Origin of the sequence: Brucella grignonensis, from assembly GCF_002252505.1 — a bacterium.
Taxonomy (GTDB): domain Bacteria; phylum Pseudomonadota; class Alphaproteobacteria; order Rhizobiales; family Rhizobiaceae; genus Brucella; species Brucella grignonensis.
Map to the genome: position 1 here is coordinate 1 of NZ_NNRL01000167.1, position 57,671 is coordinate 57,671.

Here is a 57,671-nt window from a genome sequence, read left to right on the forward strand (position 1 = left end):
TTTCAAAGCATTTCATTCCGCTGCAGCCCCACTCGCAGGAATCGAAGTGGCGCATATGATCCGCAAAAAGCAATTCGCCAACGACAACCGATCACCATTTCAGGTCTTTGCTGAACTCGCAGCATAATTGCGTCCAGAGATAAGGACAGTTCTACTCTGCTCAAAACTTTGCGACACAGCCCATAAAGCCTCGTTTTGCCGGGAAGCCTTTCGTCTCATTTGAATGGTGCTGTATTTCTTGCGTTGAGGGAGCCCTTTACGTTACAAATTTTGGCATGATGAAAACGCTCATCGGCTGCGCTCGCTGCTCGACCGACAAACAGGACCTCGCTGCTCAGAAGGACGCTTTGCTAAAGCTCGGCGTTGCGGCGGATCGAGTCTATACCGATCACGGGTTCAGCAGCACGAACCGGGCAAGACCCGGTTTGGATCAGGCGCTTGCGGCCGTCTGCAGCGGTGACACATTGGTCGTATCCAAGCTGGACCGCCTTGCACGCTCGGTGCCGGACGCACGCATGATCGGCGATGATCTTTCAGCGCGGGGTGTGAAGTTGCAGATCGGGGTGAGCGTCCATGATCCGTCTGACCCAATGGGCAAGCTGTTCTCAACATCCTCGCTACCTTTGCCAAATTTGAAGCGGACCTCATCAAAATGCGAACGCGCGATGGGATGGCACTCGTCCGTGCCAAGGGGAAACTGCGCGGCAAGAAGCCGAAAATCTGCGACCGTCAACAAAAGGAGCTGCGCCGCATACATGACACCGGCGATTACTCGGTCAGTGATCTCGCGGCCAACGATTATCGCACTCTCGCTCGCCAGCTACCCAATAAGCTACAACCCAATCTTGACGCGGGGTAAGATGCGATGAAGCAGATTGCACCATGGGAAACCGAACTCCCCGATGACCTGACTCCAGCGCAGGGCTATCAACTCGCACTTGACCGTATTGCATGGCGCGCGGCGGGTCGGCCCGACCCAGCGTCGCTTGATGACTGGTCGGACGACGACGAACTCGATTACCTGCTCAGTCGACATTCGCACGATACGCTCGATCTCAACAGTTTGAAGCTGCGCAAGGTGCCCGATGAGCTCTACCAATCGGAAGGTATCACCTTTCTCTTTCTGATGGATAACAGGATCGAAACGATCCCGAAGGAATTCGGGGAGGCACTTCGGCTTGAACATTTATCGCTTTTTGGGAACCCGCTACGCGAGGTGCCGGCGGCGCTCCTATTGATGGAAGGTCTCGAGTCCCTCGAACTCGGCCGCAGTGCGCTCACCAGGCTGCCGCAGCTCGAACAGCCGTCAAACAGCATTAGAAGGCTTGGGCTGGACCGCACCGAATGGCTGGAGATATCCGAGGGCTATCTTGCCAATTTTCCGAACCTTCGAAGCCTGTCCCTGGGGCACTCGTTCCGGCATAAAATCCCAGAGGAGGTCTTTGGCCTGTCCGAACTCATTCAACTCGATTTCGAGGGGAACTCGCTCAAGGCGCTCTCTCCACAGATCGGGCGGCTCACCAAACTGCTCAGTCTTGAACTTCGGAACTGCAAGCTGGAGACGCTGCCGAAGGCGCTCGGAAAGCTTACCAAGCTCGAAGAAAGGGCGGGAAGCGGCCCGTTCGGCCTCCATATTTCCGGGAACCCATTCAAGGACAAGGAGCTGAAGCGCATCGCCAAACTGAAGAACCCGCAGCAGACGGTCGAAGCACTTGCATGGGTGCGCAGCCATGGAAGCTGACAAACAAGCCATGCTCCGCCGGATGCTGCTCTCTGTGATCTCCGTCATCGCTCTGGGTTTCGCCCATTCAGCAAAAGCCGATGACGCGATCGTCCCCGATATCAGACTGCAAAAGGAGGAGACGAGTGGCTGGAGCCTTAGAGCGTTCGATTTTGGCGACGAGGATATTAATTTCGAGACATTCGTACCGGATCGGGCAAAAGTCGAAACCGTCGCTATGCGCCCCCTTGATCGCGCAAAGGAGATCGGCAGCGTTAGGATCATCGGCAAGATTCAGTTGCCTGATATGCCGATCGAGGCCACCATCAAGGGCTATCATCTGACCACGATCGGCTCGGCGGCCCGTGTTTGCGTGTATGAAGTGAAAAATTCCGGTTACACGATCCGCCAGATTCGGTCTGTCGCGGACTTTTCCGCAACCCGGCTCTTTGCCGTGCAACCGGGCGATCCCCCTTTCACGAGCGGCACTTTCAGCCAATGCTATGCGCGCGGTGACAAGGTGCTGACCTTCCATATCGTTGCCGATTTGACCAAAGCAGCCAGCGATGACAAGCGAACGGAAATCGGGCGAGTCGCGCGCAATTTTGCCGGAGCCCTGTTCACGAACCTTGTTTTCAGCAATGGTCGCGTTCAGGGCTACGACGCATACATGAAAGGAATTAACATCCGGATTGGCGACCGTGTGGTCTCTCTGGCGGTTCCAGACATCTGGAAAGTGGCAATCAACGACTTTAAGGGACCGCTGCCAGCAGAACTCCACCTTCAGCGCGAAAAGGACGGGCACACGGAAGGGCTGTTCTGGCTGTTTGCGCAAGAACGAAAGGATAAGCCCGATCTCCAGGAAATTGGGCCAGCGCTGATTCGTGATTACTTTGTGCAGCAGTCGCCAGACGTGAAGCTGCCGACGCTACTTGCAAGCAGCGAGGATGCAGACTTCCGTAAGGTCGGGGTCGTGTCCCGCCAATTTCGCTTCTCCGTCGCGAAGAAAGACGGAGAAGCTAGCGGCGACCTCATCGCCAACGTCATCTGGCACGATCAAAAACTCTATGTCGTAAGCATCTGGTCGCGCCTGTCGCCAAGCGGTGATCCCAATACCTTCTTTTCACGATTACCCGGGCTGACGACCTTCGATCTGGTTCAAGCATCACTGCGAAAGGCCGTAACCAGCCAGCAGGAGGACGCTAAATGAAGAGGATGCCGAAGCAACAACATATATAGAATATATAGGAGATCTACTTGGCGACCATGTTGTCGCCGTCGCCAGCAATTGCCGAGTCCTGCCCGCTAGTTCTGGACATAGAATTAGCATGTTGCGGAAGTACCTAACTTCTGCAACAATTTGGTGTGTAGTGTCTCTGCGTCCCCCTACGTGATGCCGTGTGAGAGGTTGTATGAAACGAATCTACAAATTCACTGGCTTTTTCCTGGTTTTATTGATCGCCACCGCCGCTCTATATGGTGGAAAAGGATATTGGGATGCTCTATCGGACGCTCCGCAATTGCGTCAGCGCGCGGATGATCTGATCGCGCAGGGGCGAGACGGCGCCTCGCTTGGAGCGGAGTATCTTGCAATATTACTGCAGGTGGAAGATCCGAATTTTGCCAATCATGCTGGAGTAGATTTCTCGACCGCCGGAGCAGGAGCGACAACAATAACGCAATCGGCTTCCAAGCGCCTCGCTTTTAACAAATTCCATCCAGGTATCGGAAAAATTCGACAAACAGGCTACGCGATAGGGTTGGAAAGCCGGCTTTCCAAGGAGCAAATCCTTACCCTGTGGCTCGACACATTAGAGATGGGCGAAGGCCCGGACGGGTGGATGACAGGCTTCCACAAGGCAAGTTCCAGGATCTATGGGCGACCACCAGCCGAGCTAAGTAACACGGAGTTCATTCGATTGGTGGCCGTTCTTATCGCGCCGGGATCGTACAAGCTTAGAGAGAACGATACCGCGCTCAACGAGCGTACTGATCGGATTGAACGTCTGGTGGCAGGATCGTGCGCTCCCGAGGGACTGAGCGACGTGTGGCTTAATGGCTGCCGACAACCTTCCGATAGCTGATCAGGATAAACATTTGCAGCGGTTCGAATCCGGACCGCAAAGTGTCGCAACACTCTTTGGCGATTCCTGAGACGGATGTCCGCCGATTACGCTCACACGTTGGTAATCAGGCCTAGTCGGCCCCAAGCTGCGAAAATGGCCACCTCAAGGAATAGAAGTAGAATATAGATTCTTAGGTCAAGGAAGAAAGGCGCAAAGTGCATGCGCATATCGGTTATCAGCTGCGTTTGCGCTGCGTTTTTAAACATAGGAGCTGTTACAGCCATGCCGATGGATATGACGGTAGACCGCCTTCTCGATATCTGCGAAGCGCCCAATGTGCGGGCGGCGACAGTGAAGGGTGACGAACTTGGCTGGCGGCGGCAGACCGATGCGGAAACAGAAGAATGGCGGTCTCATTTCGTCGCCTACAATGGTGGCTCTGTAGAGGTTGTGGGCTGGCGCCGTGACGATAATGCTGGTGAAGCCGACTTATTATCGTTTTGGGTCGCTGTCGGTCCAAACGGACACAAAGCATGTACATTCTCGACGAAGAAACCCGCAGGTTTGCTGAATGCGTTGTCAGAGCGACTTGGTATTCCCGACACCATGGAGAAAGAGGACGCCATAGAAATGATATCGGCTTACTGGAAGCGAGGTGCGGTTGAATATTCTTTCACCCAGATAGGCTCTACCGCTGCCATCGCTATCGGACCAAGCCAGTGAGGCGGGGACGATGCCTTTCTACAGAAAGTCACTTACAGCGTAACCTCACGGTGACAATCGAATATGACGCTCCCAATGCGCCACAAAAGGATCGGTTTGCTGCTTTTGTGCCAGACGGGCATTGAAACCACCCTATTGTGACAATTTTCGCATTTATTCTTTGAGTTGACCGAAATCGCAGCCTCAGGTCGACTGGGCCAGGGTGAAGGGGAATGACGATGCGGGTTCCCGTCGAACTCAATTCCGATGTTGATGATGAGGCGCCCATGGGAAACGACATCACGCCTTACGATGAACAGCACTATGTCACCTATCTGCGCCTTCTCAATGCGAAGGCCGAAGGTGCGGACTGGCGGGAAGTCGCGCGATCGTCCTTCATCGCGATCCGGTTGCTGACGAAGCACGGACGCGTCGACGCTGGGAAAGCCACCTCGCACGCGCTCAATAGCTTTCACACTTAAAAGACATCGTCGCGAAACCCAATTCCCAGTGATATTAATCAAGGAGTGAGTAGATGCGTTTGACTAGAATATTTGGCTTTATCTTCATGCTGATTGGGTTGCTCTTGAGCTTCGCCATTTCGCAAGCAAACTCTGGATTTGCCCCTATCGAAATCAGGCTTGTTTCGCAGGTGTCCTCGGGCGGCCCGGCACTTCTGGTCGAGGGAAGTGGTCAGACGTTGGAAGTCGAATCCCAAGCGCTGCTAGGGCCTTCTGATTTTGTGAGCGTCGGTCAAGTCGAATGGGTTGAAGGCAAGCCGGGTTTTAACGTGACTCTCAGCCCTGCGGGTGCGGAAAAGTATGAAAAAATTTCTACCGAGAACGTAGGACGAGTGCTGGCGATTATAGTAGACGGCAGGATACTTATGACACCCAAAATACTTGATCCGGTGCGCGCGCAGGGCTTCCTTTTGACCTCAAATACGGAAATCGAAGCTAAAGAACTTGCTGCAAAGGTCCGTCGAGTAGTTTCCCCAAACTAGTGACTGCCAACACTCTCTGTTTGTCGTGCGAAACCAATAGCTCGTTATGTTACGGGTTTGGCCGCTCAATGTGCCGCAGGTTTCGGGAGTTTGTAATATTGCACTTGAATGAACGATCGCTAATCGCCGCTCGGGACCGGCTTCTTGAAACGGCTGTAGAGCTCTTCTCCGCCGACCCGGATTTTACTGTGTTTTCCTTGGCGGCTCGCTCGCGGCCGGCAGCGCCGACGCCTATTCGGATATTGATTTGCGGGTTGTCGTGACGGCCGAGCGGCACGGCTATTATGGGATCTGTTGCAAACGTTTCGTCAATGGACCCTGATATAGGTTTCTGGCCTTCATAAAGCTGAGTAGTTCGATGTTCAAAGGCCGCCATTTCGATAAGTCCGTCATCCTCCTGTGTGTTCGATGGTATCTGGCTTACAATCTTAGTCTGCGCAATTTGAAGGAGATGATGGCGGAACGCGGTGTCGCGATGGACCATTCGACGGTGCACCGCTGGGTTTTGCATTTCAGCCCCAAGCTGCTTGAGCGCTTCTATCGGCGAAAGCGCCAGGTCACGCGGAAATGGAACCTCGACGAGACCTACATAAAGGTCAAAGGCGAATGGCTTTATCTGTATCGCGCAATCGACAGCAATGGCGATACGGTCGAGTTCCTGTTTAGTAAAGCCCGAAAGCTGAAAGCTGCCAAACACTTTATCCGCAAGGCTTTGGCCCGGCATGGCCGACCGGAGAAGTCACTATTGACGGCAGCCAGACCAATCGCATGGTCATCATGCAGTGCGATGCAGAGAACCGGTTGTTACAGGCTGGTAACCCCATCACTATCCGCTCCAGTAAATACATGAATAATGCCATTGAACAGGATCATCGCCGTGTCAAACGGCGGATACGATGCATGCTCGGCTTCAAGTCCGAAGCTGCTGCCAGCATCACACTTTCTGGCATCGAACTCGTTCACATGATGCGCAAGCAACAAGGCGTCTTTGCAACAGCGAAACCACTTTCGCTCAAACAGCAATTCACAGAACTTGCAGCATAGTTGCGTCCAGCGGTCGGCCACACTTTGCCTCACCGAAATTTTTGCAACATATCCCTTGATCGCTATCTGCATCAATAGCAAGGTGCAGTTTACGCCATTTGCGAGCAGATTTAGCGCCATGTTTGTGTTAAAGCCATTGGCCTGCGCCATATATCTCATACCAGTGCTATCGATGATCACATGAAGAGGCCCGTCAGTCCCATCCATCCTGGTGCGGCAGTTTAAGCCGGAAACCTCGAAATCGACGGAGCGTCTGCTTAATGTTGTATGGTCTGGCACTGACAGTTCAACATTAAGCAGCGTCAACAGCGATGCCATCAAGCCTTCGCTCTGACGCGGAGGTTGGTTGAATACTTTGCCACATATCAGCGTCGTTTCAATCGCCAGATCAGAATAGCGACGTTAACCACCACGTGTCTTGCGCTGTGGCGCAATCCACCCGGCTATAGCTCCTTCACTGATCCAGAAAGTGACACTGCCACGCTGACGAAGATCTGCTTCATATTCTGCCCAGTTTGTGACCTTGAACTTCTGTTTGGGTATCCGGTGACGACGAGCGAAATTGTGTTTGAAAGGCATCGGCTTGATCCGAATTCTCAACGAACCTGAACATTACAGCCAATGCTGTAGAAACTCTATAACGAACGGGGGATTGATGCACCAACGCCACGCTGAGCGTCGCCTTTTTGCTGGAGTAAAACATGGCTTTATCGCAATATTCCTAAACCATGCTGCGTCACATATGTTTGTCGCAGGTGAAGGGATTTTCGCGACAAGGCTGCTTCAGCTTCCGCCGGAAGCTGGCTTAGAAAAGGGGGGGTACCTATCAAGGTTCTCGTGACAGGTGGTAATGGTCGGCTCGGGCGGGCGATCTCGCTGGTCGGTGGGCCGGACGTGCGGGGGCTTTCGAGTTCAGAGCTGGATATTACCGATGTCACCGCGTTCCGAAGCGTTCTTGAACGGCTGCGCCCGGATGCTGTGATTAATGCAGCGACCCTTGGTGTCGAGGCGTCCGATGCAGACCCGGCACGTGCGCGTCGTGTAAATGCTACCGCGCCCGGAGATATGGCACAGACCTGTCGCCACGTCGAAATGCCATTTATCCATATTTCGACCGATTATGTGTTTGGAAACGCGCTTAACCGGCCGTGGCGCGAGTCCGATCCTGTGTCGCCTACTAACAGTTACGGCCAGTTCAAAGCCGATGGCGAAAGCAATGTTCTGGCGGCTGCCCAAGGCGTTTGCATCGGGCGGGTGGCTTGGCTGTTCGGTGACCGTAGGGATTTCATCGCGCGCCTGCTGCGCGGAGAAGCCGATACCGTCAGAGTTACACACGACCAGATTGGCTCCCCAACCCCGATTTTCCCCGTCGCAAGGAGGCTCTTGAAATTGGCCGCGCGCATGGCTGCTGGCGATACCATCCCGGAGATTCTACATCTGGCCGGCTTCCCACCTGTATCGCGTGCCGATTGGGTTGCTACGGCATTTGAAGCGCTTCAGCGTGCCGGGAAGCAGACACCCAAGCTCGTGCGGGTTCCGATGACGGAGTTCAATACCGACATACTTCGTCCCAATTACAGCGCCCTTGACTGCACACTTGCGGGCGAAGTTTTTGGAGGCCAGCTTGACTGGCGGCCCCTGACGATGCGGCCCGATACGTTCTCTGACTAGGGCCTGTTGAGATTCATCGCGAATTGATGACGGCAGCTGCGAGGTAGATTCTGGCCTTGAAGCTTTGATCGGTTTTGTCGGCGCGCATTGCAATGCGTTTAAATTCTTTGAGCTTACCGAAGAAGTTCTCGATGAGATGGCGCCATTTGTAAATTTCGTGGTCGATAGCAAGCGGACGGGATCGGCGCGAATGCTGCGATATGACGACCTTGGCACCGCGCTGGTCGAGGTCAGTAATGATCTCATTGCTGTCAAAGGCTTTGTCCGCGAGCAAAGCGCCGAATTCCAGGCCATTGATGAGAGGTTTGACGCCGACGGTATCGAACCTTTGCCCGGGAAGGAGTTCAAATCGAACGAGATTGCCGAGCGCATCAGTCAGAGCGAGGATTTTGGTCGTCATGCCACCCTTGGAACGACCTATGGCCTGGCTTTGAGTCCCCCTTTTGAGCCCTGACCGTGACGGTGAACCTTGACGATCGTTGCATCGACCATAGCATATTCCATATCCGGCGCCTCAGAGGCAGCATCGAACAACAGCTTGAAAATATCCGCCTTCACCCAATCCCGATAGCGTTTGAAGACGGTGTTCCAACTACCGAACATCTCAGGCAAATCACGCCAAGGGCTGCCAGTTCGAACAATCCACAGTATTGCCTCGATAAACATCCGATTGTCGCCGCCGCTGCGCCCCGGATCGCTCGCCTTGCCAAGGCAGTGGGGTTCCATCTTCGCCCATTGGGCATCGGTTAAAACAAATCTATCCATCCGTAGTTTGAATCAGAAATTTAATCCGGAGGAAATCTAAATCTCAACAGACCCTAGACTACGTGTCGCGTAATTCCTAAAACATACGACAAAGGCCGCCGAACCGATTTCTTGTTGAAGTCACGCGGCTTTTGTAGCTACATTCACCGAATGAACAAGCTATTCAATCATTTTGTGCATATCGCTGGCTGGTGGCTGTTGACCTGAAAGGCGGCTCCAACTGTTATGCACTATGGGCCGCCGCATCGGGCGGCTTTTTATTTATCTGGCTTGATTGCGGCGTCCAAATCTTAAACGGAGAACGTTATGGACGGCGCAATTATCCCTTCTCTCGCCAGTTTTGTATTTGCAGCGACAATCACTCCCGGCCCCAATAATATTATGGTCATGGCGTCAGGTGCGAATTTCGGCCTTCGCCGCTCGATTCCACATCTTCTTGGGATTTCCGTTGGAGTCCTGTTGATCATTGTGCTTGCTGGCGTTGGACTTATGGCGATTTTCGACGCTCTCCCCAGCCTCGAAACAGTATTGCGCGTCGTCTCGACGGTCTATCTCCTCTGGCTTGCGTGGAAGATTGCAAACGTCCCGCCACCCGATGCTGGCAAAGCGGCTGGCAGACCGCTTTCTTTTCTGCAAGCCGCAGCATTTCAGTGGGTCAACCCGAAAGTCTGGGCAACCAGCTTATCCGCGATTACCCTTTTTGCACCGGAAAGGGGGGTGGTTTGCGTTGTGCTGGTGGCTTCGGCCTTTGCACTGATCGGGCTTGCCTCGAATGCTATCTGGGCATGGATGGGCACCGCGCTTCAGCGTTGGTTGATAGTCGGTCGCCGGCTCCAGTTCTTCAATATCGCCATGGCAATCTTGCTGATCGCATCGCTCTATCCGGTATCGCAACATTGAGTCTGGGTCAGTTATCGCGGGACTCCTGACTTTCGCTACTTCACATATGTTTGTCGCAAGAGGTGTCGCAGGTCGAGGGAGTTTTGCAACGATGTTGTGCAGAGCTACGATAGACGACGCGGATAAACTTGGGGCGGTCCATGTCGCCTCATGGCGCGAAACCTACGCCGGCATTTTGCCCGATGACATGCTTGCTGGCCTGTCGATCGAGATGCGTTCTGCCATGTGGGCCAAGATACTTAGCGACCCATCCGCCTTTGCCGAGACGGCGGTTTACGTGGTGGAGGACGACGCCTCTATCGTAAGCGGTGTTTCCGAGCCACCTTTCGGGAGTGATCGCGATCTGTGAGGTTGCCGATCCTGTATTGGGATCGGAGATAGGCTTGTGTCTGGACTTGACCTTACGCCTGACCCGGAGCGACAGCCCCGGCGTTTCGAGGTGATCAACGGTGCTGGCGGCCGGCGTCACTGGTCGATGGATGACAAGGCGCGGATCGTCGCGGAGACGCTGGAACCGAACGCAATCATTTCCGAAGTCGCCCGGCGTTACGGTCTCAGGCCACAGCAGGTGTTCGCCTGGCGGCGCGAAGCGCGCAAACAGGCTGCATCGGTACAGCAGGAATCCCCGGCCTTCGTACCGGCAGTGTTGACGGCAGCGCCTCCGGAACCCACGCCGACGCGTCCAGTGCAGCCGCGGAAGCGGAAGGCGACCCGAGATGCCGGTGTGATCGAGCTTGAGATCGACGGCATCGCCATGCGGGTCGGCCGGGGAGCCGACGCCAAAACGGTTGCGGCGGTGATCCGTGCGCTGAAGGCAACGTCGTGATCGGGCCGACGGGCGCCGTCAAGGTCATGGTGGCAACGAAGCCGGTAGACTTCCGCAAGGGTGCGGAGGGGCTGGCTGCGTTGGTGCGAGAGACAATGGGCGCCGATCCGTTCAGTGGCGCAGTCTACGTGTTCCGGGCGAAACGAGCGGATCGGATCAAGCTGATATTCTGGGACGGGACCGGCGTCTGCCTCTATGCGAAGCGGCTGGAGGATGGCGAGTTCCGTTGGCCGAAAGTGCAGGATGGCGTGATGCGGCTGACGGCCGCTCAGTTGTCGGCGCTGCTTGAGGGGCTTGATTGGCAGCGGGTTCATGAAGCCCGCCGGACGCTCACTCCGGCGCAAGCGGGTTGATCCGCGACCAAGTGAATCAGCCTGGATTCCGCTGTCGCCCGGAACTGGCGAATATGGTCTCATCTGATCATGGCGATGACAGCGGACCAGCTTCCCGACGATCCGGATGTGCTGAAGGCGATGGTCCTGGCGCGCGATGTCGAGAATGCTCGCCTGACCCAGATCATCAAGGAATTGCAGCGTCACCGCTTCGGCCGTCGCGCCGAGAGCCTGCCCGAAGATCAACTGCTCCTTGGCCTTGCGGAGGCCGAGCAGATCGAGGCGGCAGGCGAGGAAGAGGCCGAACGTGCCGATCGTGCCACGCGCAGGGAGCGCACCACAAAGCGGCGGGCGAACCGGGGTGCACTGCCGCCGCATCTGCCGCGCATCGAGATGGTCGTCGACATCGAGGACCATGCCTGCCCATGCTGCCGCAACGGACTTCATCGGATCGGCGAAGACGTCAGCGAGCGGCTCGATATCATGCCGGCGCAGCTGCGCGTGATCGTCGTGCGCCGGCCCAAATATGCGTGTCGTGCCTGCGAGGACGTGGTCGTGCAGGCTCCAGCGCCTGCCCGTCTGATCGAAGGCGGTCTGCCGACCGAGACGACGGTCGCGCAGGTTCTGGTCTCCAAATATGCCGACCACCTGCCGCTGTATCGCCAGGCGCAGATCTACGCCCGGCAGGGCATCAACCTCGACCGCTCCACGCTCGCCGACTGGGTCGGTCGCGCCGCCTGGCATCTGCGTCCGGTCCACGAACGGCTGTTGGAGAAGCTGAAAGCCTCGCCGAAGCTCTTTGCAGACGAGACTACGGCGCTTGTGCTCGATCCCGGCCGCGGCAAGACCAAGACCGGGCAACTTTGGGCTTACGCTCGTGATGACCGGCCATGGGACGGGAGCGATCCGCCGGGCGTCGCCTATGTCTATGCGACGGACCGCAAGGCCGAGCGACCGATCGTTCATCTCGCGGGCTTTGCCGGCATCCTGCAGGTCGACGGCTATGGCGGCTATCGGGTGCTCGCCGAGAAGAGCGGCGCAACGCTTGCCTTCTGCTGGGCACACGTACGTCGGCGCTTTTACGAACTCGCGGCAGCCGGCCCAGCACCGATCGCCAGCGAGGCGCTCCGGCGCATCGCAGAACTCTATCACGTCGAGGACGACATCCGCGGCCAGCCGGCAGACGCACGTCGTGCCGTGCGCCGGGAAAGGAGCCGGCCGATCCTGGCCGAGCTCGCCGAGGCAATCCGCTATACGCTGTCACGCTGGGAGGGGCTCACCCGCGTCCTCGACGACGGACGCATCGAGATCGACTCCAATACCGTCGAGCGGTCAATCCGCCCAATCGCGCTCAACCGGAAGAACGCCCTCTTTGCGGGTTCTGACGGCGGCACCGAGCACTGGGCCGTCATCGCTTCGCTGATCGAGACGTGCAAGCTGAATGACGTCGAGCCGCTCGGCTACTTGGCCGACGTGCTCGCCAGGATCGTCAACGGCCATCCAAACAGTCAAATCGACGATCTCCTGCCCTGGGCCCACGTCGCCGCTCACGAGCTTAAGGCCGTGGCCTGAGAACACCGCTTACTTCTGAACTGTAGAGCCCCGAGTTGCTTGGCGTCGCCGAAGACGGTTGGCCATTCCCCGAACGCAAGGTTGGTGATGACGATGATCGAGGTCTGCTCGTAAAGCCGGCTGATCAGGTGGAAGAGCAACTGGCTGCTGACCTGGACGAAGGGGAGCTAGCCGAACTCATCGAGCACGACGAAGTCGAACCAAGTAAGGTAGTCGGTGATGCGGCCCCGCTTTCCGTCACGATCCGCGCCTTCTCGTCTGGCGACCGTTCGCGCCGACGGCCGGAGACCGCGTTTCTTGAATATCGGACCGCCTCAAAAATTGCCGATACCCTGCATCGGCTTGGCTATGACGTTGCTGTTGGTCCGCAGGTGATGGACGCCCGTGCGATTATCGATCCACCGTCGGATAGCGCGCTCCGCACGGCGCGGGACGCAGCGATCGCTCAGGGCGGCGGCGTCGAATGGATCGAACGTATGCCGGGTGGCCAGACCGGGGTGGTCGCGACGTACCGGTTCGGTGATGGGCCGGTTCTGGCATTCCGCTTTGATATGGACGCCCTGCCGGTTTTCGAGTCCGATGCGCCGTCGCACGGGCCGAACCTGCAAAGCTTCCGTTCGGAGTGGGACGGTCGCATGCACGCATGCGGCCACGATGGCCACGCTGCCATCGGGTTGGCTTGCGCTTCCAGATTGCTCGGCCTTGAGGAACTGAGCGGCACTGTGAAGTTGATTTTTCAGCCAGCGGAAGAAGGGGGACGCGGCGCGGCGCCGATGATCGCGACCGGCGTCCTCGATGACGTCGATTACTATTTCGTCGCTCACCTCGGTTGCCTTCTTCCGTCGGGTAAGATCGCAACGGAAGCGACCGGCTTTCTGAATTCCACGCGCCGCCGTGTCGTGTTTTCGGGCGCAGGGGCACACGCGGCAATCAACATGCGGTGCTCAGAGAGCATAAACTCAAGCGTTCAGCCGTCACGATCAACCGCCCTATACAGATAGCTCCATTTCCTTTGATCTTTATATAGGTCTCGTCAACACGCCATGAACCAAGTGTTGAGCGTTTGCGATCTGTGCCTGAGCCGCAATCTGCGGTGAGTATCGAACAACCCACCGGTTCAATGTCGCATGATCAATCTCTATGCCGCGTTCAGCCATAATTTCCTGAAGATCACGATAGGAAACTGAATAACGGACGTAAAAGAAAACAGCATAAAGGATGACACTTTTGGGGAAATGAACCCTTTTGAAATCGACCGTCATCCGCTATCTCTTCGCCGAGTTACATACACAAAGCGTGGCATAACTCAGCAGAAGTGAAAATTTGCGACAGAGCTGAACTGACCCAGTGGGGGTGCGGATAAAAACTTGGACTGGTTTATGGCGTAAGGCCGAGGCTTTTACGATACTCGACGGGGCTTAGCGATCCCATAATCCGCTTTTCGTTATACCATCGGAGTTTTTGCAACAGAGCTGTTTACAGTGCCACCAATGCCGATGGGCCGTGTACGATTTCAATGTCGACTGCCAGCCTCAGCGTCCAAAGCGTATCACCGAGAATCCGGTCAAATCTTCATTTGGCCGTTCATCATTGGTGAGTTGAGCGACCAAGCGGCCGGTTTTCGGGCCTGCCGTCAGACCGATATGTTGGTGTCCGAACGCGAGGATAATGTTGGGAAACTCCGGCACGGGGCCGATGACCGGCAGGCTGTCCGGTAAACTTGGACGATGCCCCATCCATTGTTCAATGTAGGCCAGATTTGCTGTCGGAAACAATTGCCGCGCGTGACGTGCCAGGCTATCCCAGAATCGCTGCTGCGGCGGTCTGGACATGGCACGAAAATCGACAATACCTGCAAGACGCAACCGACCCGACATCGGTGTCGCCACATATTTGCCGGAGGACACCATCAGCGGATTGTTGTGCCGAATACCGGTATCCCGGAACTCGAGGTGATATCCACGCTCGCTGATCATCGGCACCTTGATGCCGAGTGAGGTCAGAAGATCCTGCGACCAGGCGCCAGCGGCGATGACCAGTTTGTCGAATGGAACAAGGCCGTGGGCCGTTTCCAGTGCAACGCCTTTGCCAGGCACCGTTGCGATACCGGCGACTCTGGACCGAAGCAACCGGCCACCATTTTCAAGAAATGTCTGGACCAGTTCCTTGACCAGCCGACCCGGATCAACCGAATAGCCATGACGCTTGAGCCGCACCGCAAAGCGGAAATCGGACGACAGATCGGGTTCGATCTGGCGCAATTCGGCCTCACGGACCTCTTCGGGGATGAAGCCATGGTCGCGACGAATGTTCCAGGCGAAGGACTCCTGTGCGTAGTTATCCGGGTCATGATAGACGTAATAATAGTCGCTTTCGCGCACCATCCCCTCGGCTCGCGTTCCACGCGCAAGCGTAATGTGCTCGTCAGCGGCATTTTCCGTCAGTTTAATCAATTCGCCAGCAATGCGATTGACCTGACTTGCAGAACTGTGCCTGACATAGTCCAAAAACCAGCGCGCGTTGCGCACGACAAAAATCGGATCAATCGCCAATGGTCCCATTGGGTCCATCAGCAATTGCGGCAGCTTGGTCAGGATTCCAGGCACCGGCACCGGTACGATCGCACATGACGCGACAACACCCGCATTACCATAGGATGCTCCCTCGCCCGGGTCACGTTCATCGACAATCAGAACCTCGACGCCCTTGCGCTGGAGGTTGATCCCCGTGGCGACCCCAACAATACCCGCGCCCACGATCGCTACCTGCGCCTTTGCAACGTTGCCCGGCGTACCACCCGAAGTCATTTTCATGGATTGCACCTTGATTGATCGTTTAATGCAGCTTCGCCGACCGGCGACGCATCACCTCGGTCGCGAGGATGAACCCGGACATGAACAACAACAGTAGCGTCGCGACCGCGGCCAGCGCCGGGCTGACGCTAAGCAACGCATCGTCCCACATCTGCTTGGGCAGGGTCGTTACCTCGCCGCCGGTGACAAATAGCGCAATTGTCAATTCATCGAACGAGATGACAAAGGCAAACATGAAAGCCGCAATGATGCCGGTTCGGATCATCGGCAGGGTCACCCGCATGAGCGTCCGCCAGCGATTGGCGCCAAGTGTCCAGGCTGCCATGTCGAGACGTTCGTCATAGCCTTTCACGACGGCCAGGACCGCGATTACGACATAGGGCACCGCCAGCACGGTATGACCGAGGATTAAGCCGAGCACCGAACCAGTCAGGCCGATCTTGGAATAGATAAAGAACAAGCCAACTGCGATAAAGATATGCGGGATGATGATCGGCGAGGCGAGGAACGCAAACGCTACGCCCTTTCCGGGAAAGGATTCTCGCGCGAGCATGAATGCCGCCGGAACGCCAAGTAGCATGCCGAGCGTGCTGGATATCAACGCAACAACGAATGAACGGGCGAGCGCATCGATCCAGACATCGCTCTCAAGGAGGGACGCATACCATTTGAGCGAGAAGCCCTGCGGCGGCCAGCTCAGAAACTCGGCCTCGGTGAAAGAAACCGGGATCACGAACAATGCGGGAAGCGCAAGGAACGCCAAGACCAGCGAGGCGACGAACCAGATGCCAAAGCGCGATCCCGCGCCGACCTGGCGCCCTTGTTTTGGCGGGAATACTCGCTCCCACGCCATACCGAACCAGCCGCTTATGGTCGCCATGGCACGGATGACCCAGCCGCCCAGAAGCGACCCTATGTAACCAATCGGATTTTGGCGGAACGTCGCCGCCTTGCGCGCTTCGCCACCGGACAACGTCGTAAGGCCGACCAGCTTGTCATAGACAAAGAAGATGATCAGGACGACGATCATCAGCAAAACGCCGATTGCGCCCGCAAAACCCCAGTTCAAAACATCCTTGACCTGAAAGATGATGGTTTGGACAATCATCGTGTCGCCCGCGCCACCAAGCAGGGCTGGCGTGATGAAAAAACCCAGCGCGGTGATAAAAACCAGCATGCTGCTGGCCGCGATACCGGGAAACGACAGAGGGAAATACACCCTCCAGAAGGTTTGCGAGCCACGCGCGCCAAGCGTTCCGCCGGCCTTGGAAAGATTGCGATCGATCCCTTCCATGACCGACAGCATGGTCAGCACAGCAAGCGGCATCAAAGCATGTGTCATACCGATCATCACACCCGAGAAGTTGAATATCATCTTCAGCGGACGTTCGATCAGACCAATGTCCATCAGGAGCGTATTCAGCGGGCCCTTGCGACCCAGAATGACGATCCAGGCGAATGTCCGAACCAGAAAGCTGGTCCAGAACGGCATTAGGACCAGGATCGTCAGCCTTGCGCGCGCCGTGGTGCCGACGGTCGACAACAGATAGGCAACCGGATAGCCGCCGACGATGCATAGAACGGTGGTCCAGGTTGCGGCTTTCAAAGTCGCGACCAGAACCTGGGCATAGACCGGCGTATTCCAGAGCCGGACATAATGTTCGAACGTCAGCTTACCGTCCGCGTCGACAAAGCTGAGCATAAACAACAGAGAGACCGGCAGAACAAGAAATATCAGTAGATAGACGATTGACGGCGCGATTCGCACATAATTGCGGATCGACCTAAGCCAGGATAATTGCGAGCGGTCCGACAGTTCGATCTTGGTCATAGTCCGGTCTTCCGCTCGTCATGTTTCAGAATAACGGCGGATTCCGCGTGCCAGCCGAGCCGGACCTTGGCGCCCACATTTAGACGATTGGCGGCCGCCCGGGTCAACTGGGTTGCTTGCATCACCGTCTCGTCGCCAATATCGACAAACAGCTTGGTCGCGCCGCCGCCGACGATGACCTCTTTGACCACACCGGTGACCTCATTGGGGCGGCTGTGACCTTCCGGTAATATCTCAACTGATTCAGGGCGAGTCATGAGTTTGACTTTTGCTCCGGGTTGAATGTCCGGATTTGCAACCGCGCGCACATTGCCGGCGCCACGCATGTTCACCAAACTTTCATTGCCCTCGATGCGCGTGACGACGCCATCAATCAGATTGGATTCACCCAGAAAATCTGCGGCGAACACGCTAACCGGGCGGAAATAAAGATCTTCTGGCGTGCCGATCTGTTCGACCCGCGCATTGTTCATCAGGCAGATGCGATCCGACATCACCATCGCTTCTTCCTGATCATGGGTGACATAGAGGATCGTGACACCCAATTCGCGATGCAGATGCCTGATCTCAAGTTGCAAGTGATCGCGCAGCTTCTTGTCGAGGGCGCCCAGAGGCTCGTCCATCAGGATGATGGAGGGCTCATAGACAAACGCCCTCGCAAGCGCGATGCGCTGCTGCTGGCCACCCGACAATTCGCGCGGATATCGGTCAATTACGTGACCAAGCTTGACCATGTCCAGAACGCGCCGTGTCGCGGCCTCGCGTTCGGCACGAGACTGGCGGCGCATTTCCAGCGGAAAGGCAATATTTTGGCCGATTGTCATATGCGGGAACAACGCATAATTCTGGAACACCATGCCAATGCCGCGCTTGAACGCAGGCAGATGCGTGGCCTCCTTACCATCGATCCATATCTGACCGCTCTGCGGGTTGTTCAGACCGGCCACCGCCCACAGAAGTGTGCTTTTACCGGAACCGGACGGACCGAGCAGAGTCAGAAATTCACCCTCCCTCACGTCAACATCGGTCGAATCCAGAGCGACGACAGACCCATAGGTTTTTTTCAGCGCGCGCGTTTTTAGCTTCAGTGCAGGTTCGGACATGGTGCCTCTGATAAGCAGCAACGCGGCCTACTGGCCGTGTCACTGGCACGGGGTTTTACTTGGAATAAAAGAGGCCCCGCCCCAGTCGCCACGCGACTCGGGCGGCGACTGGGGCCGTGCCTAAGCAAGCAACCAGGCTTCGAAGCGTTCGGTGACCGCATCCTTGTTCTTGCCCCAGAAAACAGAGTCCACGGCAATCATCTTCGGCAGGTAGGCCGGGTTCGAAGGCAGAATCTCGGCGCGCGCGGCGTCTATAAAGTCGAATGCCTTTGGATTAGTCGGACCATAGGCCACGAACGGCGTGTATTCGGCCTGCCGGTCAGGCTGAGCGCAGAAATCGATAAATTCGCGCATCAATTCCTCATTCGGGCTGCCCTTCAGGATCGTCCAACCCTCATAGGTGTAAAAGGCGTTGTCCCAGACCAGCTTGACCGGAGCACCGCCATCAATGGCGACTTGCGCCCGGCCGTTCCACGCTGGCAGCATATCGATTTCGCCTGATGCAAGCAGCTGCGAGGTCTGGGCGCCGTTGGTCCACCATGTATCAATGCCAGACTTGATCTGATCGAGCTTGGCGAATGCGCGATCGAAGTCTAAAGGATAAATATCTGCGGGCGCCACGCCGTCTGCGAGCAGCGCCTGTTCAACCGTGTCGAAGGGGTTCTTGCGAAGCGCACGCGCACCCTGGAAGTTTTCAAGATCGAAGAAATCTGCCCAGTTCTTCGGTGGGTTGTCGCCAAGCGCGTCTGTCCGATAGGCGAGAACCGTGGCGTAGATGTCCACGCCCATGATGAAGTCGCCATAGAATTCCTGCGGCAATGTCGCAAGATTTGGCCCAGGTCCGCCAGAATTCATGATCGGCGCAAGGTAACCAAGATCGACCAGCGACAGATGCGACGACCGCGACAGCAATGCGCCATCCCACGTATAATTCTGGGCCTCGACCATGGCTTTAATCATTCCGGTTGGTTCGGCGTCCGACTGAACCCCCACTACTTCGATACCGGAGGCTGCCTTGAACGGGTCGTAGAACGCCTTCTTGAAACCTTCGGCGAACGGGCCACCCGGATCGCGGACGGTGATCTTATGTTCACTAGCCCAAGATGGTTTCACAAATGGCGCAGAAAGCGCAAGGCCACCTGCGGCGGCTGCCCCCATGAAGCCGCGTCTCGTCAGACCGGCCATCATTCCACGGCGGTTCTGGTTGTTTGTCATGTCTTGTTTCTCCCATTTCCTGCAAATTGCTTTGCAGGTTAGCTGGGAGTAATACGGCTATGCACCGTATAGCGTCAAAGTGGAAATAATACTGATTTGATAGGTTTTCTCTATATCATTCCTGGAAGACGAGCGATGAATGTGGGGATGGTTTCACGCAGACGTTCGCAAAACGCTGCCGCAGTGAGCGAGAGCGGCCTACGAGACGGAGTCAAGATTGAATAACTGTAGCGCAGATCGGGCTCAAAGCGGCGGAAGGTAAGATCAGCGTTGCGGCCGCAATAGGCAGAATAGCTGGCTGCAGAAATTGGATCCACGAGGGCGTAAGCCAGTCCGCGTTCGGCGAATGTCAGCGCGGCTATAAAGACTGACACCTCGAAACGTGGCACAAAATCTGCGCCGCAATCTTCGAAAATCCGGCGTGCGCGTACCGTCGAAAAATGCTCGCTATAGAGGACAGCCAGCGGGGCGCCGTCGAGATGCGCCGGCGTGATCACATCATTTTTGCTGAGCGGGTCGTCAGAACGCAAAGCACAAACGCAGTTTTGCGCAAACTTTTCCACGATAAGCGAATCCGACTGCGGCGGCGGCTCAGCGAAACCGACATCATAATGTTGTGACGCGATCCATTCATGGACCTTGACCGACGACCGCGTCATGATCGAAACCTTGATACCGGGCCGATCCTTGACGAATTCGCCAATCAACTGGGGCAGGAAGAAGTGCGACGGGCCGGGCATCGAAGCAACATTGAGGACCCCCTGCTCTAGATCCCCAATCTCGCGCATGGTGACCGCAGACTTTCGCACCATTGCTAGGATTTCCTCGGCGCGTTCGAGAAAAAAATAGGCCTCCGGTTTTGCAACAAGCCGGCGCTTGTCACGCTCGAACAGTTCAAACCCCAACTCGCCTTCAAGATTAGCAAGCATGGCACTGACAGTTGGCTGTGTGCGTCCGAGCGCCCGCGCGGCGGCGCTGACCGAACCACATCGCATGATCTCCCGGAACGTCTGGAGTTGCCGTATCGACAGGTTCGGCAGCATCACATCCGGGCCAGATAATGAATTGGAGACGCGTCCATCTGAATACTCCGCACTTCGAAGGTTAATTTCCTTTTTGCTCTTTTTGCCCCACTCTCTCTTGCCGTGCAATCGGGCCCGAATAGCCCACAAGGGTTGATGGCACTGTTGAGGTTGTCTAATCGCAGCTGGGGCGTCAAGATTGAATTTCTCTGAATATCCCTGCCGGGTGCATGGTTGTCTTCGCAGTCGACATCAGGTGCCGCATGATGAAGCTTCGCAGCACGAGCCTTCAATGTGGACGACGCATTCAGCTGAGACAGTGATGCAACCCCATCAACGGAATGGCTCGGCTCACGTCCCGGCAGGGACGCTTCAAGGGTTGTGTCGCAAAGTTTTCAGTAGGATAGATGCGGCCTTATCTCTGGACGCAATTATGCTGCAAGTTCCGCAAAGACTTCGAATGGCGAGCGGTTGTCGTTCGCGAATTGGTTCTTACGGATCATGTGCGCAACTTCGATGCCTGCGATTGTCGCTGAAGCTGAATGAAATGCTTTGAAGCCCAACATGTGTTTGGTGATCCGCTTAATGGAACGATGATCCTGCTCGAGGATATTGTTCAGATATTTGACCTGCAGAATTTCAATCGCTTTGCCTGTCCCAGTGATTTTCAGGATGGCATTCATTGCCTGCGCTCCAGCCAAATTAGCTCCATTTTTATCAATGCAATCTTGTCTGGAACACCGTTGGCTGCGACGGCTTTCTTGAAGAAACGTCGTGCAGAACCGAGATTTCAGCGTTCAGAGAGCATGAAATCAAGCGTTTGTCCGTCACGATCAACGGCCCGGTACAAATACGTCCATTTGCCTTTGACCTTTAGATAGGTCTCGTCAACAGGCCATGAGCCAAGCGTTCGACGTTTCCGTCTCTGTGCCTGATCTGCAATCTGTGGCGCGTAACGGACATAGAAGAACACCGCATAAAGGATGACACTTTTAGGGAAATGAGGCCCTTTGAAATCGATCGCCATACCCAGTCACCTCGCCCAATTATGCGCACCGAAGCGACAATAACGCAGCAGAAGTGAAAAATTCGCGACAGAACCGTTTCGTTTGGCTAGCCGTGGCGGTTACGACCCGATGCGACGGCTCCATTGCGGTTCATGCAAAGAAAGCACTCGAACTTGGGGTTACCAAAGAAGAAATCATCGAAGCACTTGGGATAGCTATCGCACTTAACGCGGGTGCTGCGCCTACTTACTCTGCACGCGTATTCGATGCAATCGAGAGCCTGCCTGCGGAATGAATAAAAAGCGGGTAAGGCCGGTTTCTGCGTCGCCCGCCAATTGCTAATGTGCACTTGTAACGCTTTCTGGAGTAATATGCAGCCCGACTGTTTACAGGCGGCGCCAAACCTGTCTCAACGTCCGACATTGCGCGGACCGTACTGGCAGATTGCGGCGCACGGTGAGCCGTTCGTCATCTTCTTACTTCAGGTAAGCCCTGACAACGTCGATCAGCTCGGATGCACCGTCGTCACGATCCTTCTGTACCAGTCCTTCGGCCGCAATGTGCATTCGGATGTGGTCTTCCAGGACTTCGCCCATGAGGCCGTTGATGGCTCCACGGACGCCAGCGATGAGCTGCATCACTTCCTCGCAGCCCTTCTCCTCCTCCAGCATCCGCTCGATGCCCTCCACCTGTCCCTTGATGCGGCGAACCCGGTTGATAAGTTTCTGCTTCTCGCGGATCGTATGGCTCATGCGGATGCTCCTCGGATGTAAGTGATCAAGCCGCTCGGGACTCGACCTCGACAGTCACATGCGACAGATCATGGATCACTGCAAGCTTGGACCGGTAATAGGAGGGTGCCCGAGGTTTGTCAGTGACAATGGAGATGATTGCGCCATGGTGGCCCGGGCCAAGCTGCCATACGTGCAGATCGACGATCTGAGCGCCTTCTCTACTGATGATCTGCTCAATTTCCTCAGGAAGGTCCTCGCCCTCAGGGACGTAGTCTAGGAGGACGCTTCCCGCATCACGGATAAGGCCCCATGACCATCGGGCGATTACGATGGCTCCAACAATGCCGATTGCCGGATCAAGCCAGAGCCAGCCGTAGACACTACCAAGGATAAGCGCGGCAATGGCCAGAACGGAGGTCAGTGCATCGGCCAAGACGTGCAGATATGCAGCTCTGAGATTCTGATCCTTGGCCGCGTTGCGGTCGTGCGAGTGGCCGTGATCATGTGCATGATGGTGGTCGCCCTTCAACAGCCACGCACACACCAGATTCACCAGCAGGCCGATGACGGCCACGATTATGGCTTCCTGGAAATCGATGGTGACAGGTGCCTGGAAGCGGAGAAAGCTCTCCCACCCGATCAAGAGCGCGATTAGGGCCAGAACGATGGCGCTGGCAAATGCCGCCAGATCGCCGAGTTTACCTGTGCCGAACGAGAAGCGAGGATTGCTGACGTGCTTGCGCGCGTAGAGATAGGCCAGCGCGGCAATAAGCATTGCTGCAGCATGGGTGGACATATGCCAACCGTCTGCCGTCAAGGCCATCGACCCAAATACATTGCCTGCCACGATCTCGATGACCATCATGCTGGCCGTGATGGCGATCACCAACCAGGTACGGCGCTCGTTCCGGGCATGGTCGTCGCCGAGGAAGACGTGTTCATGGGACGCGTTTAGGGTTCTGTCATGGGAATGGTCGTGAGCGTGCGAACGCTCATGGTTAGGGTCCAATGGGGAACTCATATCTGGACTCCCTTTCTATAATATAGGGGGATACCCTATATTGAGGCAAGTTGCAATCCGTCTTCTGCTTAGGTAGTCCGGCCAGTGTCAGGAACACTTCCTTCTCCGATGATGACCGCTATTGCGCGCGTAAAGCGGTCGCAACATCTTCTCCATAATGAGGGCCGTGAGCGACAGCTGCGGCTTCTATTACTCATATTTATGTGATAATGAGAGCGATAGAAAAGGACATTATTGCTCATGCCCTGGAATTGGACACAGACTGATTGGCCGCATTTTCGCTATGACGCTGCGCCGCTGCACGTTCTGGAGCAGCAATTCCTGTTGTCATCTGGAGAGGTTATCGGCGCCGTGCGCCACATCGATCCCGACGAACGGGACCGGTTGCGCATCGAACTTTTGAGCGACGAAGCGATCAAGACGAGCGCCATCGAAGGGGAGACATTGGACCGTTTGAGTGTGCAATCGTCGCTGCGGCGGCAACTGGGTCTGGATACGGACCGGCGTTCGGTGCAACCACGCGAACACGGGATCGCAGAAATGACGGTCGATGTTTATGGCACCTATGCTGCGCCGCTTGATGACGCCACGCTGTTTCGTTGGCATGCCATGTTGATGGCAGGCAGTCGATATCTGGAAACTATCGGTGCTTATCGCCGCCATTCCGACGCCATGCAGATCGTCTCCGGCCAGTTGGACCGTCCGACGATTCATTTCGAGGCACCGCCATCAGTGCAGGTGCCGGACGAAATGCACCGGTTCATATCGTGGTTCAACGACACTGCACCCAACGGCCCCTCCCCTCTCCCCGCTTTGACCCGGGCCGGGCTCAGCCATGTGTGGTTCGAAAGCATCCACCCCTTTGAAGACGGCAACGGGCGTCTGGGTCGCGCACTGGCAGAAAAGGCGCTTGCCCAGTGCCTGGGTCAGCCCAGTCTGATCTTGCTCAGTTTTGCCATCGAACAGAGCCGCAAAGCCTATTACGATCAGCTGGAAATCCATCAACGAACCCTCGACGTCACCGATTGGTTGGTGTGGTTTGCGCAAACCGTGCTGACGGCGCAACAAACAACACTGGATCGCGTCGCCTTTTACATTGCCAAGGCACATTTCTACGACCGGTTCAGAGGTGCGTTTAATTCCCGTCAGGAAAAAGTCATTGCGCGTCTGTTCGAGGCAGGACCAGACGGCTTTATCGGCGGTCTCAGTGCCGATAATTATCTGGCCATTACAAAAACCTCACGCGCAACCGTCACCCGCGATTTGCAGGATCTGGTCGACAAGGACGCATTGACGCGCAGCGGTCAGCTGCGGTTTACGCGTTACACGCTGAACTGGAAGCCTTTTAGCGATTGAAATATATCATTAATTTACCAACTATTAAACTCAATACACTCATAAGTATGGTTATCGAAGGTTATGTGACCAACACATTGACCAACACGCGAAAAGCCGCTACAAAAGCCCTGAAATGTTCAATGACGCCACCTGAGCACAGCCGGAGGATCTGGCCATGACTGTAACCGTAAAAGTCGCCGAAGCCAAAACCCATCTTTCAGACTTGCTGGCGCGGGTCGAAGCGGGCGAAGAGGTGATCATTTCACGTGGCAACACTCCCATTGCGCGCCTCGTGGCACTTGATGAGCGGCGTCAGCGGCTGACCGCGATTGAAGCGGTGCGAGCTTTCCGCGCCCAGGCGCAACCTGTCACCCAGGAAGAAATTCGCTCGTGGATTGAAGAAGGGCGCCGTTGATATGGCATTTATTGTCGACGCTTCGGTTGCCGGCGCCTGGCTGCTGCCTGATGAAGATCATCCATTCGCCACAGAGATGATGAACCAGCTGGCCGATGAAGACGCGGTTGCGCCGGAACTGCTGCAGCATGAAATCCGCAGCATCTTGTTGATTGCCGAGAAACGCAGACGGATCGGTGAGGACATGGTGTACACAGCACTGACCCGTTTTCGCGCCTTGCCGCTGCGCCTCGTATCGCGCAGCGAGGATTCAGAAGTCATTCGGGTCGCGCGACGCCACCAGCTCAGTGCTTATGATGCCGCTTATCTGGCTCTTGCCCTCACCGAGAGCCTGCCTTTGGCCACGCTCGATCGCAAACTGGCCGCCGCCGCCCGTGCGGAAAGGGCCATCGTTCTGGGCCCTCTCGCCCATGATCACTGACAGCGATCAATCCGGTACAATATTACGCGCCGAAACACTCGACACGATCGCTGCTGTCTTGCCAATGAACCGCCGCGACATGCTGGCCGAGATTCTGGCGGATCAGGATGTCGAGACGCTCCGGCATCTTGTTAATGAAGGTATGGGCGAGAACACGCTGCGTGCGCTGACCTCGGATTTGGCCTATCTCGAAGCCTGGTCAATGGCCGCAACCGGCAGTCCCCTGCCCTTTCCCGCACCTGAAGCCCTGTTGCTGAAATTCGTCGCTCATCATTTGTGGCGGCCGCAGCAGCGCGAGATCGAACCCGATCACGGCATGCCGGCCGACGTGGAAGAGGAATTGCGCCAACAGGGCTTTCTGCGGGTGTCGGGACCACACGCACCGGCTACCGTCCGCCGCCGCCTTGCCAACTGGTCGACGCTGACCCGCTGGCGCGGACTGGAAGGTTCGTTTTCAGCGCCTTCCGTCAAATCGGCCATCCGCCTTGCGGTGCGTGCCATCAACCGGCCACGCAGCCGCAAGAGTGTCAATGCGATTACCGGCGATATTCTGGGCAAGCTGCTGGCGACCTGTTCCGGCGAGGATCTCACGGCTTTGCGCGACCGGGCCATCCTGATGGTGGCCTTTGCATCAGGGGGACGCCGACGCAGCGAAGTGGCCGGATTGCGCATAGAACAGCTGGTCAACCAGGCCCCTGTCACCGATGAGAACGACTCTCCCCTGCCCTCTCTCGGCATTTATCTCGGTCGCACCAAAACAAGCGGCGCTGATCACGATGAAATCGTTTATCTGACCGGACGGCCGGTCGAAGCCCTCACCCGCTGGCTGGAAGCAGCCAGGATCGATAAGGGCAGCGTGTTTCGCAAAATCGATCGCTGGGGCAATGTTGCAGCACGAGCACTGGAACCGAGTGCCATCAACCGCATCGTCAAGCAGCGCGCGCAAATGGCAGGTCTCAATGCCAAAGAATTCTCTGCCCACGGCCTGCGCTCCGGCTATCTCACCGAAGCCGCCAATCGCGGCATTCCCCTCCCCGAAGCCATGGAACAATCACGGCATCGTTCCGTGCAACAAGCCTCCGATTATTACAACAATGCCAAACGGCGCAGTGGGCGTGCATCGCGGTTGCTGTGAGATCCCCTTGGAATATGACCGGTTGGGGGCCGGAAGCAGACTGGCGGGTTCTTAGATCGAGATGAGTTAAGCTGACATTCTGCTCAGCGTTTTCTATGCATCCACGTTCCGGGCCTTTAAGAACTCATCGTGAACCCGTCAATTTATGAGTTTACCGCCTAGTCGGAACTAACCGGCCTTTCCGTCCCAAGAGCTGTCATCCAACGTAGAAGTGATAGGCCTGCGCGGCATTTCGCGCAGGTTCGATCGAATACCGGTCTAGAAGGGCAAATTTACGAGAGCTCTTTTTCATCTGCCTTATTTTGTAGACTTGCTAGGTTTGAGGGACGGTGTATTCCCAGGTGTGCTTTTGTTATCACGGCGGCGCTGATCCGGCTTCCCCGTTGATTTTGCTATCGGCTTTGGTCCTGGTTTAAGTGCCATGAGTGCTCTCCTTTTTTGATCTAAAAATATGCCTGCGCGACCTTCCGTACTGGGTCTTAGGACGCAGCAATACTATGGAATAGTCCGCACTGTTTCTGGTTGAAGTCAAGGCCAAATGGATATTCATAAAATAGTAATACCCCCAAAAATTGCCAGGCCCGGCCGGAGGCACTTTGCCTCACTGTCTCTATGAACGGCGGTGCGGGCGATCGGGTTATTACGTCTGGAGGAAGATTCTGAGCGCCTGCTGTCGGCTTGGATTGGCGTCAGCCTCGGACGGTCGCGTTGATCGAGGTGCTACCGTCTGTTTCAGGCGTAAAGTCCGCTCTCTGCGCTGTCCTTCACTACCAGGGCGGCACACCAACCGGCAACTCTCCGCCCTTTTAGGTCCTCCGATGCGGGGCAGACGGACGACGGCTTTCGGGACGGTTCGGGAACGGCCCGAACGATCGACATAAAGCGCAATGCCGTCCGGCAGCTTCCGGCCCCTAAGCGGACGTCCAGTGTGCGCCTGGCGTTCCCGAAAGCGGTCAATTCTTCACATCGCCTTTCGGTCTGTATCTTAGAGCATCGACGACAAGCCTGAATACAGGCGAGTTCAGTCGGTTGTGTTGCAAACTTTTCGTCAATGGATGACAAGATAGTATCTTGGCTTTTAATCAGCTGAGTATTTTAGATGTTTAAAGGTCGCCATTTTGATAAGTCCGTCATTCTTCTGTGTGTTCGGTGGTATCTGGCTTACAATCTGAGCCTTCGGAATCTGAAGGAAATGATGGCGGAACGCGGTATTGATCTGGACCATTCAACCGTGCATCGCTGGGTCCTTTTCTTCAGCCCGAAATTGCTTGCGCGGTTTAACCGGAAGAAGCGTCAGGTGACGCGCAAATGGAACCTCGATGAAACCTATATCAAGGTTAAAGGCGAATGGTTTTATCTCTACCGTGCCATCGATAGCAATGGCAATACGGGCGATACGGTTGAGTTTTACTTTAGCAAAGATCGTGATTTGAGCGCTGCCAAACGCTTTATCCGCAAGACACTGGCCCGCCACGGCAGGCCAGTGCGCATTACTATTGATGGTAGCCAGACCAACAGAACAGCTATTCTACAATGTGATGCAGAGAACCGGCTCAGACAGGCTGGCAAACCCATTGCCATTCGCTCCAGCAAGTATATGAACAATACGATTGAGCAGGATCATCGCCGCATCAAACAACGCACACGCTCCATGCTCGGCTTCAAGTCGGATACCACGGCCGGCATCACGCTTCTTGGCATCGAACTCATTCACATGATGCGTAAACAACAGGGCGTCTTTGCAGATCAAAAAGCACGCTCCCTCAAACAACAGTTCGAAGCACTCGCTGCATAACTACGTCCAGACTTAAGCCGTGCTCCGTGCAAATCAAAATTTTGCAACACAACCAGCCGGCTTCGTTACAAAAATTCGCGCAGCTGAGATAGGCAAACACAACGCTACATCATCATTTCCAAAACCATCAAGACTTATCAGAATTTCATACTAAAGTTGGCATTCACGCCGCTCTGTGTAATACGGGAGCCAAATTGCCCATGATAAGTCACACCAAACTTGGCATTTTCAGTAACAGCGAAATCGAGCCCAGCTTCGATAAGCGCGGTGTCCTTTCCAATCGAATTGCCCGCCGTTGTGAAAGTATCCGAACCTGCAGCAAAGCTTGCCGCCGACGTTGGGATTACATCGCCAAAGGCATGTCGCCAGCCAAGGTCCGAACGGGCAGTCGTTAAAATATTGCCTATTTCTAAATTCGTTGACGCTCGAAATCCAATAGTCGATAGCGTGGTGTCCATCGTATCGGACTGCACTGATAGCGCCGCACCATTACGGCCTTCTTCAGTAAAGCCATCTGTTCTAAAGTGCACATAAGCCAGATTTGCATAAGGTTCGATGGTCGAACGTGGACTGACATTTAGCTTGTAGTCCAATTCGCCAAATACCTGAAACGTACCGGCATTGTAGTCCGCCGATAGAATATCAGAAAAACCGTTGAAGGCGACAGAACGGTCCATCTCGATCTTATGCCAGGAATAAGCAAGACCAGTACGCAGGCCTACGGAACCAATCGCTGCAGCCCATTCTGTTCCGCCATAAGTGCCCAGCGTATAATTATCGCTTGAGCCAGACGCATTTCTTGATACTGTCTTAAAGGTCGTTCTATTATAGCCAGCCATCACACCAAGCCGCCAATTCTCATAAACACTTGCATCGATACCCGTGGTAAAGCCACCAATCGTAGACTTAGTGCGAGCGGCATTTCTGTCGGAAGATTGGCTTGACCAACTGCCATAAGCCGTCCCCCATGCCGCATAGCGGGAAATGCCATCACTCGTGATATTAGGTGCTGCGACATTGATGGCTTTGCTTGCTGAAGGAAGCTGTGGCGTCGGCGCATAGGCAATTACAGATACCGGAGCTGCTGGGTTTCCACCAAATGCTTGCTGCAAACGACTATTAATTGCCGAGCGAGATATTCCGCTTGCATTGGCAAGCACACCGCTTGCGGATGCATAGGCTTCGCCAGACAAATCTGGTAGCGCTGAACCTATAGTCGATCCGTCGGGAGCAGAAAAATCCAAAGCTGCCATCAAAGGTCGCAGCCCAGAAGGCACATTGTTGCCAAGCGCATCAAAAACATAGCCAACGCTAAGGCTATTGGCAGTATTGCCATATTGCGAATAGGCTTTGTTGGCACGGCTCAGCGAAACAGTATAAATGTTACTGCCATCATGAGTTGCAGTAGCAGTCAGGGTTGGCGAAGCGAGCGACGTGGACACATCGTTAAAGTCGCCTCCCATTGTTTCCGCATTAAGCCAATTGCCGGACGTGACACTAAAGCCGTCGGCATACCATCCACGTTCAGGCGCAAAAGTAATCGTGCCGTCTAACTGGGCGTTACCATTTACAATTAAGCGACTGATTGCCTTCTGATCGTTGAACGAAAACTGCAATGTCCCAGTCGCCGACTGGAGATAGTCACCTTCTATTTCAATAGCCTGTCCTGCTACTGAAGGGTTGAGTACACCATCATTCAGAAACTTTTGTGTGGAGTTAATCTGATAAAGCCCAGATCCTGAAAGCGTGGCAGATTGTGCGACCGTTGCATTATAGAGGAGGTGATCCCCCGTCAGTTTCGTATTGCCTCCGTTGATTTGCAGAGACAGGTTCTGGCCTGTGATATTTCCATCATAAGTGAGCGAGAAATCCGAATCTGCGACAAAGATCGAATGACCTTCATTGTTGGCCGCTTGGCCAAAGGTTAGCGTGGTCAAACGAAGATCGCCTTCCTCATCCACTTCCTCATAATTCGAAATAATGTCGCCAGCAATACGAGCGCCCTGCATGACATTAATCTGACCGACATAAGCATTGTCCGACATATAAATAGCGGCTTTTTTGCCTGCCGCCCGCCCAGTCAAATCAAAGGTAGAGACTAAAGATCCATTGATTTCGTTCCATGCCGTCTGCAAAGCCTCCGGACTATAACGACTAAGCGATTGATCCCCACGAAGGATGTATGAACCTCTGTATTCACCGATAGGGCCGTCATCCCCCATTGCATTGTGGCCAAAGTCAAAGCTTACCGCGATGCCGTCTTGACCGAGTGCCTGTATATCGCCGCGATGTGTAAATGTATGGTCTTTCCCGTAAGCGAACATGACACCACGTCCGTTCACACCATCAGCATAAATATGCGTTTCAGGCAAAATGGACAGATCGTTGCTACTACCGTCAACACGAATGCCTGCGCCACCTGCTCCTGCAGAGAGCAAATCAGCGCGCTGGGTTATTGTGTTATTGCCGCCATAAACATGCAACCCAAGACCGAGCGTGGCAGTGTTGTATGTATTCTGAAGATAAGCAGTCCCTTCAGCGTTTCGCCCAAAGAACGGATTATCATTTATGAGGGTCTGATCATCTCCATAAATGGAGTAACCAAAGAAATTCCGGCGGTCGATCTTGTAGCCGAGATCCTGCAATATCGCCAACTCGGCTTCCATAAAATTGGTATAATTGCGGTAAGGCTGATGGCTCATCAAACTGTTTTTGAGTTCGATATGCGCCAAAAAAGGTACGTCTGGCACATTGGGATCTCGAGACGAGACCATGCTCAGCGGCACACCCGCCATTGCCCCCGCAAGCACGTCTGCGACATGCGCACCACCGAAATATGCGCTGTTATTGCGAACATCGAATATGTCTTCAGGCCTCAAGGGCTCGTCATCATCATTAAGCGCAATATTGTCGCAAAATGAACACCAGACAATTTGATCTGGTCTGCTTTTTTGTCCGTTGTCGTCATAAAGATGGCTTATCCAGGAATTTGGGGTTTCATTTATGTAAATGAGAGCCGAACCATCGTCCTGTTCCTCACCCTGAAAATTACTGGAGACACCCAAAGCATGTCCGATTTCATGGATCATTGTTGCAGTGAGTGAAATTTCGGACGTCATAGGAAGTTGAGAGGGTGTGTAATCCACTTTTGTCCAGGGAAGAGTGCCAATCTGGATAAACCCTTGAGCTCCATTGATCAGGTCGCCGGGGTTCTGGCCCGTTAGTGCCGCCTGGACTTTTGTAGGCGCTCCTTCTCGCTCAAAAGCTATCGGGCTAAAAGCGTATGCATTATAGTCATCCATTGTACCTATATTGAAGATCGCGGGCGCAGCTCCCGGAGTGACCTGAATAATTTCGACCCAATGTTTGACGGCGAGATTTAACTGATCAACATCAAATGACGAAAGGTCCCAAGTCGATGAATTATTGTCGAAGCCAAACGGGCCGTCATTAACGCCATAATACTTTGCGGTCACGAATGGCCGTCCATTTGAGTCAAAAAACTTGTATATTTCTTGTGCCCAAACGGTTGTCGACAAACACGTTCCCGACGCCAGAGCGAAAGCTGCCGCAATGGTAGACTTCATGATTTTGCTGCCTCTTTAAACGCATATTGCCAAGCTCGGGAACACGCCAGAAGCGGCATAGTGATCTCGAGGAACGTAAAGAAGCTGGCTTGAACCGTTTAAAAGTCCAACAATAGGAACTCTGCTAACTGGATAAATAGCGCTCTTGCCAATCACGACCTTGTATGCCCCCAAAGAACTCGCCAAGCCTCGTTCTACATAAAAACGCAATCTACTCTAAAAGCCATCACTGAAACTTGGTATTATTTAGATTGCTCTGTTGCAAACTCTTCGTTCTGTATAACGGTTGCAACAGTCTGGCTTTTACGAAGCCGAGTGTGTTCGATGTTCAAGGGCTATTATTATCCCGGCTTCAAAAGTCCGAGCTCGCCGCCAAACAAAATTAAGAACCTGCAACCGAAATGCGTGATTAGCCACAATGCGAGAGTTACTGAACAGTAAAGCGGCACTGTCATCCAGTTCGGTCTGGCGACTCCACCGGCCACACTCATACTGTTTAAATCGTTCTGCTGATTTGATTGATCTTCAATGGCGCCCTCACCGTTATGAAACTTAATATGGCATTAAGTTTCGCCACCGTGACTATCCAAAAAGCAATAATTCAATAGATTATGTGGGGTTTTAAGGGAGCTCGAATGGCCGCCGAGGGCTGAATAAAGCTCATTTATTTATGATCCAGTTCACGCGAAAACGCAATATGGGACCGTAAACAGATTATACGGAGACGAAAGCAGTTACTGAGCCGATACGTTTCGAAACGCGGTCGCCATCATGCATGTCCTGTCCCGCAAACACGATCATTTTCAAAATCGCTGGAAACTAAATCTGTTACAGGGTTTAACCGCAGTAAAGGCATCGTTTTGCCGGCTTTGGCTGCCGAGCCTGCCGGTTCAAATCAACTGACCCCCTCAAGGATAAGAATAAACATGAACCTTGACGGTTCAGCTAACGAATTCATTGCTCTCTTTTGAGGTAACTGTTTGCATCGTTAAATAGCGGCAAAAGATCATCAACGTTCACTCCTTAAGTGATGCTGGAGGTGCAATTGTCTTGAAAGCAGTTACCCCCTCACCCCTTCCCTCGCCTCGCTTGCGAGAGGAACATCAGATATGTTGCGCAATGAACAACTACGCGAGCGTTGTTCGGATAGTTATAAGCAACGTAACCAGCCTGTTGGGTGTTAAATCAGCAATTGGTTTTGACCGAACAGCGCACATGACTATACGTCTTAATAATAGGCGCTTAGACTGAGGAAGCGGCCCACCAAATACCTGTTGTTTGAACCTGCCGAGCCAATACAGACCGTGAGGGATCCGCTTTCATCGTATGCAAACTCAAGCGGCAACACGGCGAACGAACATGCTTTTTCGATTATTCATAAGCCTTCCGCGCAACCTGTTCCAAGCTAAGCGTGAAGCACAGTGCGCGGTCCAGTTTACCAGACTGCTCCTCATCTGTTTGGTCCCACGATCGATCTAAGCCTCAACATACTGTCCCATGTTCCGTTCAGACGGCATCCTTCACTTTCACAGCCGCCTCTCCCTTGATTGCAGTCGTGGTAGGGATTTTTGGTTAAACAAACGCGGGCTTTCTGCCCACGTCCCTAACGAAGCGGGGCATTGAAGGTCGCAGGAAAGCAATTGAGTTTCATATTGCATCAACAACGTTTTGGCTTCGTCGAAGTTGCCTATTTTTGTCAGCCGTACTTTTGGAGAAAAATCGTCAATTTCTCAAAGGCTTACCAGATTTGAACCTTCTTTTCGCTGCCTGCCACAACTGAACGTCTCAAACAGCGACAGGACTATGCAACAGACCAATCTGCACGCCCGCTTCTATCTGCCCATAACAGGCATGTTGCCTGATGTTTGACAAAAGGACAATGAGTGACCCTCGGAGATAATCCCACCTCAGATCGCGTCGCCCGACAATTGTCGGGAACCCATCCTTCTCAAGGCCGCTTAACCACATGAAGAAGAACCATCAATGTATGAGGTCGGGAAATAAAATGCCGGTTCAACAATTTCAGGAAACTGTACTGATCTGCGACAGCCTTCGGCGCTAACTATCCGTATTAGCAACCGAGCCCAGACTCTGGCCGCATGCGGAAATTTTGGGCCGTTGCACATCTTCATACTATCCCCATAAAGGAACGTATTCAGTGGAACGATGCGGGTCGCCTCTCCCCTGCTTTAATATCTAACGGCTTGATCCTCGCCTCTCGGGGCGTATTTTCTATCGCCAGATAAGCGAGATAATCGGTTTATCATGCTGAGGGTAGCTGGATCGACAGCTGTTCTTCTTAATGCCAACCAATTATCTTGCTGCTAACTGACCTTCCTTTGAACAGCAAAAACTAAATAATTGAATTTGGTCGAGGCCTTTATTTTCCAGCTCCGACAATTAACCTTTCATTAACCTTAAATTCCTTGCCGTCGGGACAGAATCGGATTTATAGTTGCGAAAATATCGATGCCGCGCGCTTTTTTGCGAAAGTGACCCAAGCAAGGACTCTAGTTCACAAAATGAACGATCACAATACAAGCCGGTTTGACCACGAAATTGCGAGCCAGGGCTCGAAGATTTCCAGCGCGCTGAACATGCTACGGACTCAGCAGTACCCGCCGGATGCACGTAAGAGCCTTCGGCGATTTCAGCTTCCAGAGGTCGCGGATCTTATTGGCGTCACACAATCGCATTTGCGACAGCTACACAGCGAAGGCAAAGGCCCTGAAATCGAGGTGGTTTCAGGGCGCCGCTATTATACGGCCGAACAGATGCTCGAACTGCGCGCTCACCTGGAAGAGAATAAAAAGTCGGATAAGCGTATATATCTTCCCCGTCGCAAGGAAGGCGAACCACTTCAGGTTCTTTCGGTCGTCAACTTCAAAGGCGGGTCAGGCAAGACTACGACTTCAGCTCATCTGGCGCAATACCTTGCATTGACCGGCCACCGTGTGCTGGCCATTGATCTCGATCCGCAGGCATCTCTAACTTCGCTGTTCGGCATTCAACCTGAACTTGATGACATTGCTTCGCTTTACGAAGCATTGCGGTTTGACGATGAAAAGAAGCCTATTGCCGAAATCATCCAGTCCACCAATATCCCGAACCTTGATATCGTTCCCGCAAATCTGCTTTTGCAGGAATATGAATATGATGTGCCGCTCGCCATCTCGGGACGCAAAGGTGAGGAGGGGCGACTATTCCATTTGCGTATCGTCAAAGCTTTGAAAGAAATAGAAGATAATTACGACGTGGTGGTCATCGACTGCCCGCCGCAGCTCGGTTATCTGACGATTACAGCTCTTATGGCGTCCACGGGTATTTTAATCACCATCCACCCCCAGATGCTCGATATTATGTCGATGTCTCAGTTTCTTCAGATGCTCGGTGGTATCATGACGTCAGTGGCGGATGCAGGAGCACAAATCAAAGTCAAATGGTTCCGCTATCTTATAACCCGTTTTGAGCCCACGGACATTCCGCAGGCTCAGATGGTCGGCTTCATGCAATCGATGTTTGCGCAGAATATGCTTAAAAACCATGTTCTGAAATCGACGGCTATTTCTGATGCCTCGATCAAGAAACAAACCCTTTACGAAGTTGAGAAGGGTGACTTTGTCCGTTCGACATATGAGCGAGCCATGGAAAGCCTGAACGCTACGAATGGAGAGGTTGCCGAACTTATCCATCAGACATGGGGCCGCAAATGACGCTTTTGTCAGCCGTTTTTTTTCCCATTTTCATATTGTTATTCAGCGGGTTATCCGAAATGACTGTGGAGGTAGTAGCCAATGTCACGTAAGAATCCATTCGCCAATCTTGATCTGGCTTCGATCAATAGCGATAAGCCAGTCGCAAAAGCCGGCTATGGTATGACGGGCGCTGCCAAAACTGTGGTCCGTTCCATTGAGGAAATGGCCGAGAACACAAAGCGGTTAATGGACGGCGAGACCATCGTCGAAATAGAACCACAACTTCTCGATGTCTCATTCGCTGCTGATCGTCTATCGGAAGACGATGATGAGTTTGAAGCTCTCAGAGAAGCGATTAAGGAACAGGGACAGGCGACGCCGATTCTCGTGCGCCCCAATCCACACAACAGTGAACGTTATATGGTGGTGTTCGGTCATCGCCGTGCGCGTGTCGCAATGGATCTCGGCATTCGTGTTAAAGCCGTTGTCAAAAAACTTGACGACATTTCCTCCGCGATCGCCCAGGGGCAGGAAAACTCGGCGCGATCCAACCTTTCCTTCATTGAACGGGCTTATTTTGCTCAAAACCTCCTTTCGAGCGGGATGGGCAAGGATATTGTTAAGTCGGCTATTGGCATAGATGACGCGCTGTTGTCCAAAATGTTAAGCGTCGTTGAGACCGTACCCTCGACTATGATCATGGCAATGGGAGCATCCAAAAAGATCGGGCGAGACAAATGGCTTTCACTTCGCCAAATCATCCTGAATCCAGCTCATCTTGATGTAGCGCTTTCGCGCATTGCTTCAGTTGGATTTATGGCCTTGCCTGAGGAGGAGAGGTTTGATGCCCTTCATGAGTATCTGAAGAAATACAGTGTCCGTTCTGCTGCCAAAGCGCCGGCAAAAGTCACAACTGAAAAGTCTTGGTCTTCAGAGGATAAAGCTGTTCGCTTTTCCATGAAGCAGAAGCCAAAAAACGTCGCCATAGAACTTTCAAGCGTCGAAGCTCGCCCATTCAGCGACTGGCTTTCAAGCAATATGGATCGTTTCTATACCGAATATAAACAATCAAAACCGAAATCGAGTGGAGATTAACCGCAAAAGAAAAAGGCCCCCGATAACGTTGCCGTCATGGAAGCCTTCCTCAAGTTTGGTCGCTTAGAGAATCGCATTTCCATGAATCACTGTCAAGAGTGTTGAACGTCATTTTGGCGGGCGAATTTCTTTTGCCTTTTGAAAGGTGAAGGGAAATGCAGGTACTGGAGAGGATAACGTCCGCATTTCGCGGGCGAACGATGACACTTGCGCAAATGCAAGCAAAAACATCGAACCCATCTGTTAATAAATCCGTTAATAGATGGGCCATTTACAAGCAGCTCTGCATCGCCAAGACACAGTTTGGCGTGCATGATCGTTGTCTGGCGGTCTTAAGTTCTCTGCTGTCATTTTATCCCAACAACGAAATAAGCCACAAAACTGGCCTGGTGGTATTTCCTTCCAATCGCCAGTTGGCTCTACGTGCGCATGGTATGCCGGAATCGACGTTACGGCGTCATATCGCAGCGCTCGTTAAGGCTGGACTGATCCTGCGTCGTGACAGCCCCAATGGTAAGCGATACGCCTATAAGGACAGGGCAGGGGAAGTTGAAGAGGCGTTTGGCTTTTCTTTCCTGCCACTCTTAGAACGCGCTGATGAAATTGCGCAAGCAGCTCAAACAATTCAGGCTGAAGCATTGGCCTTAAAACGAACACGTGAGAAAATCACGCTCTTGCGTCGTGAGATCGCCCAGTTATTTCTGGCGGCAGAATTGGAGGGCAATGCTTTATCCATTCAACCAGAAAACGATCGTTTCCGGGCTCTCATCGAGAGGCTACCCCGCCGTGCAACGAGCCTTGAACTGGACCAGACATTGGAGGATTTGTCGGCATTGCATACACAGCTGTCTATATCCTTGAATCTTCAGGATAATATGGATGAAATGAGCGCCAGTGATGATCAGAATGAGCGGCACTATAAGGAATCCCTGACTGAATCCTCTTTTGAATCTTCTTTATGTGGTTTGATAGATTTGAAATCAGCTGTCGTTCCCAAGCTTTCTTCAACGACAGAACCAATTCAAAGCAAATCATCAAAAACATTCTCGCTGGACATGGTTCTTAGAGCGTGTCCGGATATCCGCGAGTATGCCACACAAGGTATTGTTTGCTGGAGAGATCTCGTTGATACCACCAGAGGTGTTGCCTCATTTCTTGGTATTTCCGATAGCGCATACCGGGACGCATCATCGATTATGGGACGGGAACGTATTTCTGCTCTCATTGCCTGGATATTACAACGTGGCAGTGAAATTAAATCACCAGGTGGGTATATGCGTTCACTAACTGCGAAGATACTAACTGGTGAGATTGACGTCGCCCAACTCCTTTTCGGTAATATGAAAAGCGGTGATAGACAAATTTGAAACCGCGACGTTCGATGGTGTCTGACTTCCAATCAGAGCCCATGAAATCTGGAGGAGATGATGATTGAGCGCGATAGGCTCGAAGGCTCATCGCTATTCGATCCGTACACAGTTTCAAGTCCGAACTTGCTGCCATCAGCGCGGTTTCCGGTTGAAGTGGTTCAACCTCTTCATTGTCAGTTGTTGCCTGAAAAGTGAGTATCAATCGCAGCTTTAACACGAGCAAGCCCTGCAGGAATACTGCTGCTTGGTATGGAAGAATATCCCATACGAAAGAAACGGCACGGGGCATCATTACGTGGGAAGAAGGGGGAGCCGGATTCTATGAGTACTCCTTCTTGTCGCAACTCCCGCACCAACCGATCCGCGTCCAGTCCGTTCGGACCTTCTATCCAAAACGATGTGCCACCGAATGACGATGATCCTGCCACGACAAGACCTTGTTTCTTCAGATTATCGGCCATCAACACATGCCGTTTATGATATTCGGCACGCATGCGATGTAACACGGCATCGTAGTGGCCCAACGCAAGGAAGTAGGCAGCTGTGCGTTGGAGATGACCCGGCGGATGGCGTAACATCAGTGAGCGCAACGCTCGCGCCTGACGAATGAATGGTGCAGGTGCAACAAGATAGCCGAGGCGTAAGCCGGGAAACAGCGATTTTGAGAAACTGCCTATGTAGAGCACACGGCCTGCAGTGTCGAAGGATTTGAGCGCCGGGGAGGGCGGCGCGAGAAAGCTGATCTCAAATTCGTAGTCGTCTTCAACGATAACGAAATCCTTCTTCGTAGCTGCCTGGAGAAGCTTCATACGGCGGTCAATCGGCATCGTTGCGCCTGTCGGAGAATGGTGGCTGGGCGTGACGAAGACAGCATCTGTTCCGCGCGGCAGATTGTCCGGCGGTAATCCATCGGCATCGACATCAATGGTGTTAACATTTGCACCACTCAATAGGAGTGAAGCGCTAATATCAGGATGGCATGGGTTCTCGCAGACGGCGGTCGTACCCGCGCCAAGGATGAGCCGCGTAACAATCCACAGTGCATTCTGTGCACCAACGGTCACCAGGATCTCATCCGGATTAGCGTGGATGCCGCGTCGAGGCAGGGTACGCGAGCAGATATAATTGACAAGCTGCACATCATCAGCGGCGGCGAAGTCGCTGGCCATCGAGATAAAGTCTTCGCGCGCCAGCGCACGCCGATTGCAATCGCGCCAAGCATTGAGATCAAAAAGCGTTGGATCCATCTGGCCATAGAGAAACGGATAGGGATACCGTCTCCAGTCAAGCGGCTTTTCCACCTGTCGCACCACGCTGAAATCAAGTGCAATCTTGCGGGACCAGTCGACTTCTGAAGCTTGAGAGGGCGACTGATCTGTCGCAAGTGTTCGGCCGGGCGGATTGCGCGCGATGCGAAAGGAGCTGCGATCAACCGCTTCCATATAACCCTGTGAAACCAGCTCCTGGTAAGCAAGTGTAACTGAAATGCGGGAAATGTTCAGATAGACGGCAAGACGACGTGTGGAGGGTAGTTGAGCGCCTGGCTGGATACGCCCTGCAAGTACAGCCGAGACGACCGTTTCTCGCAGCTGGGCTTGAAGGCCCAGACCGCTTTCGCGCTCGATGAAGAAGATCGTCTCGGAGACATGAGTTTTCACAAGGTAGATCCTTAATCTGGATCTATTCAACTTCCAAACTGGATATAACGCAAGTGGGTGCGTACGGCTTATCTCTATAAACAAGACCGGCAAAGCCGGCGGGGAACATCAAATGGAGGTTAACATGCTTTACAGGACCATTAAGAGCCTGGCGGCCACGGCGAGTATTGTCGCGGGTGTTTTCGCATCGAGTACAGCATATGCTGAAACTCGACTGGTTGTCGGTTACCAGCAGATTGTAGGCCCGTTCATCACCGCGATCGCCGATGGCCGTTTCGATGCTGCGGCTAAAGAAGCGGGCTACGCCATTGACTGGCGCCAGTTCAGCTCCGCTGGCGATATTACAACAGCACTTGCCTCCGGCGATGTTCCGATCGGCGTGATCGGATCTACTGGTGCAGCATCCGCAGCAACGCGTGGCGTTGATTTGCAGCTCTTTTGGATTCTCGACAATATTGGAAAATCTGAAGCACTCGTTGCCCGCAATGGGTCGGGTATTGAGACGCCCGCAGATCTCAAGGGTAAGAAAGTGGCTGTGCCATTTGTTTCTACCTCACATTTCCACCTGCTTGTGGGCTTGAATCAGGTATGGAAGGTTGATCCGAAAGAAGTCGAAATTCTTAACTTGAAGCCGCCACAGATCGTTGCTGCGTGGCAGCGTGGTGATATTGATGCGGCCTATGTCTGGCCACCAGCACTCTCAGCGATCCAGAAGACCGGGAAAACGATTTCCGACTCCGAAGTCATCGGAGCGGCCAGCGTACCTACATTCGACGGTCTTGTGGTCGATAAGAAATGGGCAGAGCAAAATACCAAGTTCATGGAGGCCTTTACCAAAGTGCTTGCCCAGTCTTATGCCGATTATAACGCCAACAAGGCGGCTTGGACTGAGAATTCCGCACCGGTGCAGAGTATTGTAAAACTTATTGGCGGCGATGGAGCGAGTACAGTTGAGGCGCTCGGTCTGCTTTCATTCCCGAACGCCGATGAGCAGGCGTCCGACACCTGGCTTGGTGGTGGAGCCGTTCGTGCGCTCAATGAAAGCGCAAAGTTCCTGACAGAACAGAAACAGATAAGCAAAGCGCTCGACGATTATACGCCCTTTGTTAATGCCGATTTCGCCAAAGCGGCTGCCAAATAGCGCCTGCGCTAATTTTGCACCGGCCGCCCAGACCGGCCGGTGCCATCTTCATCCGCATAGAGCAATTCAAGTGAACATGAATGAATGTTTGCGTTTGGAGTTGCGTGAAACTCTATACTGCTCATGATCGTGGGGCAGGGAGGCATGTCGTATGGAAACGCTTAGTGTCAGGAATATCGGTCTAACCTATCCGGGACTTTATTCGGATCAGGCGATAATCGCCCTCAAAGGGGTCAATCTTACAATTAACAGCGGCGACTTTGTTGTGGCGCTCGGAGCATCAGGTTGCGGAAAAACAACACTTCTCAATCTCATGGCGGGCTTCATGGCGCCTTCTGAAGGGGACATCTCGCTCGGTAATCATCGCGTGAACGGACCAGGTGCCGAACGCGGGGTCGTCTTTCAGAAGCATGCGCTTTTGCCGTGGCTCAATGTTATGGAGAACACCGAATTTGGCCTGAAGCTGCGTGGCGTCGACAAGGCGACGCGTCGGGAGCTGGCCACCAAAAACCTGGCACTCGTAGGGTTGCAGGATTTCCATCGCCACATGATCTATCATCTTTCAGGCGGAATGCAGCAGCGTGTCGGTATCGCAAGGGCGCTGACCTGTGACCCTGCCATGCTGTTGATGGATGAGCCAATGGCGGCCCTTGATGCGCTTACGCGGGAAACCATTCAGGAATTGCTGCTCAAAGTTTGGCAACTCACCAACAAGATGTTCTTCTTTATCACCCACAGTGTGGAGGAAGCGCTCTTCCTGGGTTCTCGACTGATCGTCATGTCACCGCGCCCAGGTCGAATTACCCATACTTACGAACTCGACTTCAACCGTCGCTTTCTCGAAGAAGGAAACGCCCGCGCTATTAAGTCCAGTCCCGAGTTCATTCGGATGCGTGAAGAGGTTCTTGGCATCATTTATGGTGACGAGCGAGCGTCCGCCAATCGGGAGATCGCGCATGCTTGATCGTGTAACCCGTTCCCCCACCACTCGGCCCGTCAAGGCGGGTAAAATTTTTGGTGCTCCCGGTGATGGAGCCAGTGGCTTGATCAGTCTTGCAACTGCCAGCTTCCTTATCGCGCTGTGGTTTCTCGTTACCGAAACTGGCTGGATTAAGCCGCTCTTTCTGCCATCGCCTCTGGCTGTATGGGATAAGTTCGTTCTGGCACTCACCGAAGGGGTCTCGAACTCAACTCTTTGGCAGCATACGCTGGCAAGTATAGGTCGCGTATTTGGTGCCTTTGCATTGGCACTTGTTACGGCAGTGCCCATCGGTGTCCTGATGGGCGTCAATCGCGTCGTTCGTGGTCTGTTTGATCCGATCATCGAGTTTTATCGCCCATTGCCGCCGCTCGCATATCTGCCACTTGTCATCATCTGGCTTGGCATTGGTGAGTTTCCCAAGGTATTCCTGATCTATTTGGCGATCTTCGCACCCATGGCGATTGCTGCAAGAGCTGGTGTGCGCTCGGTCTCAACAGAGCAGATACATGCGGCTTACGCGATGGGTGCTACACGTTGGCAGGTCATCAGCCAGGTGATCATGAAAGCGGCTCTCCCGGAAATATTCACCGGCATGCGCATCGGTATCGGTGTTGGCTGGACCACTCTGGTCGCGGCTGAAATGGTTGCGGCGAACAGAGGTCTCGGCTTCATGGTTCTTAATGCGGCCGAGAATCTGGAAAGCGATACCGTGATCATGGGTATCTTCATCATCGGCATATTCGCTTTCGCCTTCGACCTTTTGATCCGCTACCTCGAAAAGGTGCTGATCCCCTGGAAGGGGCGTATCTAAGCCCCTCCGCTTCTTTCGATCTCGGCCATGGCGGCCCTTGCAGGACGGTTTTTACCGCCCCCGGCGGAGCCATGCCTTCTGACATGCCAAAGGACAGAATGATGACACTTAAAGCTGACGATCTCAAAGCCTTGTTTGATGCATTTAATAGGCACGACATTGACGGGATCATGCACTTTTTCGCTGAGGATTGCATCTTCAATGCCGTCGGCGGCTCAGAAATCCACGGTACTCGTTTCACGGGACTTCAAGCAATCTCAGATGCGTTCTGCGGTGTCTGGAAAACGATGCCGGATGCTGAATGGGGCAATCACAGTCATTTCACTGATGGGGATCGCGGCGTTTCAGAATGGACCTTCTCCGGCACGGCAGCCGATGGCAGCCGTATTGAGGCGGAGGGCTGTGACCTTTTCACCTTCGAGGGCGGCAAGATCGTGCGCAAGCAGGCCTTTCGTAAGAACCGCCCGGTCCTGCAACCTCGCCAATAAGACCGGAACAAAGCTATGCAACAGCACGCTACTTCTATCAAGGCCGAGCGCCAGCCCTTCGATCCGGCCTACGATCCCAACCACTCGCCTATCCCGGGTATTGGTAAAGATTATGCACCTACCTACTGGATCGGCACCGCAGGTCCGGAACCAGAGGATGACGGCCCTGTCACGCACGATCTGGATGTCGATGTCGCAATTATCGGTTCGGGTTATACCGGTCTATCTTGTGCCATACATCTGGCGCGAGAGCACGGTGTTAAAGCCACAGTGCTGGAGGCAAATGGCGTCGCCTGGGGTTGCAGTACCCGCAATGGTGGTCAGGCACAGATTTCCGCCGGACGTTTAAAGCGCTCGCAATGGATTGCTCGCTGGGGTGTCGATGTTGCGCGCAAGATGCATGCTGAGATCACCGAAGGTTTCGATCTCTTCCGTGCGTTGATTCAGGAACCGGAGATCGATTGTGACCCGCAGGACGGCGGTCATCTTTACATCGCTCATCGTGACAAAATGCTGCCGTCGCTCGAAAGCGAAGTCCACTTACTGAACAAGACCTTCGGCTATCGGGCTCGTATGGTATCGCGCAACGAGATTCATAGCGATTTCGTTAAAGACGAAGAAGCATGCGGTGCAATGTATGAACCTGACGGCATGGGCATCCACGCGGCTAAGCTTGCTTTCGGCTATCTGCGTCTCGCTCGGCGACTTGGCGCCCAAGTGCATACTGCCAGTCCCGTGTTCGATTGCACGACAAAAGGAGGTATGCATTATTTGAGAACACCTGGCGGCACGGTGCGGGCACGCGCTGTTTGTATCGCTACCGCAGGTTACACATCGCCAGGTATGAATGTGCTGACCCGCCATCGTTTGATGCCGATACTGTCAAACTCAGTTGTCACACGACCTTTGACCAACAGCGAACAGGAAGCGCTCAACTTCAAGGCACGCATTCCTCTCACTGATACGCGCACGCTGCGCCATTATTATCGTATGCTGCCCGATAATCGGGTGCAGATCGGCAGCCGCAGCGCCATCACAGGGCGCGACGCTACCAATCCGAAGCATCTCGACCTGCTATTGAATGGCCTTTATCGCAAGTTCCCGATCCTTCGCGGTATCGAGATCGATTACTCCTGGTGGGGGTGGGTGGATGTCAGCCATGATATGATGCCACGGATTTTCCAACCCGACCCTTCGCAAAAACTGTTCTACGCCATGGGTTATGGTGGCAACGGCGTCATGTACTCGGCCCAGGCTGGTCGCCGTATGGCTCAGCTCGTCGCTGGCAAAGGAAGCAGTCTGCAGCTTCCAATTTTCACCTCTCCTCTACCAAGCCATGGTCTGCTGACGCCGTTTCGACGGATAGGGCAGTGGGGAATGTACCGTTGGTACGCACTTCGCGACGAAATCCTCTAATCCATTGAACCCAATCCTTTAAGAAAGGAACGCTCCATGAAAATGACCACCGAGGAAGCTTTCGTCAAAGTTCTCCAGATGCATGGTTTGGAACATGCTTTTGGTATCATCGGTTCGGCTATGATGCCGGTATCGGACCTTTTTCCAAAAGCCGGTATCAAATTCTGGGACTGTGCTCACGAAACTAACGCCGGTATGATGGCTGATGGCTTCAGTCGTGCGACAGGTACGATGTCAATCGCCATTGGCCAGAACGGCCCCGGTGTTACTGGCTTTATTACTGCTATCAAGACGGCTTACTGGAACCACACGCCACTCTTGATGGTGACGCCACAGGCAGCCAACAAGACGATCGGGCAGGGCGGATTCCAAGAAGTCGATCAGATGGCGATGTTCAAGGAAATGGTCTGTTATCAGGAAGAGGTACGTGATCCTTCTCGTATCCCTGAAGTGCTAAATCGAGTGATCGAAAAGGCCTGGCGGGGCTGTGCACCAGCACAGATCAATATCCCGCGCGATTACTGGACACAGGTGATCGATGTAGACCTACCTGCTATCGTCCGTTTTGAGCGCCCTATCGGTGGTCCGCAAGCCATCGAGGATGCAGCAAAACTGCTGTCTGAAGCCAAGTTTCCTGTCATCCTGAATGGTGCAGGTGTTGTCATTGGTGGCGCTATCGGGGAGTCAATGAAACTCGCTGAACAGCTCGATGCCCCGGTCTGCTGCGGTTATCAGCACAACGATGCCTTTCCCGGCAGTCATCGCCTTGCAGTCGGACCGCTGGGTTACAATGGTTCGAAAGCGGCGATGGAACTGATCTCAAAAGCGGACGTGGTGCTGGCACTTGGTACTCGCCTTAATCCGTTCTCGACCTTGCCGGGTTATGGCATAGATTACTGGCCGAAGAACGCTACGATCATCCAGGTCGATATCAATGCCGATCGTATTGGGCTCACAAAGAAGGTGACCGTTGGCATCTGCGGTGACGCCAAGCAGGTCGCGCGCCAGATCTTTGAGCAACTTGCGCCTTCGGCTGGCGATGCGGGACGCGAGGAGCGTAAAGCTATGATCCATCAAACCAGATCTGCATGGCAACAGCAGCTCTCCTCTATGGATCACGAAGACGATGATGTTGGCACCGAATGGAACGAAGGGGCGCGTAAACGTGAACCTGACCGCATGTCGCCGCGTCAGGCCTGGCGTGCTATTCAAGCAGCACTGCCAAAGGATGCAATTATATCGACCGACATTGGCAACAATTGCGCAATCGGCAACGCCTATCCAACTTTTGAAGCTGGTAGAAAATATCTGGCACCGGGTATGTTCGGTCCTTGCGGATATGGATTTCCATCGATTGTCGGTGCCAAAATCGGTTGTCCGGATGTGCCGGTAGTCGGCTTTGCGGGCGACGGTGCTTTCGGTATTTCGATGAACGAAATGGGTTCGATTGGTCGGGAAGGGTGGCCTGCGATTACGATGGTGATCTTCCGCAACTATCAATGGGGTGCGGAAAAGCGCAATACAACGCTCTGGTACGCCAACAACTTTGTCGGCACTGAACTCAATCCCAATCTCAGCTATGCGAAAATCGCGGATGGTTGTGGTCTGAAAGGAGTTGCCGTTGATACGACTGCGGCACTCACCGAGGCACTTTCCAATGCGATCACAGAGCAGGAAAAGGGAGTGACGACATTCATAGAAGTCATTCTCAACCAGGAACTCGGCGAACCCTTTCGGCGCGACGCAATGAAAAAGCCTGTGCCGATTGCCGGGATTGACCGCGCGGACATGCGTCCGCAAAAGCGAGCGTAATCTTTTCTGATTATCCAAAGTCCCGCCCGGTCAATCCGGGCGGGAGAGATCTCCCAGTGCGATCAGAATGGCTTTATGATCTGCGCTACCATGTCTTCATAGCCATCTTTATCTTTGTCAGCATTTGCTATCTGGGGCTCGCTTGATGAAACCGCTTGATCGTATCGTCGAAACTGCCAAAGCATCGCCGCGCCGAATTGTTCTTGCCGAAGGGGAGGACCCGCGCATTGTTGAAGGGGCGATCCGCGCCAGGCGAGAAGGGCTCGCCGCGATCATTCTGGTTGGTAATCGTGCAGCGATCGAATTACGCCTTGTTGCAGCGGGCGCGCTACCCGGAGACTTCCAGATTGAAGATCCTGCCACATCCGCACTCGCTCCGGGATTGGCTAAGGCCTATCATACCCTTCGCGCCGGTAAGGGTGTCGATGAAGAGTCAGCTATCTTGGCACTTCGTTCCCCGCTTGTCTTTGCGGCCATGATGGTACGGGAGGGAGAGGCGGATGGGACGGTAGGCGGCGCGGTCGCTACAACCGCAGATACGGTACGTGCCGCTCTACAGACTATCGGTCGAGCGCCCGGCACCGGCCTTGTATCGAGCTTCTTCCTGATGATGCTATGTGCGCCGCATCATGCCAAAAAAGGTATCTTTGTCTTTGCCGATTGCGGCCTTGTGGTCGAACCCGACGCGGCCAACCTTGCTGATATCGCCGTAAGTTCAGCTCGTTCCTTTGAATCCCTCGCAGGCACCCCCCCAAAAGTAGCGATGCTTTCATTTTCAACGGCTGGCAGTGCCGTGCACGAACGGGTGTCCAAGGTGGTGGAGGCAACCCGCCTCGCCCATGCTGCCGTACCCGAGCTTATCATCGACGGTGAATTGCAGTTCGATAGCGCCTTCGTTGAAGCCATCAGTGACGCCAAAGCACCTCAATCAGTGTTGCATGGCGAGGCGAATGTCTTCGTGTTTCCCAATCTTGATGCAGCAAATATTGGCTACAAGATCGCTCAGCGTATCGGCGGCGCGACTGCTATCGGGCCTATTCTGCAGGGCCTCGCGAAACCCGCAAATGATCTCTCCCGCGGCTGTAGCGCTGACGATGTGTTCCATATGATTGCGATCACGGTGGTTCAGGCTGGTTCTATCAACTAGTGGTTCAATTCCGACATTGCATCTGGTTGTTACTTGGTCTGATGTCGGTAAAATAAACCACACATCTACCCCAGATTAGATTTTAGAATTTTGTCGACATACCAAAATTAAAGTTCTGGACCTTATCAGAGTCAGCTTTTGTAATCGGAATAGCATAATCGAAACGAAGAGGGCCGAACGGGGAAGCCCACATGAGGCTTACACCTGCGGATGACCGCAGTTTCCGATCTTCGCCTTGAGCGTTGTCGGTATCGTTGCCATAGAGTGTTGCTGCATCTGCAAAGAAAGCTCCGCGTATGCCAAGGCTTTCGGGAACGGCAGGCATTGGAAATTGAAGTTCGGCGGTCGCGCTGAAATAGGTATTGCCACCCAGCCAGTAACGTTTTCCACTTGATGAATCCTGATAAGGCCCAATATATTTAAAGCCCCTTATGATATCAGTGCTGCTTTTAAAAAGATCAAAAATACGTGTACCATCGCCACTGTAATCATAGATATAGCCACCACCGACACCCAGCATACCGACGATGTCTGCCTCTTGGGCCAACGTTGTGTAGTAGTTGCCCTTGAAAGTGGTCTTTATATATTTGGCGTCACCACCGAGACCCGCAAATTCCTGATTGAATTTTGCATAAAACCCGTCATGAGGGTTCTTTATATCGTCGATGGAGTTGTAGGTCAGCGAGTAGCTGATGGATGAACGAATCCATGGGCTATTGTTCACAGCGTTGATAATTGCCGGTGCATAATAACTGTCCGGGTCGCTGACATCATCATCCAGCTCATACTTATCCTGAACCAGATTGTAAGCAAGGCCAGCACTCAGATTGTCTGCAATGGGAAGTCCAAATCGCACGGTGCCGCCCGTCTGTTCGACATAATAGGTACTGTTGGCGGTATATGTCTTACGGAACACATCAAATCCGGCGGACATGCGAGAACCGAGAAAATAGGGCTCGGTGAATGAGAAGGCATAATTCTGGACGTCGTCAGTACCGACGCCAGCGCTTACCTTGATAAACTCTCCTCGTCCCAGAAAGTTTCGCTCCGTTATCGATGCTTCAACGGAAGGGCCGGGAGTATCACCACCGGTCGTATAACCACCGCCGATCGAGAATTCACCGGTCGACTTTTCGACGACGTCAACAACCAGGATAACCTGATCAGGCTCAGCACCTGGAGCGGTCGAGATATTGACGGTCTGGAAGAAATCGAGCGCTTCAAGACGACGCTTCGCGCGCTGAACCATGACCTGATTGAAGGCATCACCTTCATTCATGTCGAACTCACGACGAATGACATAATCGCGGGTCTTGTCGTTGCCACGGATTTCGATGCGCTCAACGTAAGCGCGCGGACCCTGATCAACACTGTAAACGAGCGAAATCGTGTGATTGTCAAAGTCGCGGTCGCCACGCGGCTCGACCTTGGCAAATGCGTAACCGCTGCCAGCGACATTTTCAGTGATCGCTGTAACGGAATCTTCGATCTGCTTGGCACTGTAAGGCTTACCTTCGCGTGTCTTGAGAAGACCGCCAAGCGCCTGCGCATCCACACCTTCAACGGTGCTTTCAACGCCTACATTACCGAAGGTATAGCGCTGACCTTCATCAACGGTAACCGTGATCGTGTATTCGTTGGTCGATGGATCAAGCGTAGCATTCGACGAAAGTACGCGGAAATCCGCATAGCCGCGGTTGTAGTAGAAACGACGCAGCGTTTCTTCATCAGCCTGCAGGCGACCTTCATCATAAACGTCATTACGGGTCAGCCACGAAAGCGGGTTCGAGCGCTTGGTGGAGATCACATCGCGCAGACGACGCGCGCTGTATGCACTGTTACCAACGAAGTTGATGTTGGCGATCTTGGTGCGCGAACCTTCGTTGATTTCATAAACCACGTTCACGCGGCCCTGACCGAGATCAACGGTACGCGCATTGACCGTCGCATCGCTGCGGCCGACATGCGTGTAAGCACCCTTGATGGCTTCCTTGTCAGCTTCCATCGTTGCCGCATCAAACGGCGAACGGGCTTTAAGCTGAACAGCGCGGGCCAGATCAGGATCTTTGACCTTCTTGTTGCCCTGGAAGAGAACATTGTTCACAACCTGACGTTCGCTCACCTGCACGATCAGCGATCCACCAGACTGGTTGATGCGAACATCGGAGAACAGCCCCATTGCGAAAAGGCGCTTAACAGCAGCATCAATATCATTGCTGTTGAAAGCCTTGCCCGGGCGAATGTCGATATTGTCACGGATTGTCTGCGCATCGACGCGCGTATTACCGCGCACTTCAATACGATTGACGACCGCAGCCTCCGCAGCATTGACCGATGCCAGAGAGAGCGCAGCTGTACCCGAAGCTACAAGAGCCACCGACATGGCGAGCGCTGAAGCGGCGCCAAAGAAATTCGAGTTAGCCATGACAAGGAAGCTTTCATACGCAATACTAAAACAAGATACAGGTCAGTGAGTCTGACATTAGAATCTCCACCACTGATCTTTCGTGATCGCGATCTTATTGAGGAGCGCGAAACGAACAACGCTTAATTTGTAACAATTGTTTTCTGAATATTGCTCGGTTGTTGAGCCTGTGTCCGTGACGGTTTTGCCAATGGTCTTAAAATCGAGACGACGTGCTCGGAGTGAGGCTTAACTCTGGACGCATCATGTGAACAAGCTGCGATGGCAGCCAGCGTGACGCTTGCAGCAATGCTATTGGACCGTCCGACGGCGACCTACGCTGAAAAGACCTTGTTAATCAGATCGTTCCACGTATGCAGCAGAACCGGCAAAAAATATAGCATCTCTCCCTCAGGTGAAATTAAATACAAATTAGGTAGTAATATTTATTGATAGAATTAGGTATTACTAATTTGTAGATTATTTTTTTAACAATAATTTTGTAAGTTCATTTGATATTTGCATTTTTATGCAATAATATTCGCATATAAATGAAAACGATTTTGGAATCTGATAGATGTATTTATACAATTGGCGAGTGGAGAGATTTCTCTTTGCTGTATTTATAGCTATCATAATTACAATTTTCTCCGTTGCGATTACGCAGGCACAGACAGTTCCAACAATCTCTTGTTCAACAAATGGTTCAATCTTTAATACAGCCTATAGTCGTGATGATGGACCGCCTTTGCAATCCGGATTTGACCCCGAATGGGACGTTGCAATCAGAACTGCGCCATTTACTGGATCACCTCTGCCAAATGATCTGACATTTATTGATGCGAGCGTAGTGAGTACTGCGCCGGGAGCTTGGACTGCCTCGCCCTTTAATAATGCCAACTGGATTTCCTATAACAGCACAGGTAGCCATCCTGATCAGAGTTCCAACTACGACTCCTTCTATCGTTATCAATTCAATCTTGATCCTGCTGTTGACCCCAGTGCTTTCAAGCTCCGGATGGATTTTTACTCGGATAATTCCGTTTGGGATGTTTGGGTTAACGGTCAACCGCAAGGCATACGCTCGAGCTTTGGTAGCTAAAGTCCATATCTATTCCAAGGATTTCAAGCGGGTAGCCAAGCGTCTGGCACACTGGGAGCAAACTGGCAAACTGGTCTGAACACTATTATTGTTCATATTAAATCAGCCCCACCCTTTCAGGGGCTTCTTGGGCAAGTGACTGTAACGTCGCTATGTCCGAGGGTCAGCATCACCAAGACGCTTGTCGGCGAGAGCGGTTCGGTTGCGGGACAGGCGGAGCCGGGGGAGAGGCTGACCAATACGGGCGGTTCTGCGGTGAGCGATTATGGTGTGACGGACCGTTACGACGTCAACACGCATTTTGTGTCGGCGGACAATGGCGGCACGGATAATGGCACTGCGATCAACTGGAGCAATCTGACGGTTCCGGCACAGACGGGCAGCACACCGGGGACGCTTGTGCTGACGGCGCAGCTGCAGGTCGCCGATCCGCTGCCTGTGGGCACCACGGCGGTTGCCAATGTGGCCTATCGGAGCGGGGATCCGGAACCCGTTGCGGGACGGCGCCCGATCAATGTGTGACGACGAAAATTATTGAACCTTCGGACATAGTGATCACGAAACGCGCAGGTTTGAAGCAGATCCGTCGTGGTGAAAAGGCTCCATTCACGATGACGGTTACGAACAAAAGCAACCGGTTGGTATCAGCGATCAATGTGACGGACCGGATGCCGTCGGGCTTCCGCTATGTTGATGGTTCGGCGAGCGTGGACGGTGTGGTGGTGACGCCGGTTGTCAATGGTCTGAATGTGGCCTTCACGAACTTGGCGGTTGCAGCGAATTCGGAACTTGTCATCCGATTGCAGATGCTGGCGCTGAGTTCGGTCGCATCTGGCAAGCACACCAACCGTGCGATGGCGACCGATCCGTCAGGCAATCCGCTGGCACCGGATGCGACGGCACAGATTGAGATTATGGTTGAGCCGGTGTTTGAATGCGGGGAGATCATCGGCAAAGTGTTCGATGATCGTAATGGCAACGGCTATCAGGATGAGGGCGAGCCTGGAATTCCGGGTGTTCGCATCGCCACCGTTCGGGGTCTTTTGGTGACGGCGGACAAGTTCGGCCGTTTCCATGTGGCTTGCGCTGATCTGCCGGACTCCCGCATTGGCAGCAATTTCATCATGAAGCTGGACCCGCGCACTCTGCCGACAGGTTATCGCCTGACGACAGAGAACCCGCGTGTTGTCCGTTTGACGGCGGGCAAGATGACGAAGATCAACTTCGGCGCTTCGCTTGGCCGGGTTGTACGCCTCGGCCTCAAGGATAACGCGTTCATCGCTGGCAGCCTGCTGCTGAAGGACCAATGGAGCAAGGGACTGGATCAACTGATCGTGGTTCTCAAACAAGAACGTTCGATATTGCGCATTACCTATACAGCCAAAGACCTGAAAACGGCCCGGCAACGCATGAATGCGGTGCAAAGCGAGATCTTGCGGCGGTGGAAAGCCAAGGGGGATGGCTACCAGCTTGACATGGAAACACGGGTGGAGGCTGACAAATGAGACAGCAACCAATGATCTCCGCTACACTTACAGTTCGCTCGGGCGACTTTGTTGTTCATGCGCCGCTGTATCCTTACGGGCTGTGTCGTCGTCATGCTGAATGCGAGTGGCGGCATGGCATTCTCGCAGGAACAGAAGGGCGGCAGTCCGCAGGTGCGCGGCAAAGTTCTGAATGCAAGCAAGATCATCAAGGACGTGCCCATTGCTCCCAATGTAGAGCAGAGGCGGGAACAAGGTTCGGATGACGGTGACATTCCGTTTTCAATCAGTGTGGATGGCGAACCGCTTGTGGAAAGCTCGAAACCGGAAGTCAAATCTTTTGGGAGCAAGCCAGTCGCAGGTCAGAAACAAACTGCGGACGAGCAGCGCAAGACCGATATTGGCCTCAGTGCGGTCGACATTCAGGTCAAGTTCGACGGGTTGGAAGCCAAACCCTTGTTGAACATATCGACGGTTCCGGTGCGCCGCTCCTACAAGGCAGGCGAGCAGGTTCGATTTCTTGCCACGTCCAACTACCCGGCCTTTATCGAACGCTCAGAAATCCGCGTTTATGCGGTGGAGGACGGCAAGGAGGAAAAACTGATTACGGCGGTTCCCGTGGGCATCAACGGGGAAGCCAGTTGGACTATGCCCGCCATGCGTCCAGTGGTGGGCAATGCCGAGCCGCGCTACCGATATGTACTGCGTGTCTATGACAGTAAAGGCCGCTACGACGAGACGCTGTCACGTTCGTTAGCGCACACGGACCGCGATCTGGAGCCGGAAAAAGAACGGAATCTGGAAGGGAAATCCCCCGGCATGGGGGACGACTTTACGGGCTTGCGAAACATCCCCATTCGGGGCGGCGCGGTTACGGTTTACGGTCGCAATGTGCCGGAGGGCTATAGTGTCCGCGTGTTGGACGATACCATTCCCATCGACAGGAATCGCGCATTTGTCATGCAGCGCATCTTGCCGTCGGGTATTCATGACGTTGATGTGGAGGTATTGAACAACGCCAAGGGCAGTGCGCTCGATTTCAGTCGTCAAATCGATATTCCGAAGAATGATTGGTTTTATGTAGCGTTAGCCGATCTGACAGTCGGCAAACGCTTTGGCGATAAGAATATCGAAACCGTTCGTGCCGGCGAATATGACGAAGTCTATGCCAAGGGCAGGCTGGCCTTTTATTTGAAGGGAAAGATCCAGGGCAAATATCTGTTGACGGCAGCGGGCGATACCGGTGAGGACAAGTTCGAGAACATGTTTCGCGGCATCGATGCCAAGGATCCGCGACAGCTGTTGCGCCGTCTGGATCCCAACGACTTTTATCCGGTCTATGGTGACGACTCCACCATGCTGGATGACGCGCCGACCAACGGCAAGCTCTATGTGCGGCTGGAGCGCGGCGACAGCCATGTGATGTGGGGCAACTACAAGGCCATCATCAAGGGTACGGAATTCATGCGCTCAGAGCGCGCGCTTTATGGCGCAAGCGCCGTTTATCGTTCGGAAGATACGACACCATTCGGCGAGCGCAGGTCAGAGGTAACGCTCTATGCGGCGCAGCCCGATACATTGCCGCAGCGCGACGAGTTTCTCGGCACGGGCGGCTCTGCCTATTTCATGCGTCGCCAGGATATCACAGTCGGTTCAGAAACCGTTACGATCGAAGTTCGCGACGAGATCACCGGACAGGTGTTGGAACGCCAGACTTTGCGCTATGGCGATGATTATTCCTTCGACTATCTTCAGGGCGTGCTGATCCTAAAGCGGCCATTGTCGTCCTCGACGGGAACCACGAGCCCGGTGCGCGATGGGGCATTGGGCGGCAACAAAGTTTATCTGATCTCACAATATGAATATACGCCCCCCGTCGGTGAGATCGATGGTTATGTCTATGGTGGACGCGCCCAGCAATGGCTTAACGACAAGGTGCGCGTCGGTGTTACGAGCATGAGCGAGAATACCGGGCTTGCCAACCAGCAGGCCTATGGCGCGGATATCCAGATCCGGAAGTCGGAAAAGACCTTCATTGAAGGTGAGTTTTCACGCTCAAAAGGACCGGGCTTCGGCATGTCCCGTTCGACAGATGGCGGCCTGACATTGAGCGACGTACGCACGACCGCGCGGCGATGGCCTGGCGCAGCAAGGCGCAGGTGGATCTGGAAGACCTGACCAAAAGTGGCATCAAAGGCACTGCCGGAATTTACTATCAGGAGAAACAGGCCGGCTTCTCGACGCTGGCCGAACAGATTGCTGCAAACCAGCGAATCTGGGGTGCACATGCCGATATTGATGTCACGGATACAATCAATTTCAAGCTGACCTATGACGATTTCTCGGAAGATCAGGCCTATAATGAACTTGATGAGCATGATGTTGGCGGGCGCAAGAAGCGTAAAGGCACGGCTGCAGTCAGCAAGCAGTTCAACGACTATTGGAAGGCATCCTTTGGTATCTCCTATATGGAGGTGCAGAACCCGCTCGCAAGATCCTACAAGTCTGGCTATAACGGTTCGCGCGTGGATGCTGGCGCACGGCTGGAATATAGGCCGGATTCCGATCAGCTTTATTACATGTTCGGGCAAGCGACCTTGTCGCGTTCGGGCGATATCGACCGTGGCGACCGTGTCGGCGTGGGTTACAAATACAAACTGACGGACAAGATCAATCTGGAAGGCGAGGTATCTGACGGCACCAATGGCATAGGTGGCCTTGCCGCTATCGCGTATAATCCCACAACGGAAGACACCTATTATTTTGGCTATCGTCTTGATCCGGACCGCGCCTATGATCTGGATAGGGCCTACGATCTGTCCGGAACCGACCGCGGCACGTTTGTGTTCGGTGCACGGCGCAAGTTCGACGATTATTGGTCTACCTATGGCGAAAACAATTATGATCTTTTCGGAAAGCGCCGCTCGCTGACCAAGACCTATGGCGTCACCTATACGCCGGATAAGGTCTGGACGATTGACGGTGGTTTCGAATCCGGCAGGATACAGGACGATACAATCGATCCGGTCACGGGACGTGAGCGCTCCGACTTTGATCGCACTGCGGTTTCGCTGTCGGTCGGCTACAAGGATGAAGACTGGATCAATGGTCGCGTTCGCGGCGAAGTGCGGTTCGAGGATTCAGAAGACGGAACCCGTAACCGCAACACCTACCTCTTCGCTGCCGGTCTTGGCTGGAAAACCAGTGACGACTGGCGTCTGCTTGCCGCTGTCGATGCAGTTCTGTCGGATTCCCCCAATGCAAGCTCATTCCGCGACGGTAATTATGTGGAAGCTTCGTGGGGCTACGCCTATCGTCCCGTCGACAATGATCGGCTGAATGCCCTGTTCAAATATACATGGCTCTACGATCAGCCGGGTGAAAACCAGGTTAGCGCGGTCACTGGCGACGATTACGGCCCGGCTCAGCGCAATCATATCCTATCGGCGGACTTCACCTATGATCTCTTCCCGTGGTTGTCGGTTGGTGCCAAATACGGTTTCCGCTACGGCGAAGTGCGTTATCGCCTGCTGGATGAGGATCGTGAGAAGTTCGGTGAATGGCAAACATCGTCAGCGCATCTCGGTATTATCCGTACGGATCTTCACATCGTGAAGAACTGGGATGTTCTGGTTGAAGGACGCGTCATGCGCATGCCGGAAGCCGGGACCACCGATTATGGCGCGCTGACGGCAATCTATCGTCACGTCGGTGAGAACTTCAAGGTCGGTGTCGGCTACAATTTCGGTAACTTCTCCGACGATCTCCGCGACTTCTCTCTCAACGACCGCGGCGCCTTCCTTAACGTCATCGGGAAGTTTTAGGTTGGGCTATTTCATAGGATTTTGCGCAAGGTAAGAACGTTCCCAATTTTGGTCGCACTTATGCTGTGAGAGCTTCAAACTGTTGTTTGGGTGAGAGCTGCTCCGCTGTTGCAAAGACCCGAAATGGCGAACGGCTATCGTTGGTGAATTGGTTCATACGGATCATATGCGCCACTTCGACAACAACCACCGACAGCATGACATCATGCAAAATCTGGACAGCTCTGTTGTACGTTGCGTTCAGGTAATGAACATGTCGATCTGCGTCCGATTCGGTTATCATACTGATATAATTATAAAATGTGAACTGGAATGACAATTGCTTGAGTGTCGTTTGTAAAGGATATCTATCCCGACAACGGAGGAGGCATTAGCATGAAGGCGCAAGTTCTAAACCGGTATGACGATAGTCTGACGGGAGACCAATGGGTGTCGTTGCAAGACGTTCCCGACCCCCAGATCAAAAAATCCACCGATGTCATCGTTCGCATCGGCGGCGCGGGAGTCTGCCGCACGGATCTTCACATCATTGAGGGTATCTGGCGCCCGCACATGGACCCGGATGGAGACAGCCTCCTGCCGCTTGTCATGGGGCATGAAAACGCTGGATGGGTTGAGGAAGTCGGCAAGGAAGTCGAAGGGATCAAAGTTGGCGATCCGGTCATTGTACATCCCAAAATATCCGGCGGAACTTGTCTCGCCTGTAGGCGTGGGTTTGATATGCATGGCCTGGGCAAGTTCCCCGGACTCGATTGTAACGGGGGGTACTCCGAGTATCTGTGTACGTCAGAGCGCAACATCGTCAAACTACCTAAGACGCTGGCGCCAAAGGACGTCGCGCCCTATTCTGATGCAGGTCTGACAGCCTATAGGGCGGTGAAGAAGGCGGCGCGTCATCTTTTGCCCGGTGAAAACTGTGTCGTGATCGGGGCCGGCGGATTGGGGCATATCGGGATCCAATGCCTAAAAGCAATGTGCGCCGCTGATGTTATTGTCGTCGACACGTCGAATGATTCACTCGCTCTTGCTGGCAATATAGGTGCCGACAAACTCGTGAAGGCCGATGGGAACGAGGTTGAAGCTGTGTTGCAGCTGACCGGTGGGCAAGGCGCCGAAGCCGTCATCGACTTCGTCGGAGAAAAGGGTACTACGACGAAGGGCTTAGCCATGACCCGACCGATGGGCAGTTACTATGTCGTCGGTT

At 53.8% G+C, this 57,671-nt stretch carries 48 protein-coding genes and 6 pseudogenes (1 of these 54 running past the window's edge); 38 read left to right on the forward strand and 16 right to left on the reverse strand.

Going from position 1 to position 57,671, the window contains the following annotated elements:
• The 9 genes and pseudogenes from CEV33_RS21085 to CEV33_RS21125 form a co-directional block, all read left to right on the forward strand.
• Positions 1–127 (forward strand): annotated as a pseudogene (locus CEV33_RS21085) (IS6 family transposase); the annotation flags it as partial.
• A 148-nt stretch (positions 128–275) separates the two neighbouring features.
• Complete coding sequence (locus CEV33_RS21090; RefSeq protein WP_445433020.1) at positions 276–869, forward strand: recombinase family protein; 594 nt, start codon at positions 276–278, stop codon at positions 867–869.
• On the forward strand, positions 866–1,741 hold the full coding sequence (locus CEV33_RS21095; protein ID WP_094542318.1) for a leucine-rich repeat domain-containing protein: 876 nt from the start codon (positions 866–868) through the stop codon (positions 1,739–1,741). The genes CEV33_RS21090 and CEV33_RS21095 overlap by 4 nt, the downstream gene beginning before the upstream one ends.
• Entirely contained in the window at positions 1,731–2,930 is a 1,200-nt protein-coding gene (locus CEV33_RS21100; protein ID WP_094542321.1) for a hypothetical protein, read from the forward strand. The genes CEV33_RS21095 and CEV33_RS21100 overlap by 11 nt, the downstream gene beginning before the upstream one ends.
• A 202-nt stretch (positions 2,931–3,132) precedes the next feature.
• Entirely contained in the window at positions 3,133–3,804 is a 672-nt protein-coding gene (locus tag CEV33_RS21105; RefSeq protein WP_094542323.1) for a transglycosylase domain-containing protein, read from the forward strand.
• Positions 3,805–4,068: 264 nt separating this feature from the next.
• A complete protein-coding gene (locus tag CEV33_RS21110; protein WP_094542326.1) occupies positions 4,069–4,509 on the forward strand; it encodes a hypothetical protein in 441 nt (146 codons plus the stop codon).
• Between the two features lie 218 nt (positions 4,510–4,727).
• Positions 4,728–4,957: pseudogene (locus CEV33_RS21115) on the forward strand (DUF2285 domain-containing protein).
• Positions 4,958–5,023: 66 nt separating this feature from the next.
• A complete protein-coding gene (locus CEV33_RS21120) occupies positions 5,024–5,491 on the forward strand; it encodes a SecDF P1 head subdomain-containing protein (protein WP_094542328.1) in 468 nt (155 codons plus the stop codon).
• 358 nt (positions 5,492–5,849) lie between these two features.
• Positions 5,850–6,535, forward strand: a protein-coding gene (locus CEV33_RS21125) for an IS6 family transposase (protein WP_208620238.1) whose coding sequence is annotated in 2 segments (ribosomal slippage) — positions 5,850–6,231 and positions 6,231–6,535 — 687 coding nt in all. Because the reading frame shifts where the segments join, the coding sequence is not laid out codon by codon here.
• Between the two features lie 49 nt (positions 6,536–6,584).
• Here the strand turns inward: CEV33_RS21125 and CEV33_RS21130 are convergent.
• Positions 6,585–7,114 (reverse strand): annotated as a pseudogene (locus CEV33_RS21130) (IS5 family transposase); the annotation flags it as partial.
• Positions 7,115–7,372: 258 nt separating this feature from the next.
• Here CEV33_RS21130 and CEV33_RS21135 point away from each other — a divergent pair.
• Positions 7,373–8,206: an SDR family oxidoreductase gene (locus tag CEV33_RS21135; RefSeq protein ID WP_167388204.1), complete on the forward strand. Its 834-nt coding sequence runs from the start codon at positions 7,373–7,375 to the stop codon at positions 8,204–8,206.
• Between the two features lie 13 nt (positions 8,207–8,219).
• On the opposite strand, the gene CEV33_RS21140 is transcribed toward CEV33_RS21135, so the two are convergent.
• A protein-coding gene (locus CEV33_RS21140) for an IS5 family transposase (RefSeq protein ID WP_094542334.1) occupies positions 8,220–8,971 on the reverse strand; the annotation gives its coding sequence in 2 pieces (ribosomal slippage) (positions 8,220–8,641 and positions 8,641–8,971; 753 coding nt in all).
• Positions 8,972–9,277: 306 nt separating this feature from the next.
• On the opposite strand from CEV33_RS21140, the gene CEV33_RS21145 reads away from it, so the two are divergent.
• The 5 genes from CEV33_RS21145 (at position 9,278) to tnpC (ending at position 12,601) form a co-directional block, all read left to right on the forward strand.
• On the forward strand, positions 9,278–9,871 hold the full coding sequence (locus tag CEV33_RS21145; protein WP_094542337.1) for a LysE family translocator: 594 nt from the start codon (positions 9,278–9,280) through the stop codon (positions 9,869–9,871).
• A 91-nt stretch (positions 9,872–9,962) separates the two neighbouring features.
• A complete protein-coding gene (locus CEV33_RS21150) occupies positions 9,963–10,220 on the forward strand; it encodes a hypothetical protein (protein WP_094542339.1) in 258 nt (85 codons plus the stop codon).
• A 36-nt stretch (positions 10,221–10,256) separates the two neighbouring features.
• The gene (tnpA, locus tag CEV33_RS21155) at positions 10,257–10,697 is read left to right on the forward strand and encodes an IS66-like element accessory protein TnpA (RefSeq protein ID WP_208620239.1); all 441 of its coding nucleotides are present in this window, start codon (positions 10,257–10,259) and stop codon (positions 10,695–10,697) included.
• Positions 10,694–11,050 (forward strand): IS66 family insertion sequence element accessory protein TnpB, encoded by a 357-nt coding sequence (tnpB, locus tag CEV33_RS21160; protein ID WP_094542341.1) that lies wholly within the window; start codon positions 10,694–10,696, stop codon positions 11,048–11,050. The genes tnpA and tnpB overlap by 4 nt, the downstream gene beginning before the upstream one ends.
• A gap of 69 nt (positions 11,051–11,119) precedes the next feature.
• Positions 11,120–12,601 carry an IS66 family transposase gene (gene tnpC / locus CEV33_RS21165; RefSeq protein ID WP_094542344.1) on the forward strand — a complete coding sequence of 494 codons (1,482 nt, stop codon included), beginning with the start codon at positions 11,120–11,122 and terminating at the stop codon, positions 12,599–12,601.
• Between the two features lie 23 nt (positions 12,602–12,624).
• Here the strand turns inward: tnpC and CEV33_RS21170 are convergent.
• A pseudogene (locus CEV33_RS21170) lies at positions 12,625–12,867 on the reverse strand (ATP-binding protein); the annotation flags it as partial.
• A gap of 66 nt (positions 12,868–12,933) precedes the next feature.
• Between CEV33_RS21170 and CEV33_RS21175 the strand changes: the two are divergent.
• Positions 12,934–13,602 carry a M20/M25/M40 family metallo-hydrolase gene (locus tag CEV33_RS21175; protein WP_235818492.1) on the forward strand — a complete coding sequence of 223 codons (669 nt, stop codon included), beginning with the start codon at positions 12,934–12,936 and terminating at the stop codon, positions 13,600–13,602.
• Here CEV33_RS21175 and CEV33_RS21180 read toward each other — a convergent pair.
• The 7 genes and pseudogenes from CEV33_RS21180 to CEV33_RS21210 all read right to left on the reverse strand — a co-directional run.
• Positions 13,572–13,863, reverse strand: a pseudogene (locus CEV33_RS21180) (IS6 family transposase); the annotation flags it as partial. The gene CEV33_RS21175 and the pseudogene CEV33_RS21180 sit on opposite strands and share 31 nt — an antisense overlap.
• Positions 13,864–14,133: 270 nt before the next feature.
• The gene (locus CEV33_RS21185) at positions 14,134–15,414 is read right to left on the reverse strand and encodes an NAD(P)/FAD-dependent oxidoreductase (protein WP_094542346.1); all 1,281 of its coding nucleotides are present in this window, start codon (positions 15,412–15,414) and stop codon (positions 14,134–14,136) included.
• A 22-nt stretch (positions 15,415–15,436) separates the two neighbouring features.
• Positions 15,437–17,245 (reverse strand): ABC transporter permease subunit, encoded by a 1,809-nt coding sequence (locus CEV33_RS21190; protein WP_094542348.1) that lies wholly within the window; start codon positions 17,243–17,245, stop codon positions 15,437–15,439.
• Positions 17,242–18,348 (reverse strand): ABC transporter ATP-binding protein, encoded by a 1,107-nt coding sequence (locus tag CEV33_RS21195; RefSeq protein ID WP_094542351.1) that lies wholly within the window; start codon positions 18,346–18,348, stop codon positions 17,242–17,244. The genes CEV33_RS21190 and CEV33_RS21195 overlap by 4 nt, the downstream gene beginning before the upstream one ends.
• A gap of 120 nt (positions 18,349–18,468) precedes the next feature.
• Positions 18,469–19,563 (reverse strand): ABC transporter substrate-binding protein, encoded by a 1,095-nt coding sequence (locus CEV33_RS21200; protein WP_094542353.1) that lies wholly within the window; start codon positions 19,561–19,563, stop codon positions 18,469–18,471.
• Between the two features lie 110 nt (positions 19,564–19,673).
• Positions 19,674–20,606 carry a LysR family transcriptional regulator gene (locus CEV33_RS21205; protein ID WP_094542354.1) on the reverse strand — a complete coding sequence of 311 codons (933 nt, stop codon included), beginning with the start codon at positions 20,604–20,606 and terminating at the stop codon, positions 19,674–19,676.
• Positions 20,607–21,016: 410 nt separating this feature from the next.
• Positions 21,017–21,612: pseudogene (locus tag CEV33_RS21210) on the reverse strand (IS6 family transposase).
• 92 nt (positions 21,613–21,704) lie between these two features.
• Between CEV33_RS21210 and CEV33_RS21215 the strand changes: the two are divergent.
• Entirely contained in the window at positions 21,705–21,887 is a 183-nt protein-coding gene (locus CEV33_RS21215) for a carboxymuconolactone decarboxylase family protein (RefSeq protein WP_328588598.1), read from the forward strand.
• 181 nt (positions 21,888–22,068) lie between these two features.
• Here CEV33_RS21215 and CEV33_RS21220 read toward each other — a convergent pair whose 3' ends face one another.
• Positions 22,069–22,344 carry a metal/formaldehyde-sensitive transcriptional repressor gene (locus CEV33_RS21220; RefSeq protein WP_094542356.1) on the reverse strand — a complete coding sequence of 92 codons (276 nt, stop codon included), beginning with the start codon at positions 22,342–22,344 and terminating at the stop codon, positions 22,069–22,071.
• A 25-nt stretch (positions 22,345–22,369) separates the two neighbouring features.
• Complete coding sequence (gene dmeF / locus CEV33_RS21225; protein ID WP_094542357.1) at positions 22,370–23,347, reverse strand: CDF family Co(II)/Ni(II) efflux transporter DmeF; 978 nt, start codon at positions 23,345–23,347, stop codon at positions 22,370–22,372.
• 240 nt (positions 23,348–23,587) lie between these two features.
• On the opposite strand from dmeF, the gene CEV33_RS21230 reads away from it, so the two are divergent.
• From CEV33_RS21230 to CEV33_RS21250, 5 genes are all read left to right on the forward strand, one after another.
• Positions 23,588–24,703, forward strand: coding sequence for a Fic family protein (locus CEV33_RS21230; RefSeq protein WP_094542358.1), 1,116 nt, complete (start codon positions 23,588–23,590; stop codon positions 24,701–24,703).
• Positions 24,704–24,860: 157 nt separating this feature from the next.
• On the forward strand, positions 24,861–25,100 hold the full coding sequence (locus tag CEV33_RS21235; protein WP_094542359.1) for a type II toxin-antitoxin system Phd/YefM family antitoxin: 240 nt from the start codon (positions 24,861–24,863) through the stop codon (positions 25,098–25,100).
• 1 nt (position 25,101) lies between these two features.
• A complete protein-coding gene (locus CEV33_RS21240; protein WP_094542360.1) occupies positions 25,102–25,521 on the forward strand; it encodes a type II toxin-antitoxin system VapC family toxin in 420 nt (139 codons plus the stop codon).
• On the forward strand, positions 25,511–26,656 hold the full coding sequence (locus CEV33_RS21245; RefSeq protein ID WP_094542361.1) for a site-specific integrase: 1,146 nt from the start codon (positions 25,511–25,513) through the stop codon (positions 26,654–26,656). The genes CEV33_RS21240 and CEV33_RS21245 overlap by 11 nt, the downstream gene beginning before the upstream one ends.
• 1,099 nt (positions 26,657–27,755) lie before the next feature.
• On the forward strand, positions 27,756–28,451 hold the full coding sequence (locus CEV33_RS21250) for an IS6 family transposase (RefSeq protein WP_094542362.1): 696 nt from the start codon (positions 27,756–27,758) through the stop codon (positions 28,449–28,451).
• 137 nt (positions 28,452–28,588) lie between these two features.
• Here CEV33_RS21250 and CEV33_RS21255 read toward each other — a convergent pair whose 3' ends face one another.
• Positions 28,589–31,990 (reverse strand): autotransporter family protein, encoded by a 3,402-nt coding sequence (locus CEV33_RS21255; RefSeq protein WP_235818489.1) that lies wholly within the window; start codon positions 31,988–31,990, stop codon positions 28,589–28,591.
• Positions 31,991–34,560: 2,570 nt separating this feature from the next.
• Between CEV33_RS21255 and repA the strand changes: the two genes are divergently transcribed.
• From repA to repC, 3 genes are all read left to right on the forward strand, one after another.
• Positions 34,561–35,751 carry a plasmid partitioning protein RepA gene (gene repA, locus CEV33_RS21260; RefSeq protein ID WP_094542363.1) on the forward strand — a complete coding sequence of 397 codons (1,191 nt, stop codon included), beginning with the start codon at positions 34,561–34,563 and terminating at the stop codon, positions 35,749–35,751.
• 81 nt (positions 35,752–35,832) lie between these two features.
• Complete coding sequence (gene repB / locus CEV33_RS21265; protein WP_094542364.1) at positions 35,833–36,828, forward strand: plasmid partitioning protein RepB; 996 nt, start codon at positions 35,833–35,835, stop codon at positions 36,826–36,828.
• Positions 36,829–36,983: 155 nt separating this feature from the next.
• Positions 36,984–38,195: a plasmid replication protein RepC gene (repC, locus tag CEV33_RS21270; RefSeq protein ID WP_094542365.1), complete on the forward strand. Its 1,212-nt coding sequence runs from the start codon at positions 36,984–36,986 to the stop codon at positions 38,193–38,195.
• A gap of 176 nt (positions 38,196–38,371) precedes the next feature.
• Here the strand turns inward: repC and pdxR are convergent, their stop codons facing one another.
• Positions 38,372–39,856, reverse strand: a complete 1,485-nt coding sequence (gene pdxR, locus CEV33_RS21275; protein WP_374817850.1) for a MocR-like pyridoxine biosynthesis transcription factor PdxR — start codon at positions 39,854–39,856, stop codon at positions 38,372–38,374.
• 124 nt (positions 39,857–39,980) lie between these two features.
• On the opposite strand from pdxR, the gene tauA reads away from it, so the two are divergent.
• From tauA to pta, 7 genes are all read left to right on the forward strand, one after another.
• Complete coding sequence (tauA, locus tag CEV33_RS21280) at positions 39,981–40,997, forward strand: taurine ABC transporter substrate-binding protein (RefSeq protein WP_094542413.1); 1,017 nt, start codon at positions 39,981–39,983, stop codon at positions 40,995–40,997.
• Between the two features lie 151 nt (positions 40,998–41,148).
• Positions 41,149–41,961: a taurine ABC transporter ATP-binding protein gene (locus CEV33_RS21285; RefSeq protein ID WP_094542366.1), complete on the forward strand. Its 813-nt coding sequence runs from the start codon at positions 41,149–41,151 to the stop codon at positions 41,959–41,961.
• Positions 41,954–42,790 (forward strand): ABC transporter permease subunit, encoded by an 837-nt coding sequence (locus CEV33_RS21290; protein WP_094542367.1) that lies wholly within the window; start codon positions 41,954–41,956, stop codon positions 42,788–42,790. The genes CEV33_RS21285 and CEV33_RS21290 overlap by 8 nt, the downstream gene beginning before the upstream one ends.
• A gap of 101 nt (positions 42,791–42,891) precedes the next feature.
• The gene (locus tag CEV33_RS21295; protein ID WP_094542414.1) at positions 42,892–43,278 is read left to right on the forward strand and encodes a nuclear transport factor 2 family protein; all 387 of its coding nucleotides are present in this window, start codon (positions 42,892–42,894) and stop codon (positions 43,276–43,278) included.
• Positions 43,279–43,293: 15 nt separating this feature from the next.
• Positions 43,294–44,694 carry an NAD(P)/FAD-dependent oxidoreductase gene (locus CEV33_RS21300; RefSeq protein ID WP_094542368.1) on the forward strand — a complete coding sequence of 467 codons (1,401 nt, stop codon included), beginning with the start codon at positions 43,294–43,296 and terminating at the stop codon, positions 44,692–44,694.
• Positions 44,695–44,730: 36 nt separating this feature from the next.
• The gene (gene xsc, locus CEV33_RS21305; protein WP_094542369.1) at positions 44,731–46,506 is read left to right on the forward strand and encodes a sulfoacetaldehyde acetyltransferase; all 1,776 of its coding nucleotides are present in this window, start codon (positions 44,731–44,733) and stop codon (positions 46,504–46,506) included.
• 145 nt (positions 46,507–46,651) lie between these two features.
• Positions 46,652–47,653 carry a phosphate acetyltransferase gene (gene pta, locus CEV33_RS21310; protein ID WP_094542370.1) on the forward strand — a complete coding sequence of 334 codons (1,002 nt, stop codon included), beginning with the start codon at positions 46,652–46,654 and terminating at the stop codon, positions 47,651–47,653.
• Positions 47,654–47,735: 82 nt separating this feature from the next.
• Here the strand turns inward: pta and bamA are convergent, their stop codons facing one another.
• Complete coding sequence (bamA, locus tag CEV33_RS21315) at positions 47,736–50,078, reverse strand: outer membrane protein assembly factor BamA (protein WP_094542371.1); 2,343 nt, start codon at positions 50,076–50,078, stop codon at positions 47,736–47,738.
• Positions 50,079–50,634: 556 nt separating this feature from the next.
• On the opposite strand from bamA, the gene CEV33_RS23825 reads away from it, so the two are divergent.
• From CEV33_RS23825 to CEV33_RS21335, 5 genes are all read left to right on the forward strand, one after another.
• Positions 50,635–51,159 carry a hypothetical protein gene (locus CEV33_RS23825; RefSeq protein ID WP_141211612.1) on the forward strand — a complete coding sequence of 175 codons (525 nt, stop codon included), beginning with the start codon at positions 50,635–50,637 and terminating at the stop codon, positions 51,157–51,159.
• Positions 51,160–51,294: 135 nt separating this feature from the next.
• On the forward strand, positions 51,295–51,681 hold the full coding sequence (locus CEV33_RS24075) for a hypothetical protein (RefSeq protein WP_167388206.1): 387 nt from the start codon (positions 51,295–51,297) through the stop codon (positions 51,679–51,681).
• A 29-nt stretch (positions 51,682–51,710) separates the two neighbouring features.
• Positions 51,711–52,664: a DUF11 domain-containing protein gene (locus tag CEV33_RS21325; protein ID WP_167388207.1), complete on the forward strand. Its 954-nt coding sequence runs from the start codon at positions 51,711–51,713 to the stop codon at positions 52,662–52,664.
• A gap of 57 nt (positions 52,665–52,721) precedes the next feature.
• On the forward strand, positions 52,722–54,821 hold the full coding sequence (locus CEV33_RS21330; RefSeq protein WP_094542374.1) for a hypothetical protein: 2,100 nt from the start codon (positions 52,722–52,724) through the stop codon (positions 54,819–54,821).
• The gene (locus CEV33_RS21335) at positions 54,779–56,467 is read left to right on the forward strand and encodes a porin family protein (RefSeq protein ID WP_094542375.1); all 1,689 of its coding nucleotides are present in this window, start codon (positions 54,779–54,781) and stop codon (positions 56,465–56,467) included. Before CEV33_RS21330 ends, CEV33_RS21335 begins: the two co-directional genes overlap by 43 nt.
• A 58-nt stretch (positions 56,468–56,525) precedes the next feature.
• On the opposite strand, the gene CEV33_RS24080 is transcribed toward CEV33_RS21335, so the two are convergent.
• On the reverse strand, positions 56,526–56,666 hold the full coding sequence (locus CEV33_RS24080) for a hypothetical protein (protein WP_167388208.1): 141 nt from the start codon (positions 56,664–56,666) through the stop codon (positions 56,526–56,528).
• 176 nt (positions 56,667–56,842) lie between these two features.
• Between CEV33_RS24080 and CEV33_RS21345 the strand changes: the two genes are divergently transcribed.
• Positions 56,843–57,671, forward strand: the 5' portion of a protein-coding gene (locus CEV33_RS21345; protein ID WP_094542377.1) for an NAD(P)-dependent alcohol dehydrogenase. 224 nt of this gene lie beyond the right edge of the window; the window shows 829 of its 1,053 coding nt (coding positions 1–829); the start codon lies at positions 56,843–56,845; its stop codon lies off the right edge, out of view.

Bases quoted from the DNA above. Each gene is read 5' to 3' on its own strand.
- CEV33_RS21090 (WP_445433020.1), top strand. From the start codon at position 276: ATGATGAAAACGCTCATCGGCTGCGCTCGCTGCTCGACCGACAAACAG.
- CEV33_RS21095 (WP_094542318.1), top strand. From the start codon at position 866: ATGAAGCAGATTGCACCATGGGAAACCGAACTCCCCGATGACCTGACT.
- CEV33_RS21100 (WP_094542321.1), top strand. From the start codon at position 1,731: ATGGAAGCTGACAAACAAGCCATGCTCCGCCGGATGCTGCTCTCTGTG.
- CEV33_RS21105 (WP_094542323.1), top strand. From the start codon at position 3,133: ATGAAACGAATCTACAAATTCACTGGCTTTTTCCTGGTTTTATTGATC.
- CEV33_RS21110 (WP_094542326.1), top strand. From the start codon at position 4,069: ATGCCGATGGATATGACGGTAGACCGCCTTCTCGATATCTGCGAAGCG.
- CEV33_RS21120 (WP_094542328.1), top strand. From the start codon at position 5,024: ATGCGTTTGACTAGAATATTTGGCTTTATCTTCATGCTGATTGGGTTG.
- CEV33_RS21145 (WP_094542337.1), top strand. From the start codon at position 9,278: ATGGACGGCGCAATTATCCCTTCTCTCGCCAGTTTTGTATTTGCAGCG.
- CEV33_RS21150 (WP_094542339.1), top strand. From the start codon at position 9,963: ATGTTGTGCAGAGCTACGATAGACGACGCGGATAAACTTGGGGCGGTC.
- tnpC (WP_094542344.1), top strand. From the start codon at position 11,120: ATGGCGATGACAGCGGACCAGCTTCCCGACGATCCGGATGTGCTGAAG.
- CEV33_RS21185 (WP_094542346.1), bottom strand. From the start codon at position 15,414: ATGAAAATGACTTCGGGTGGTACGCCGGGCAACGTTGCAAAGGCGCAG.
- CEV33_RS21190 (WP_094542348.1), bottom strand. From the start codon at position 17,245: ATGACCAAGATCGAACTGTCGGACCGCTCGCAATTATCCTGGCTTAGG.
- CEV33_RS21195 (WP_094542351.1), bottom strand. From the start codon at position 18,348: ATGTCCGAACCTGCACTGAAGCTAAAAACGCGCGCGCTGAAAAAAACC.
- CEV33_RS21200 (WP_094542353.1), bottom strand. From the start codon at position 19,563: ATGACAAACAACCAGAACCGCCGTGGAATGATGGCCGGTCTGACGAGA.
- CEV33_RS21205 (WP_094542354.1), bottom strand. From the start codon at position 20,606: ATGCTGCCGAACCTGTCGATACGGCAACTCCAGACGTTCCGGGAGATC.
- CEV33_RS21220 (WP_094542356.1), bottom strand. From the start codon at position 22,344: ATGAGCCATACGATCCGCGAGAAGCAGAAACTTATCAACCGGGTTCGC.
- dmeF (WP_094542357.1), bottom strand. From the start codon at position 23,347: ATGAGTTCCCCATTGGACCCTAACCATGAGCGTTCGCACGCTCACGAC.
- CEV33_RS21230 (WP_094542358.1), top strand. From the start codon at position 23,588: ATGCCCTGGAATTGGACACAGACTGATTGGCCGCATTTTCGCTATGAC.
- CEV33_RS21235 (WP_094542359.1), top strand. From the start codon at position 24,861: ATGACTGTAACCGTAAAAGTCGCCGAAGCCAAAACCCATCTTTCAGAC.
- CEV33_RS21240 (WP_094542360.1), top strand. From the start codon at position 25,102: ATGGCATTTATTGTCGACGCTTCGGTTGCCGGCGCCTGGCTGCTGCCT.
- CEV33_RS21245 (WP_094542361.1), top strand. From the start codon at position 25,511: ATGATCACTGACAGCGATCAATCCGGTACAATATTACGCGCCGAAACA.
- CEV33_RS21250 (WP_094542362.1), top strand. From the start codon at position 27,756: ATGTTTAAAGGTCGCCATTTTGATAAGTCCGTCATTCTTCTGTGTGTT.
- repA (WP_094542363.1), top strand. From the start codon at position 34,561: ATGAACGATCACAATACAAGCCGGTTTGACCACGAAATTGCGAGCCAG.
- repB (WP_094542364.1), top strand. From the start codon at position 35,833: ATGTCACGTAAGAATCCATTCGCCAATCTTGATCTGGCTTCGATCAAT.
- repC (WP_094542365.1), top strand. From the start codon at position 36,984: ATGCAGGTACTGGAGAGGATAACGTCCGCATTTCGCGGGCGAACGATG.
- tauA (WP_094542413.1), top strand. From the start codon at position 39,981: ATGCTTTACAGGACCATTAAGAGCCTGGCGGCCACGGCGAGTATTGTC.
- CEV33_RS21285 (WP_094542366.1), top strand. From the start codon at position 41,149: ATGGAAACGCTTAGTGTCAGGAATATCGGTCTAACCTATCCGGGACTT.
- CEV33_RS21290 (WP_094542367.1), top strand. From the start codon at position 41,954: ATGCTTGATCGTGTAACCCGTTCCCCCACCACTCGGCCCGTCAAGGCG.
- CEV33_RS21295 (WP_094542414.1), top strand. From the start codon at position 42,892: ATGACACTTAAAGCTGACGATCTCAAAGCCTTGTTTGATGCATTTAAT.
- CEV33_RS21300 (WP_094542368.1), top strand. From the start codon at position 43,294: ATGCAACAGCACGCTACTTCTATCAAGGCCGAGCGCCAGCCCTTCGAT.
- xsc (WP_094542369.1), top strand. From the start codon at position 44,731: ATGAAAATGACCACCGAGGAAGCTTTCGTCAAAGTTCTCCAGATGCAT.
- pta (WP_094542370.1), top strand. From the start codon at position 46,652: ATGAAACCGCTTGATCGTATCGTCGAAACTGCCAAAGCATCGCCGCGC.
- bamA (WP_094542371.1), bottom strand. From the start codon at position 50,078: ATGGCTAACTCGAATTTCTTTGGCGCCGCTTCAGCGCTCGCCATGTCG.
- CEV33_RS23825 (WP_141211612.1), top strand. From the start codon at position 50,635: ATGTATTTATACAATTGGCGAGTGGAGAGATTTCTCTTTGCTGTATTT.
- CEV33_RS21330 (WP_094542374.1), top strand. From the start codon at position 52,722: ATGCGCCGCTGTATCCTTACGGGCTGTGTCGTCGTCATGCTGAATGCG.
- CEV33_RS21335 (WP_094542375.1), top strand. From the start codon at position 54,779: ATGGCCTGGCGCAGCAAGGCGCAGGTGGATCTGGAAGACCTGACCAAA.
- CEV33_RS24080 (WP_167388208.1), bottom strand. From the start codon at position 56,666: ATGCTGTCGGTGGTTGTTGTCGAAGTGGCGCATATGATCCGTATGAAC.